The organism is Pandoraea pneumonica (assembly GCF_902459645.1).
GTDB lineage: Bacteria > Pseudomonadota > Gammaproteobacteria > Burkholderiales > Burkholderiaceae > Pandoraea > Pandoraea pneumonica.
This window is the reverse complement of record NZ_CABPSK010000002.1, coordinates 287,140-344,318: the sequence shown is the minus strand read 5'-3', so window position 1 is coordinate 344,318 and position 57,179 is coordinate 287,140. Positions and strand designations below refer to the sequence as shown.

Annotated in this window: 51 protein-coding genes and 1 tRNA gene (2 of these 52 only partly in view); 26 read left to right on the top strand and 26 right to left on the bottom strand. The window is 61.6% G+C overall.

Translation table 11 applies throughout. From position 1 onward, the window contains the following. From PPN31114_RS10610 to PPN31114_RS10590, 5 genes are all read right to left on the bottom strand, one after another. Positions 1-772, bottom strand: partial view of a hypothetical protein gene (locus PPN31114_RS10610; RefSeq protein ID WP_150679482.1) — the 5' portion only. The gene continues 398 nt to the left of window position 1, outside the view; the window shows 772 of its 1,170 coding nt (coding positions 1-772); the start codon lies at positions 770-772; its stop codon lies off the left edge, out of view. Positions 773-918: 146 nt separating this feature from the next. Then, positions 919-2,307 (bottom strand): HlyD family type I secretion periplasmic adaptor subunit, encoded by a 1,389-nt coding sequence (locus PPN31114_RS10605; RefSeq protein WP_150679481.1) that lies wholly within the window; start codon positions 2,305-2,307, stop codon positions 919-921. Continuing rightward, on the bottom strand, positions 2,304-4,475 hold the full coding sequence (locus tag PPN31114_RS10600) for a type I secretion system permease/ATPase (RefSeq protein ID WP_246182503.1): 2,172 nt from the start codon (positions 4,473-4,475) through the stop codon (positions 2,304-2,306). Before PPN31114_RS10600 ends, PPN31114_RS10605 begins: the two co-directional genes overlap by 4 nt. An 18-nt stretch (positions 4,476-4,493) precedes the next feature. Beyond that, positions 4,494-5,762, bottom strand: coding sequence for a TolC family outer membrane protein (locus PPN31114_RS10595; RefSeq protein ID WP_174987918.1), 1,269 nt, complete (start codon positions 5,760-5,762; stop codon positions 4,494-4,496). Positions 5,763-5,927: 165 nt separating this feature from the next. Then, positions 5,928-7,058: a hypothetical protein gene (locus PPN31114_RS10590; protein ID WP_150679478.1), complete on the bottom strand. Its 1,131-nt coding sequence runs from the start codon at positions 7,056-7,058 to the stop codon at positions 5,928-5,930. Positions 7,059-7,221: 163 nt separating this feature from the next. Between PPN31114_RS10590 and PPN31114_RS10585 the strand changes: the two genes are divergently transcribed. Beyond that, positions 7,222-7,306, top strand: a tRNA-Leu gene (locus tag PPN31114_RS10585). A 43-nt stretch (positions 7,307-7,349) separates the two neighbouring features. On the opposite strand, the gene PPN31114_RS10580 is transcribed toward PPN31114_RS10585, so the two are convergent. From PPN31114_RS10580 to PPN31114_RS10570, 3 genes are all read right to left on the bottom strand, one after another. Continuing rightward, entirely contained in the window at positions 7,350-8,150 is an 801-nt protein-coding gene (locus tag PPN31114_RS10580) for an alpha/beta fold hydrolase (RefSeq protein ID WP_150679477.1), read from the bottom strand. A gap of 218 nt (positions 8,151-8,368) precedes the next feature. Further along, positions 8,369-9,703, bottom strand: a complete 1,335-nt coding sequence (locus PPN31114_RS10575; RefSeq protein WP_150679476.1) for an MFS transporter — start codon at positions 9,701-9,703, stop codon at positions 8,369-8,371. Between the two features lie 94 nt (positions 9,704-9,797). Beyond that, complete coding sequence (locus PPN31114_RS10570; protein ID WP_150679475.1) at positions 9,798-10,682, bottom strand: isocitrate lyase/PEP mutase family protein; 885 nt, start codon at positions 10,680-10,682, stop codon at positions 9,798-9,800. A gap of 251 nt (positions 10,683-10,933) precedes the next feature. On the opposite strand from PPN31114_RS10570, the gene prpR reads away from it, so the two are divergent. Beyond that, positions 10,934-12,949: a propionate catabolism operon regulatory protein PrpR gene (prpR, locus tag PPN31114_RS10565; protein WP_150679474.1), complete on the top strand. Its 2,016-nt coding sequence runs from the start codon at positions 10,934-10,936 to the stop codon at positions 12,947-12,949. Here prpR and PPN31114_RS10560 read toward each other — a convergent pair. Continuing rightward, positions 12,936-13,388 (bottom strand): YiiD C-terminal domain-containing protein, encoded by a 453-nt coding sequence (locus PPN31114_RS10560; RefSeq protein ID WP_150679473.1) that lies wholly within the window; start codon positions 13,386-13,388, stop codon positions 12,936-12,938. The genes prpR and PPN31114_RS10560 overlap by 14 nt on opposite strands. Positions 13,389-13,554: 166 nt before the next feature. Between PPN31114_RS10560 and PPN31114_RS10555 the strand changes: the two genes are divergently transcribed. Next, the gene (locus tag PPN31114_RS10555; protein ID WP_150679472.1) at positions 13,555-14,391 is read left to right on the top strand and encodes an AraC family transcriptional regulator; all 837 of its coding nucleotides are present in this window, start codon (positions 13,555-13,557) and stop codon (positions 14,389-14,391) included. Between the two features lie 33 nt (positions 14,392-14,424). Here PPN31114_RS10555 and PPN31114_RS10550 read toward each other — a convergent pair whose 3' ends face one another. The 7 genes from PPN31114_RS10550 to PPN31114_RS10520 all read right to left on the bottom strand — a co-directional run bounded on the left by PPN31114_RS10550 (position 14,425) and on the right by PPN31114_RS10520 (position 21,353). Beyond that, the gene (locus PPN31114_RS10550; protein WP_246182502.1) at positions 14,425-14,952 is read right to left on the bottom strand and encodes a DUF2878 domain-containing protein; all 528 of its coding nucleotides are present in this window, start codon (positions 14,950-14,952) and stop codon (positions 14,425-14,427) included. A 66-nt stretch (positions 14,953-15,018) separates the two neighbouring features. Beyond that, positions 15,019-16,230 (bottom strand): SAM-dependent methyltransferase, encoded by a 1,212-nt coding sequence (locus tag PPN31114_RS10545; protein ID WP_150679470.1) that lies wholly within the window; start codon positions 16,228-16,230, stop codon positions 15,019-15,021. Then, positions 16,227-17,027 carry a DUF1365 domain-containing protein gene (locus PPN31114_RS10540; RefSeq protein ID WP_150679469.1) on the bottom strand — a complete coding sequence of 267 codons (801 nt, stop codon included), beginning with the start codon at positions 17,025-17,027 and terminating at the stop codon, positions 16,227-16,229. Before PPN31114_RS10540 ends, PPN31114_RS10545 begins: the two co-directional genes overlap by 4 nt. Further along, positions 17,024-18,343, bottom strand: coding sequence for an NAD(P)/FAD-dependent oxidoreductase (locus tag PPN31114_RS10535; protein WP_150679468.1), 1,320 nt, complete (start codon positions 18,341-18,343; stop codon positions 17,024-17,026). Before PPN31114_RS10535 ends, PPN31114_RS10540 begins: the two co-directional genes overlap by 4 nt. 15 nt (positions 18,344-18,358) lie before the next feature. Next, a complete protein-coding gene (locus PPN31114_RS10530; RefSeq protein ID WP_150679467.1) occupies positions 18,359-19,486 on the bottom strand; it encodes an SAM-dependent methyltransferase in 1,128 nt (375 codons plus the stop codon). A gap of 41 nt (positions 19,487-19,527) precedes the next feature. After that, positions 19,528-20,373 carry a DUF1295 domain-containing protein gene (locus tag PPN31114_RS10525; protein ID WP_174987915.1) on the bottom strand — a complete coding sequence of 282 codons (846 nt, stop codon included), beginning with the start codon at positions 20,371-20,373 and terminating at the stop codon, positions 19,528-19,530. A 71-nt stretch (positions 20,374-20,444) separates the two neighbouring features. Continuing rightward, positions 20,445-21,353 carry a LysR substrate-binding domain-containing protein gene (locus PPN31114_RS10520; RefSeq protein ID WP_150679466.1) on the bottom strand — a complete coding sequence of 303 codons (909 nt, stop codon included), beginning with the start codon at positions 21,351-21,353 and terminating at the stop codon, positions 20,445-20,447. Positions 21,354-21,478: 125 nt separating this feature from the next. On the opposite strand from PPN31114_RS10520, the gene PPN31114_RS10515 reads away from it, so the two are divergent. Further along, positions 21,479-22,021: a sugar ABC transporter gene (locus PPN31114_RS10515; RefSeq protein ID WP_150680356.1), complete on the top strand. Its 543-nt coding sequence runs from the start codon at positions 21,479-21,481 to the stop codon at positions 22,019-22,021. 17 nt (positions 22,022-22,038) lie between these two features. After that, on the top strand, positions 22,039-22,887 hold the full coding sequence (locus PPN31114_RS10510) for an MBL fold metallo-hydrolase (protein WP_150679465.1): 849 nt from the start codon (positions 22,039-22,041) through the stop codon (positions 22,885-22,887). Here the strand turns inward: PPN31114_RS10510 and PPN31114_RS10505 are convergent. From PPN31114_RS10505 to dnaA, 4 genes are all read right to left on the bottom strand, one after another. Further along, a complete protein-coding gene (locus PPN31114_RS10505; protein WP_246182501.1) occupies positions 22,844-24,403 on the bottom strand; it encodes an amino acid permease in 1,560 nt (519 codons plus the stop codon). The two genes, PPN31114_RS10510 and PPN31114_RS10505, sit on opposite strands and share 44 nt — an antisense overlap. Before the next feature lie 110 nt (positions 24,404-24,513). Continuing rightward, positions 24,514-26,991 carry a DNA topoisomerase (ATP-hydrolyzing) subunit B gene (gene gyrB / locus PPN31114_RS10500; protein WP_150679464.1) on the bottom strand — a complete coding sequence of 826 codons (2,478 nt, stop codon included), beginning with the start codon at positions 26,989-26,991 and terminating at the stop codon, positions 24,514-24,516. Positions 26,992-27,167: 176 nt separating this feature from the next. After that, positions 27,168-28,274 carry a DNA polymerase III subunit beta gene (gene dnaN / locus PPN31114_RS10495; protein WP_150679463.1) on the bottom strand — a complete coding sequence of 369 codons (1,107 nt, stop codon included), beginning with the start codon at positions 28,272-28,274 and terminating at the stop codon, positions 27,168-27,170. 263 nt (positions 28,275-28,537) lie between these two features. Beyond that, positions 28,538-30,136: a chromosomal replication initiator protein DnaA gene (dnaA, locus tag PPN31114_RS10490; RefSeq protein WP_150679462.1), complete on the bottom strand. Its 1,599-nt coding sequence runs from the start codon at positions 30,134-30,136 to the stop codon at positions 28,538-28,540. 757 nt (positions 30,137-30,893) lie between these two features. On the opposite strand from dnaA, the gene rpmH reads away from it, so the two are divergent. The 5 genes from rpmH to mnmE all read left to right on the top strand — a co-directional run bounded on the left by rpmH (position 30,894) and on the right by mnmE (position 35,185). Continuing rightward, positions 30,894-31,028, top strand: coding sequence for a 50S ribosomal protein L34 (gene rpmH / locus PPN31114_RS10485; protein ID WP_010806664.1), 135 nt, complete (start codon positions 30,894-30,896; stop codon positions 31,026-31,028). A gap of 60 nt (positions 31,029-31,088) precedes the next feature. After that, on the top strand, positions 31,089-31,532 hold the full coding sequence (gene rnpA / locus PPN31114_RS10480) for a ribonuclease P protein component (protein ID WP_150679461.1): 444 nt from the start codon (positions 31,089-31,091) through the stop codon (positions 31,530-31,532). A gap of 79 nt (positions 31,533-31,611) precedes the next feature. Beyond that, complete coding sequence (gene yidD, locus PPN31114_RS10475; RefSeq protein ID WP_150679460.1) at positions 31,612-31,968, top strand: membrane protein insertion efficiency factor YidD; 357 nt, start codon at positions 31,612-31,614, stop codon at positions 31,966-31,968. Between the two features lie 24 nt (positions 31,969-31,992). After that, the gene (gene yidC, locus PPN31114_RS10470) at positions 31,993-33,645 is read left to right on the top strand and encodes a membrane protein insertase YidC (protein ID WP_150679459.1); all 1,653 of its coding nucleotides are present in this window, start codon (positions 31,993-31,995) and stop codon (positions 33,643-33,645) included. Between the two features lie 145 nt (positions 33,646-33,790). Continuing rightward, positions 33,791-35,185 (top strand): tRNA uridine-5-carboxymethylaminomethyl(34) synthesis GTPase MnmE, encoded by a 1,395-nt coding sequence (mnmE, locus tag PPN31114_RS10465; RefSeq protein ID WP_150679458.1) that lies wholly within the window; start codon positions 33,791-33,793, stop codon positions 35,183-35,185. Positions 35,186-35,215: 30 nt separating this feature from the next. On the opposite strand, the gene PPN31114_RS10460 is transcribed toward mnmE, so the two are convergent. Beyond that, positions 35,216-36,082, bottom strand: coding sequence for an aminotransferase class IV family protein (locus tag PPN31114_RS10460; RefSeq protein ID WP_150679457.1), 867 nt, complete (start codon positions 36,080-36,082; stop codon positions 35,216-35,218). Between the two features lie 167 nt (positions 36,083-36,249). Between PPN31114_RS10460 and PPN31114_RS10455 the strand changes: the two genes are divergently transcribed. The 6 genes from PPN31114_RS10455 to PPN31114_RS10430 all read left to right on the top strand — a co-directional run bounded on the left by PPN31114_RS10455 (position 36,250) and on the right by PPN31114_RS10430 (position 39,136). Next, on the top strand, positions 36,250-36,615 hold the full coding sequence (locus PPN31114_RS10455; protein WP_150679456.1) for a MerR family transcriptional regulator: 366 nt from the start codon (positions 36,250-36,252) through the stop codon (positions 36,613-36,615). A 206-nt stretch (positions 36,616-36,821) separates the two neighbouring features. After that, complete coding sequence (locus tag PPN31114_RS10450; RefSeq protein ID WP_174987912.1) at positions 36,822-37,169, top strand: hypothetical protein; 348 nt, start codon at positions 36,822-36,824, stop codon at positions 37,167-37,169. Between the two features lie 14 nt (positions 37,170-37,183). Continuing rightward, a complete protein-coding gene (locus tag PPN31114_RS10445; RefSeq protein WP_246182500.1) occupies positions 37,184-37,741 on the top strand; it encodes a hypothetical protein in 558 nt (185 codons plus the stop codon). Between the two features lie 87 nt (positions 37,742-37,828). Further along, positions 37,829-38,200: a hypothetical protein gene (locus tag PPN31114_RS10440; protein WP_150679455.1), complete on the top strand. Its 372-nt coding sequence runs from the start codon at positions 37,829-37,831 to the stop codon at positions 38,198-38,200. Between the two features lie 70 nt (positions 38,201-38,270). Then, entirely contained in the window at positions 38,271-38,855 is a 585-nt protein-coding gene (gene thpR, locus PPN31114_RS10435) for an RNA 2',3'-cyclic phosphodiesterase (protein WP_150679454.1), read from the top strand. A 62-nt stretch (positions 38,856-38,917) separates the two neighbouring features. After that, the gene (locus tag PPN31114_RS10430; protein ID WP_150679453.1) at positions 38,918-39,136 is read left to right on the top strand and encodes a hypothetical protein; all 219 of its coding nucleotides are present in this window, start codon (positions 38,918-38,920) and stop codon (positions 39,134-39,136) included. Positions 39,137-39,280: 144 nt separating this feature from the next. Here the strand turns inward: PPN31114_RS10430 and PPN31114_RS10425 are convergent, their stop codons facing one another. Continuing rightward, positions 39,281-40,075, bottom strand: coding sequence for an MHYT domain-containing protein (locus tag PPN31114_RS10425; RefSeq protein WP_150679452.1), 795 nt, complete (start codon positions 40,073-40,075; stop codon positions 39,281-39,283). A gap of 448 nt (positions 40,076-40,523) precedes the next feature. Between PPN31114_RS10425 and PPN31114_RS10420 the strand changes: the two genes are divergently transcribed. Continuing rightward, positions 40,524-42,089 carry a DHA2 family efflux MFS transporter permease subunit gene (locus PPN31114_RS10420; RefSeq protein WP_150679451.1) on the top strand — a complete coding sequence of 522 codons (1,566 nt, stop codon included), beginning with the start codon at positions 40,524-40,526 and terminating at the stop codon, positions 42,087-42,089. 166 nt (positions 42,090-42,255) lie between these two features. After that, entirely contained in the window at positions 42,256-43,203 is a 948-nt protein-coding gene (locus tag PPN31114_RS10415) for a DedA family protein/thiosulfate sulfurtransferase GlpE (RefSeq protein WP_150679450.1), read from the top strand. Between the two features lie 69 nt (positions 43,204-43,272). Here the strand turns inward: PPN31114_RS10415 and PPN31114_RS10410 are convergent, their stop codons facing one another. Next, complete coding sequence (locus tag PPN31114_RS10410; protein WP_150679449.1) at positions 43,273-43,728, bottom strand: MarR family winged helix-turn-helix transcriptional regulator; 456 nt, start codon at positions 43,726-43,728, stop codon at positions 43,273-43,275. A 799-nt stretch (positions 43,729-44,527) separates the two neighbouring features. Here PPN31114_RS10410 and PPN31114_RS10405 point away from each other — a divergent pair. The 6 genes from PPN31114_RS10405 to PPN31114_RS10380 all read left to right on the top strand — a co-directional run bounded on the left by PPN31114_RS10405 (position 44,528) and on the right by PPN31114_RS10380 (position 53,674). Then, positions 44,528-46,237, top strand: a complete 1,710-nt coding sequence (locus PPN31114_RS10405; protein WP_306439724.1) for a ClcB-like voltage-gated chloride channel protein — start codon at positions 44,528-44,530, stop codon at positions 46,235-46,237. Further along, positions 46,234-48,318: a bifunctional tRNA (5-methylaminomethyl-2-thiouridine)(34)-methyltransferase MnmC2/FAD-dependent 5-carboxymethylaminomethyl-2-thiouridine(34) oxidoreductase MnmC1 gene (gene mnmC, locus PPN31114_RS10400; protein WP_246182499.1), complete on the top strand. Its 2,085-nt coding sequence runs from the start codon at positions 46,234-46,236 to the stop codon at positions 48,316-48,318. Before PPN31114_RS10405 ends, mnmC begins: the two co-directional genes overlap by 4 nt. Before the next feature lie 430 nt (positions 48,319-48,748). After that, entirely contained in the window at positions 48,749-49,954 is a 1,206-nt protein-coding gene (locus PPN31114_RS10395) for a cation:proton antiporter (RefSeq protein ID WP_150679446.1), read from the top strand. Between the two features lie 3 nt (positions 49,955-49,957). After that, a complete protein-coding gene (locus PPN31114_RS10390) occupies positions 49,958-51,073 on the top strand; it encodes a YbdK family carboxylate-amine ligase (protein ID WP_150679445.1) in 1,116 nt (371 codons plus the stop codon). 1,349 nt (positions 51,074-52,422) lie between these two features. Continuing rightward, positions 52,423-53,064, top strand: coding sequence for a MarR family winged helix-turn-helix transcriptional regulator (locus tag PPN31114_RS10385; RefSeq protein ID WP_174987909.1), 642 nt, complete (start codon positions 52,423-52,425; stop codon positions 53,062-53,064). Between the two features lie 157 nt (positions 53,065-53,221). After that, positions 53,222-53,674: an SET domain-containing protein gene (locus tag PPN31114_RS10380; protein ID WP_150679444.1), complete on the top strand. Its 453-nt coding sequence runs from the start codon at positions 53,222-53,224 to the stop codon at positions 53,672-53,674. Positions 53,675-53,810: 136 nt separating this feature from the next. On the opposite strand, the gene PPN31114_RS10375 is transcribed toward PPN31114_RS10380, so the two are convergent. Next, positions 53,811-54,116, bottom strand: a complete 306-nt coding sequence (locus PPN31114_RS10375; RefSeq protein ID WP_150679443.1) for a 4a-hydroxytetrahydrobiopterin dehydratase — start codon at positions 54,114-54,116, stop codon at positions 53,811-53,813. Between the two features lie 189 nt (positions 54,117-54,305). Next, on the bottom strand, positions 54,306-55,151 hold the full coding sequence (phhA, locus tag PPN31114_RS10370) for a phenylalanine 4-monooxygenase (RefSeq protein ID WP_174987906.1): 846 nt from the start codon (positions 55,149-55,151) through the stop codon (positions 54,306-54,308). A 142-nt stretch (positions 55,152-55,293) separates the two neighbouring features. On the opposite strand from phhA, the gene PPN31114_RS10365 reads away from it, so the two are divergent. Beyond that, complete coding sequence (locus tag PPN31114_RS10365) at positions 55,294-55,806, top strand: Lrp/AsnC family transcriptional regulator (RefSeq protein ID WP_150679442.1); 513 nt, start codon at positions 55,294-55,296, stop codon at positions 55,804-55,806. 19 nt (positions 55,807-55,825) lie between these two features. Here PPN31114_RS10365 and PPN31114_RS10360 read toward each other — a convergent pair whose 3' ends face one another. After that, positions 55,826-56,341 (bottom strand): FUSC family protein, encoded by a 516-nt coding sequence (locus PPN31114_RS10360; RefSeq protein WP_150679441.1) that lies wholly within the window; start codon positions 56,339-56,341, stop codon positions 55,826-55,828. Between the two features lie 208 nt (positions 56,342-56,549). Between PPN31114_RS10360 and PPN31114_RS10355 the strand changes: the two genes are divergently transcribed. Beyond that, on the top strand, positions 56,550-57,179 hold the 5' end (the start) of the coding sequence (locus PPN31114_RS10355; protein ID WP_150679440.1) for an alpha-2-macroglobulin family protein. It continues 5,397 nt past the right edge of the window; 630 of the gene's 6,027 nt are visible here — the first part of the coding sequence; the start codon lies at positions 56,550-56,552; its stop codon lies beyond the right edge, outside the window.

Here is a 57,179-nt window from a genome sequence, read left to right as displayed (position 1 = left end):
CGTCCATGAAATTCTGCACGTGGCGCACCACCGATTCGAGACTGTTCCATACTTCCGGAGGCACGTCGGCAACGTCTCGCACATACCGGGGATAAAACGCATCCTTCGACGCATCCGAAATCGTCGACTCGTTCAGCCGACGCAGAGAAGCGTCGAGAAACTCACCCGCTTCTTCTTCACTGCGCCCGACGATTACCCCCCGATTGGGGTCGAAAATCGTGTGCTCGTATCGGGACGGATATTTGTCTGAAATGGTGCGCTGCACGAATACCGAATGCTGCCGCCGTTCGCCGGACGACAGCGGCAAGTGCGTCGTCGCGCTGAACATTTCGTACGAGACCTCCATCTTCTCCGTATTCATGGCGCGCAGGATATCTACGCCTGTCACACCGTATTTGTTCGACGTAAATTCTGTCGCTGGCGTTGGAAGCGTGTCATGACTCTCGTTGAATAGGCTTTGACTCTTAAGAAAGCTGTTCAGGTCGAGCGCCCAGTCGAACTTTAGGTCTCTAAAAGCGGCGGTATTGCCAAATGCCTCTCGAAACGTCGGATCGAGTTTTGCCATCCGCTCAAGTGCGTTGACGACGCCCACAAACTTGTCGAGCGTGTCTCGGCCACTTCCCGGCTGACGATTTTCGGCAATCTGAAAAAGCATTGCGTAGGCATGCCCTCTGCCGCGCTCGTCGACGTCGAGCGCCTTGTCAAAGAATGTCGAAGCCCCTTTGAGCGCTTCGTTGAGTTCCGACTGATCGAATGTGAAGTCGACGGACATGACATTACCTCCCGGTGATTGACGAAATCGCCCCACGACAGACGCATCGGGCGCGGGGCTGACTTCAATTTCGCAAAGCAGCGGCGAAAGTGGTCCGATGCCATTCGATCCCGTGACTTTTCCCCAGCGAAAAGCTGTGAATCGGCCTATCTTTCTTTGAACGATTCCGATCCCACTTCTTTGATAGGCGAAAGCAAATAGTCGATGACGCGGCGCTCGTCGGTTTTGATTTCGGCCGTCACGGCCATGCCTGTCTGAAGGCGCAGCGTTCGGCCGCTATGACTCACCAAGTCGGCGGGCAACCGAATGCGCGCCATGTACACCGGCCCAAGTTTCTCGTCATTGACGGCGTCCTGCGACACATGCTCGACCGTCCCCGTCAACGTGCCGTACTTGGTGTACGAGTACGTCGCGATCTTCAGCGTGACGTCCTGCCCCGGTTTGACGAAGCCCGCGTCTTGATTGAGCACCTTGGCCTCTACCGCCATCGCAACATCGTGTGGCACCACGACCATCAGCGTCTGCGCTGGCTGCACCACACCGCCCACCGTATGTATCGTGCGCTGCTGCACGGTGCCATCCACAGGCGCCCGCAAGAACCGGTATTGTTCGCGCTGCTTGTACCTGTCGATGCTCAACTCCGCCTCGCGGAGCTGATCGTTGGCTTTGGTGAGCTCGGTCAACGCTTCACGGCGAAACTCGGCACGCGCTTGATTCAGATCTTCCGCAAGCCGCGATATCGTGGCGCGATGCTGTCGGCTGCGTTGTCGCTCGGCGTTCAACGTCTGCTCCGTCTCGCCGAGCTCCTGCTCGGCCTCCAACCACTTCACGCGCGCAACGCCGTTATGTTCGAGCAGCGTCTTGAACGCACTGGCCTTGTTCTCCAACACCTCGCGCCGCACCTTGAGACGCTCGATCTCGCTCGCACTGGCGGCCAGCATCGCTTCGGCCTCCGTGCGCTGCGCTGCGGCTGACGCCACCTTCGCGTGATACAGCGCCTGACGTGAGGCCAACAGGCTTCGCGCCCGTAACACCTGCACCGAATCGCCAGAGGCCCATGCCGTCGGCAACTTGCTTCCGTCCAGCGTCGCGAGAAACGCCTGCAACTGGGCCGCATCGAGCTGCGCCGTTGTCAGTTGCCGCTCCAACTGCATCAGGTCGACTTGTTCTTCCACGCTGTCGAGCACCACCAGCAAGTCGCCTTTCTTCACCTGCTGGCCGTCGTCGACAAGAATCTTGCGAACGATGCCGATCTCGAACGGTTGAATGGCTTTCGTGCCGCCCAACGGAATGACCTTGCCTTGCGCCACGGCGTCCATATCGACCCGCCCGAGAATCGACCACACCAGCGCGATGCAAAATAGCGCGACGATCAACAGGGCGACTTTGCGTCCGGCGGGGGATGCCGGGGTATCGAGAATCTCCAGTTCAGCGGGCAGAAACTCTCGTTCGTGCGAAGGCACCGACCGGCAATGAGTGAGGCAGCGCTTGCACGCCGTGGCGAAGCGCGTCGATATTGATTGCAGGGATGTCATGCGGTCATCTCCCCGGCCTGAATTCTGCACAAGCGTGCATAGCGGCCATCGCGCGCGACCAGCTCGTCGTGTGTGCCGTCTTCGACCACTTCACCGGCTTCGATGGTGATGATGCGATCCGCGTGGCGCACCGTGGACAAGCGGTGCGCAATGATCAGCACCGTGCGTCCTTCGCAAATCGCCCGCATGTTCTGTTGGATGATGCTCTCCGACTCGTAGTCGAGCGCGCTGGTGGCTTCGTCGAGAATCAAGATGCGCGGGTTCGTCACCAAAGCACGCGCGATGGCAATACGCTGGCGCTGGCCGCCGGAGAGATTCACGCCGCGCTCTTCAATCGGTGTGTCATAACCGTGCGACATGCCGAGAATGAACTCGTGGGCACCCGCCAACTTCGCCGCATCGATCACACGCTCCAGTGGCATTGCCGGGTCGGCCATCGCAATGTTCTCGCGCACCGACCGATTGAACAGAAGATTCTCCTGGAGCACGACGCCGATCTGCGTGCGCAGCCAGTGGGTGTCGACCATCGCAAGATCCACACCGTCGATCACCACACGCCCCGCCGATGGGACATACATGCGCTGCACCAGCTTCGTCAGCGTGCTCTTGCCGGACCCCGACGGTCCGACGATCCCGACCGTTTGCCCCGCTTGAATGCCCAGCGTTACCCCGCGCAACACCTCGGGCTTGTCGGGGCGGTAGCGAAACGTCACGCTGTCGAAAGTCACGTCCCCTTGTATCGACGCCATCATGGCGCGCCCCGGGTTGTAGCCCGGTTCGGTGGGGCTGTTGAGAATGTCGCCCAGCCGGTCGATGGAAATACGCGCCTGTTGGAAGTCGTTCCAGAGTTGCGACAGACGCAGCACCGGTGCCGTCACATGATTGGCGAACATGTTGAATGCCACCAATTGGCCGACGGTCAGCTCACCGCCGATGACTTTCGTGGCGCCGATATATAGCAACGTAGCGCTGCACAGCTTCGAGACCAGCTGCACCATCTGGCCCGCGATATTGCCAAGGTTCGCGGTGCGAAAGCTTGCGCGCACGTACGCCGCCAGCAGCGTCTCCCAGCGGCTTTGCGCCTGCGGCTGCACCGACATCGATTTGAGCGTTTCAATGCCGCTCACCGACTCCACGAGAAACGATTGCGATTCGGCACCGCGCCGAAATTTCTCTTCGACACGTGCACGCAACACCGGCGTGACGAAGACAGCGATCAACGCGTAGCAGGGCAGCGAGATCAGCACGATCATCGTGAGCCACGGGCTGTAGAACCACATGATCGCGAGAAACACCGCCGTGAAAAGCAAGTCCATGACCAGCGTCAGTGCCGAGCTAGTGATGAAGTCGCGAATACTGTCGAGCTCGCGAATTCGCGCCACAGTCTCGCCGGTACGCCGCGATTGAAAGTAGGCAATCGGCAGCGCCAGCAGATGTCGAAACAGCTTGGCGCCGAGCTCCACGTCGATACGGTTCGCCGTGTGAGAGAACACGTACGTGCGCAGGCCGCCCATGACCACCTCGAACACCGAGACGGTCAACAGCCCGATCACCAGCACCTTGAGCGTGCTCATGCTTTGGTGCACTAGCACCTTGTCCATCACCACTTGGAAGAACAGCGGTGAGATCAGCGCGAAGAGTTGCAGAAACAGCGAGATCAACAGGACTTCGCCGATCAGGCGCTTGTACTTCATGAACGCTGGCAGGAACCACGCGATATCGAACTTGCCGCCTGCACCGAGCACTGCCACGCGCTGCGTCGCCAACACCAGTTCACCCGTGGATTTCGCCTCGAAATCGGCGAGCGGCAGCGCAAGCACTTGCCCGCTGCGGCTGTCCTGCACGATGGCCATTCCCTCCGCAATTTTGCCGAGCAGCATGAAGGTGCCGTCGCGCATGACGGCGATCGCGGGCAACGGTGTCTTCTCGAGCCGTTCGGGGGACACGCGCACTTGTCTCGACTTCAGGCCGAGACGGCGCAGCAACCGAACCAACTGTGCCGCATCGACTTCTTCGCCAGCCAGTTCGCGGTGCAGCTGTGCGGCGTTGGCAGGCAGGCGGAAGAAGCTGAGAAGAATGACGACACTCTCGACGGCGCTGTCGCGTGCAGCATCGCGAGACGTGTCGTCCGAAGCATCCGGGGGGATCGGCGGAAGTGTTGAGGTCAACGGCAGGCGCATGTTGGATCAGCCTTCTTGAGTCATCAGTGTGTTGTTGAGGTCGGCAAGCACGTCGTCGTCGAGGTGGCCGGTGGCGTAGGCCAACAGCAGGCGCGACATGTAGTAGGCGTGAAACGCCTCCGCAAGCCCGGTACGGGCTTCGAAGTGCTCTTTCTGGGCGCGCAGAAGATCGAGATTCGTGCGCAGTCCGACGTCGCGGCCGAGTCGGGTCGCGTCCACCTTGTTCTGCGTCGATTGCCGCTGCGCCAGACGCGCACGGACCTGCTGCATGCCGCTATTCGCGCCGAGATAGGCTTTGATGACGCTGTCCCGCACCTTGGCGCGCGCGTCGTCGAGTTTTGCCTGCGCGCTGTCCGCCTTGTGTCGTGCCTCACGCACCTGCGAGGCGTGCAGGCCACCGGCAAATAGCGGAATCGTCACGTTCACGCCGATCACGTTGTCGCGCCGCGATGGGTCGTTGTAGGCATATAGCGGGGTGTTACGGCTCTCGCGGTGACGAGCAAAGAGTTCCACCACGGGCAAAAAGCGACCCGCCGCTTCGTCGATGTTGGTGCGTGCCACGTCGAGTTCGAGCGCTTTTTGGCGCAAGTCGCTGCTGTCGCCATCGGCGATTTGCACGTAAGTGTCGAGCGGGGCCAGTGCGTTGGCTTGTGCAAAACGCTCGCCAAAGCGGGCAGATATCTCGGATGGATTCAACCCCGTGATCCCCTCGAATGTGCGCTTCGAGAGCAGCAATTCGCTCTCTGCAACGAGAACGTTCGCCTGCGCCTCGTCAAAGGCGGCTTGTGCCTCGTCTTGATCGAGCTTGGCGGAAAGACCGAGTCCGACTTCTTCGGTCACGTTCGCGAGTTGCGCTTCGAGCGCCTCATGACTTGCCTCGGCGGCGGCGAGTTTGTCGTGCGCGACGAGCATGTCGAAGAACGCCCGTGCCGCATCGAGCATCAGTTGCTGTTCGTTGCCAGCGAACGTGGCGACGCCTAGTGCCGCAAGTTCTCGTCCTTTCTGAAATCCGGCAAAGCGGGAGACATCGAATAGCGGTTGGCGCAGCTCGATGTCATGCGTCTGGCTGCGGATTTCGCGTCCACGACTGGCGCTGTCGCGATCCCAATCGAATCGGCTTTCGAGCTGAACGCGCGGCAGAATTTGCGCGAGCCCTTGGTCGAACTGCTCGCCACTGGCCGCAAGGTCGGCGCGTGCGATGGCGAACCCCGCGTTGTACTCGCGAGACGCGCGTACTGCATCGAGTAGGTCAAAGGCGCTTGCCTGCGGTGGCATCAGACAGCACATGCAAGCAAGTGGGAGCAAGCGGGCGCGGTTCATAACGGTGATAAGGGATACGGGTAGGGCAAGAGAACGCCAAGCGAGCGGCGAATTCATTCACATGAATTCGCCGCATCGGCCGGTCGGGTGAAATGACCAGCGCGCAGGTGGCCGAGAGCGTTATCTAGAAGCCGCCAGCAGCATCGGCGCCCCTGGCACCGGATCTAACCGGATTGCCGTTTGGTTGAGCCCGGTGTCGGGTGTGCCGAAAGCCCCCAAACCTTGCAGCAGCCGATCGACCTTCTGCGGGGAGCTCGCGTCAAACGTTTCCGTGACTCTTGGCGTCACTTCAATGTCATCGTCTTGCGGCACTCGCGTGCAGTTGTCGGCAAGGTCAGGATCGAGTGGCGTGAGGCCCTTGTACTCGAAGACTCTCAGGTTGTCCGTCGTCAGAAACTCACCGCCTTGGGGCACGAATTGCGCGACGTCTTCGACCGCCGACTTCAATGCTTCCACGAGGCCCGTCGCCGCCGGATCGTGCGCGAGTCCCGAGATGTCGCGCTTGCCCACCGCCTCGAACTGAATCCCGGGGTGTTGTTGCTTCATCTCCGTATCAATCGATCCGGTCAATGCCGAGCGAGATTCGCCGATACGTGCCACGACGTCGTCCTCGCTCAAGTTCGCGAAGTTGCCCCGGTCCGGGTCGAACAGGCTGTAACGAGGCACGTCATCCGGTAGGCCCTGCGGTGCTCGTGTCACGTAGAGAAAATGCTGGCCAAGGGCGCTGTGCGCATGAGGCACGGCGAGGTCGCCCTGATCCCGCGAGACGGCCTCGAACGCAAACTCCATGCTGCCCGCGCTCGTCAGACCGCGCACGCCGGCTCTGATACCGGCATCGGAATACCTCGTGTGCGGATGTTCATCGAACGCCGGTGCATGCTGGCTCTGAACATCGCCCAGGGTATTCAGCGCGTGGATGATCTGATCGAACTTCGTGCCAGCAGCTTCGGCGAACATTTTCCGGAGATCGTCACCGAGTCCGTCGAACCGGGCAAAGCTATCCACCGTTTTCATCAGCTTGTAGAACGCGCGCACCCCGCCGTCTTCAGATGCATCGTTACCCATCGCAACAAACATGCCGTAAGCGAAGTTCTGACCGTTATCGCTCACCTTGATATCCCTGCCGAGAACGCTCGCCATCGTCTTGATGGCTTGGTTCATGAGCGTGGGATTGAATTCGAATGTTGGGTTGTAGATCACGTTTACCTCCGAGCAGTTTTGAGAAGAGGTCCGCAAGGTCGATTCGGCCATGCAGGCCAGAAGGCAATCTGGCACACATGCCGAGTGATCTTTTGAATGCACAACGCGTCTGTGAATCGGCTCAGCGCCGGATGGGAGGAATCACGCGAAAGTGGGTGTGAAATGCCGAAGGCATTCACAAAAATAAATTTTCCCGTTACAATCGCGCTCCCCTGCCCAGGTGGCGAAATTGGTAGACGCACTATCTTGAGGGGGTAGCGCCGAAAGGCATGCGGGTTCGAGTCCCGCCCTGGGCACCAGCAGTTCCGACGCACCCCTCGTATTTCCTCCCCTGAAGTTCAATCAGCCTGCGTGCTGTCTCAGAAAGTCTTCCACCAGCAACGCGAAGTACGGCGGACATTCCTGCATCGGGTAATGACCGCAATTCGGTAGTGCCGCCAATTGCGCGTTCGGATGCCACGCGAGAAAGGTCTGCTGCATCGCCTCGACACCAAGCCCAGGGTCCTTGTCGCCCACGATCACCAGAAACGGCGTCGCCAGCCCGCGCACGTCATCGACGAAGTTTGTGTTCACCATCATGTCGAGGTAACGCGGGCGACATACCGGTGCCACGCCATCGCGGTTCTGCTGAAGCTTCCGGTTCGCCCAGACATCCGATAAGCCCCCCGTCACGAACTTCACCAGACGTCGAAACGCGTCGTCGTTTTCACACGTCGAGGCGAAGAACGCCGCCGCCTCGGGCGGCAGACGGTTGCCCGCGGCAGAGATCGGACAAACGGCGATGGCGCTTTTGATGCGCTCGGGCGCATCGGCCGCAAGACGCTGCGTGACCATGCCGGTCATCGAGTGACCCAGCACGTGAAACCGGTGCCATCCGAGCGCATCAGCGACGTCGAGACAATCGCGCGCGATTTCGTCGATGGAATAGTCGCCGCTCAAGTGCTTCGACCGGCCGTATCCGCGCAGGTCGACAAAGGCATAGGCGAAGGCATCGCCGTCGAGATACGGCAGTAGGGCGTCGTAGTTCGTGTGATCGCCCAGCCAGTCGTGCAAGACCAGCACAGGCTCGGGGCCGGTACCGAAAAGGGTGAAGCCCAGCCGGTCGGCTTGCGGCGTCGTCGATGTTGGCGAGAGATGAGTCATTTCGAAGTTTCCTTTTTGGAGGGGTTGTCTTCCGGCGCAGCCATGACGGGGATCGTCGATGACTAATGCCGGAAACCAAAAAGAAACGCCCCCCCGGCGGACCGGGAGGGCGTTCGAAATTGGACTCAATCGTATCGAGCCGTCAGCGCAAAGTCAATGCAACCGACCGATGAATCGTGCGCAGCGACGCTTCACATGCCACGCGAAGGCCTCGCACCTCAGTCGTACTTGCGCCCGCGCGTCTCCGGCATCTTCAGATAGACGATCAGCGAAATTGCAGCGCAGATGCTCACGTACCAGTAGAAATACGATTCGTGACCGCTGGCCTTGAAGCGCAACGCCACGAACTCCGTCGTGCCGCCGAGAATGGCCGTGGTCAGCGCATACGGAAAGCCCACCGCCAGCGCGCGAATACGCGGCGGGAACAGCTCGGTCTTCGCGAGCATGTGCACCGACGTGAACCCCGAGAGCATTACCAGACCTGCGAACGACAACGCGAACGCCACCAGCGGGTCTTTCGTGTGGCTCAGTGCCGTGACGAGCGGCACGGAAAACAGCGTCGTACTCACCCCGAAGATGATCAGCACCGGGCGGCGGCCCACGATGTCCGAGAGCAATCCGAACAGCGGTTGCAGGGGCATATAAAGCAGCAACGCAATCGTCGAGACAAACGTCGACGACTCCTTCGACAACCCGACCGAGTTCACCAAGAACTTCTGCATGTACACCGTGAACGTATAGAACGCCACCGTACCGCCGATCGTGATGCCAATGGCGAGCAGAATCTGGCGCCAGTGTTGCAGCACCTCGCGCGTGATCGATGCCTCGCGCTTCTTCGCGCTGTGCACAAACGCCTCGCTCTCCGTCACGTTGCGGCGCATGTACAGCGCGAACATCGCCAGCACGCCGCCGATCACAAACGGAATGCGCCAGCCCCAATGCTCGATCTGCTCCGACGTCAGCAGCACGCGCTGCATGAGCAGCATCAGCCCGAGCGCGACGAGTTGCCCAGCCACCACGCTCACTTGCAGAAAGCCGAGATAGAAGCCCTTGCGATGCTCAGGCGCGACCTCGCTCAGATACGTGGCGCTGGTGCCGTACTCACCGCCCATCGACAAACCTTGCAGCAGACGTGCGGCAATCAGCACGATGGGCGCGAAGATGCCGATCGTCGCGTAGCCGGGCGTGAGCGCAATCATCATCGAACCGACGCTCATGGCGAGCACCGAGCCCGTGAGCGCCGACTTGCGACCGCGGCGGTCGGCGTACAACCCGATCAGCCAGCTTCCAAGCGGACGCGCCACGTAGCCCACGGCCGCGATGGCGGCGGTGTTCATCAGTTGGACGGTCGGGTTATCGCCGGGGAAAAACGCTTTCGCAAAGTAGATCGAGAAGATGCTGTACGCCAGAAAGTCGTACCACTCGATAAGGTTGCCCGCGAGGCCGCCGACGATGGAGCCGATCTTGACCGGAGCGCGGGCTGCCGTCGTGGCAGGTGCGTGGGTCTGAGCGGTGGAAGGGCGTGCGGCGTAGGAATCCGAGGGGGGCGTCAAAATCTGTCTCCGTTACTTATTTTGTATGACTGGAAAAACAAGCGTCGCCGCAGGGGGAGCGGCGTCGCTAGGGTGAAACTGGCAAAGCGCGATGTCAGTTGGCGGTGCCGTACTTCTTGTCGAGCGCGTCATAAAACGGCTTGTTCACCAGACGCTGACGTTCGGCGAACGGCACGACCAGCGACGGGTCTTCGTCCAGACGGCCGCTGTCGCGCAGCGTGCCCAGGGCCTTTTGCATGCCGAGGACTGCGCTTTGCAACGCCGCGTTGGCGTAGAGCACGATGCCGTAGCCCAACTCGGCCAGTCGCGGTTGCGATTGCGTCGGCGTCTTGCCGCCGATCACGATGTTGATCAACTGCGGACGATCGAACAGCGCCGGCAAACGTTCGATATCGGCGAGCGTTTCGGTGGCTTCGATAAAGAGAATGTCGGCACCGGCCTCGATGAAACGGCGGCCGCGCTCGATGGCGGCTTCGATGCCTTCGACAGCGGCAGCGTCCGTGCGCGCGATGATTTGCAAGTTGCCGTCTTCGCGCGCGTCGACCGCTGCGCGAATCTTGCCGACCATTTCGTCGGCACCAATCACCGCCTTGCCATTGAAGTGGCCGCATTTCTTGGGCAGCACCTGGTCTTCGAACTGAATCGCGTCGGCCCCGCTGCGCTCCAGCACGCGCACGGTGTGTCGCACGTTGAGCGCGTTGCCGAAACCGGTGTCGGCATCGACGATGATCGGCAGCGACACGGCATCGCGCACGCGCGCGGTGTGCTCGGCCATTTCGGCCAACCCCACGAACGCGAGGTCGGGCAGACCCAGCGACATATTGGTCACGCCGGCGCCGGTGAGATACAGCGCTTCGAAGCCAGCGTCTTCAATCACGCGCGCAGACAGTGCATTGAAGGCGCCCGGCACGAGCAGCCCCTGACGAGCTTCGACTTTGCGGCGGAATTCGGCGCGGCGTTGCGCGGTCGCGGTGGTCATGGTGGGTCTCCGTAATTTTCAATGGAATCGATGAGCGAACAGGAAACCCTTTCGCAAGCCGCGTGCCAGCGGGCATCGAACTTGAGAATGGCCGGGCATTACGCGTCGAATCAGTGACTTACCGCGCACGGTGCGTTGTCCGCCGATGTGGCAGAATGCCTCGTTCACATATGAAACGTTTCATGAAACACACTAAATCTAAATTGAAACGCTTCATGAAACGCTTTTAGCCCGCCGTACGGAGACACGTCATGCCCCCCCGATTCACCGGCACCGAGCCGTCGCGCCACGCCGCCAACTTTTCGCCCGCCCCCGCCGATCCGCGCGCCCGACGCCCCGGCATCGCGTTGGTGAGCATCAGCCGCTTGCAGACGCTGTGCGAAACCGTCGCGCCGCGCTATACCGACCGTGCGCGCTTCTACTCTGTGCGCGAGGGCTACGGTGCCGCGGTGACCGCCTTGCAGTCGTACGTCGATTCGGGCGCGGTGGACGTGGTGCTCGCCGCCGGGTCGAACGGCGCCTATCTGCGCGAAAACTTGTCGGTGCCGGTGGTGACGGTCAAGGTGAACGGTTTCGACGTGCTCAGCGCCATCACCCGCGCGACGACCACTTGGCCCGATCAGCCGGTAGGGCTGGTGCTGCACGAAACCGTGTCGCAGGAACTCGACGATCTTGGCCAGTTGCTCAAGATTCAACTGCATCAGCGCGCTTACCGCTCGATCGACGAAGTGCACGCGGCCGTCGACACGCTCGCCGCCGAGGGGTGCAAGGTCATCATCGGTCCGGGCATGGCGTGCGACTTCGCGCAAGAAGCCGGGCTGGAGCACGTGTTTCTCTACTCGATCGGGGCCGTGGAAGAGGCCTTCGAGCGCTCGGTGGAACTCGCTCGCGTGAGCCGCGAGAAAGAGTCGAAGCGCATGCGTCTGAACACGATCGTGGCGCACATGCGCGACGGCGTCGCCGCCTTCGACGACGGCGGACAGTTGGAAGCCGTCAACCCAGCGATGTTTGCGCTGCTAGGCATCGACGCGGAACGCTTGCCGACCCCGGGGGCACAACAATTCGAACTCACGCGAAAGCTCGGGCCGATGTTGCGCGAGTTGGCCGCCAGCGGGCTTGCCATCGAAGAGCGGCTGGAACACATCGATGGCCGCGCTTTCATCGTGAGTTGCGTGCCGATTTCGGAACATGGCCTGCGCTCCGGCGCTGTGGTAACGGTGCAGGATGCCCAAATGGCCCAACGCATCGACCGCTCGCTACGCACGACGCAACGCCCGCGCCATTTGGTCGCCAAACACGAACTGGATGAACTCGTCGGTGACTCGCCGTTGATCGCCAAGGTACGGCGTCTCGCGCGCGCGGGGGCGGCGCACGATGCGACGGTGTTGCTGACCGGCGAGAGCGGCACGGGCAAGGAACTGGTCGCGCAAGGCATTCACAATGCGAGCGAGCGGCGGGGAAACCCGTTTGTGGCGTTCAACTGCGCCGCACTCCCCGAAGGGCTGATTGAGAGCGAATTGTTCGGCCATGACGAAGGCGCGTTCACGGGCGCGCGGCGCGGTGGCAAAGCGGGGCTCTTCGAGATCGCGCACACGGGCACGATCTTTCTCGATGAGATTGGCGAGATGCCCGCGGCCTTGCAGAGCCGATTGCTGCGCGTGCTTCAGGAACGCGAAGTCATGCGGTTGGGTTCCGGCCGCCCGGTGCCCATCGACGTGCGTGTCATTGCCGCGACGCACCGCAACTTGCATGAGCTTGTCGCGCAGGGGCGCTTTCGCGCGGACCTTTATTTCCGGCTCAATCTCTTGCAGATCGAGTTGCCCGCGCTACGGGAGCGACGCGCTGATATTCGACTGCTCGCCCAAACGTTGCTCGCCCGAAGCGCTGCGCAATACGGATTGGACGCGCGAGCATCCGGCCAGATTCTCGATGTGCTCGCACCGCTTTTTTCCGATTACGACTGGCCGGGGAATGTGCGCGAACTAGAGAACCTGTTGGCACGCGCGGCGATTTATCTCGACAGCGATGTCCTGGCGCAGGCGCAGTCGCTGCACGAGGTGTTCCCGGAATTGATGCGACTCTCTGGCGGCGTCGGCAAGACGGCGATGTCGTCGCAGCACGCCGAGGCAACGAGCGCATCGCCTCGCGAAGCCGTTACGGTGGAAGCCGCGCAGGCGGCATTGCAGGCATCAGGGGGCAATCGCGCGGCGGCAGCCCGTGCGTTGGGCATCAGCCGCACGACGTTCTGGCGGCTTATGAAGCCGTAGGACTGAGCGCGACGAATTCGCCGACGAGGTGGCCAACGCGCTGGCCGTCCTGTTCCAACGTAGAAACCACGGACACGCGCGCCTTGCCCATGCGCGCAAACATGCGCAGAAATTTGCCCCACTGCTCGGGGTGTTCAAGCGCCGAAGTCGCCGTAAATTCGCCCGAAATCGGCAACGTGTACTCCATCGTGTTGCGCTGGATGACGAGTCGGCATTCGATGCCTTCACCGCGCAGCCGCGTGTGCAGCAACGACCACGCCGCAAGGATCGCCACGGCCGACGCGCTACCGCCGAATACCGTCTCTCGATGGTTGATGTTCGGCGCCAGCGGCGCGCGCAGCACTACGGTGTCCGGTGTCACAGTCTCGGCCGAGACTTGCATCGCTTTCGAGAGTGGAATGTGGTCGTAGAGGTATTGCTGAAGGTCGTTCGGGGTCATCTTCTTCGTTTCCTGTCGGGGGGACCATTGCCGATTACCGCACTGCATGGAAGACTACCCGCCATTGCGCGCGCGCGAAACGCTCAAAGTTAGCAGGCGCGCAAGAACGATCAAATGCGTGTCGCGCGAAGTGCTTATAGTCCGCCCACACGCTCTCGGAAACGCTATGACCCCGGTAGGAAAAGCCCTTTGGTATATCGAGATTCAGCTAAGCGGCGAACTCACGCTCGATGATATTGCTCGCGCCAGCGGCATGTCGCGCTTCGCCATCTCACGGCTGTTTGCCATCGCGACGGGCTGGTCTGTGATGCGTTACGTACGGGCCCGGCGCCTGACGCGCGCGGCACAGACACTGGTCGAGCATGCGCCCGGCATTCTCACTGTCGCGCTCGATGCCGGGTATGGGTCTCACGAGGCGTTTACACGTGCCTTTGCCGACGGCTTCGGTCTGACACCCGAGCGGTTACGCGACAGGCGCACTCTGGACGGACTCAGACTTGTGGAGCCTTTACGCATGAAAGACGTGAAGTTCATCGACCTCGCCCCGCCACGCTTCGAAACCGGCCAATCGCGCTGGATTGCCGGGCTGAGCAGCCGCTTCACCTTCGCGACCAACGAAGGCATTCCGGCGCTTTGGGAAGCCTTTAATCCGTACTTTCGAAATATCCCCGATCAGGTGAGCGACGCCACTTACGGCGTGTGCTGCAACCCCGACGGCGAGGGCAGCTTCGAGTACATCGCCGGCGTGGAAGTGAGCCGTCGCGACCGTTTGCCCGACGCGTTTCGATGCGTGGCGCTCGCGCCCGTGCAGTACGCGGTGTTTGAGCACAAGGGGCATATCTCCTTGCTGCATCAGACGGTCTACACCATCTGGCATCAGTGGCTGCCCGCCTCGGGTATGGACGCAGCGGATGCCCCCGACTTCGAGCGCTACAGCGAAGATTTCGATCCGGTTGCCGGTACTGGTTCGCTCGAAATTTGGTTGCCCGTGAAGGCACGGTAAGCGCAACGCGGCATCGGCTGGACAGACCCTGCGTCACGCATCGTCCAGCCGCTTGCCGAACCAGACAAGCGCCGGTAGCCATACGATCCACCCGGCGGCAATCAGCAACAAAGCTGCGAATGGATCGACGAGTTGAACGGCCCCCAACGCCGCACCTGCGCGAAACGACAGCGGCCCAGCAACACCGCCCAGCAGCGCCGCAAGCCGCCATCGGGTGCGCAGCCAGTGAAACACTGGGTTGATCTGCAACGCGAAAAGCATCCAGAGTGCTGCCATCCAGTAGGGGGCGTAGCCAGTGATTGCACCGCTCGGATACTTCACCCATCCCGTGCGCATCACGCCGCACTCCCAAAGCCAGCCACAGAGCGTCACGATGCACAGCAGCAACATCGCGCGCCGTCTGTCGCGTACGACGCATAGGTGAACCAAAGCCAAGAGCGCGACCGCGAGCGCGCCGCTCCAAGCCTTATCGTGCGCCGCGCCCAGTACGCACGCGAACCAGCCAATCTGACCGGCGATAGCGTAGACGGCCGCTTGCGAGCCGGATGCGATGCGTGTCACCGCGCCGCCCTCGTGACTGCCGTCGATGCGGGGCGCGCGACGTTGCGCGCGCGGTGCGGTCGCATATCAACTCGGCACACTCACAAGGAAGTGCCGCACGTCGATGCGCCGCTCCATGAACGCAGCCTCGCAGTATTGCAAGTACAACTGCCACGTTCGGATGAAGATGTCGTCGAAACCTTGGGCGCGAACGGCATCGAGTTTTGCATCGAACGCAGAGCGCCAGAGGCTTAGCGTTCGCGCGTAGTCTCGCCCGAACGACAGCGTGACTTCGGCGTGCATTGCAGCGCGGCTCGCCGCTTGAATGAATCGCTCGACACTTGGCAACATGCCGCCCGGGAAGATGAATTCCCGAATGAAGTCGCTCGACGCGCGGTAGGCTGCGAACGCGGCGTCATCGATGGTGATCGACTGCACCAACGCTCGGCCACCCGGCTTCAGGCACCGTTTTAACGTGGCAAAGTAAGTCGGCCAAAACGATTCGCCAACCGCTTCGAACATCTCAATCGACACGACGGCATCGAACTCACCCTGCAAATCTCGATAGTCCATCAGCGCTATTTCAGCGAACGCGCCGAGTCCCTCCTGTGCGATACGTTGCTGCGCAATCTCGTACTGCGCCTGCGAAATCGTCACACCTTGCACATGAATGCCTTGTCGCGCCGCGTGTACGGCAAACCCGCCCCAACCGCACCCAATCTCCAGCACGCGGGCGCCCGGACGTAGCGCCAGCGTCTCGACGATGTGCTGGTACTTCGCCGTTTGTGCATCGGCCAGCGAGCGGTGCTCATCGTCACCGAATAGCGCGCTCGAATACGTCCATGTGTCATCGAGCCAAAGGCCGTAGAAACGATTGCCGAGATCGTAGTGCGCGTGAATGTTGCGACGGCTTCCGCTGCGCGTGTTTGGGCGCAGACGATGCCGCAGTTGGTACCAAAGCTGCGCAAGCCGAGAACCGGTGAGCGTTTGCGACACGCTCGATTGATTGCGGATGGCAAGACGCAGCAGCGCGATCAAGTCTGGCGATTCGACCCATTTCGCGCGATAGGCTTCGGCGAAGCCAATATCGCCCGCTTGCACGATGCGTCGGCACGCACGCCAGTCGTGAATCTGCAACGTCGCGCCCGGCGAGGTGTGGGGATCCCCGAAGACGTGCTGCGTGCCGTCAGGGGCGATCAGTGTCAGATGCCCGACGCGAATGCGTTCGAGCAGCCGCAAGAAAAGGCGTGCCGATAAGGGGATCGCCGAATGCGGCGAGAACAAGCGAATCGGCATCATGATCTGACCTCATGATCGGCGGGTGGAAGGGGGTGAGTCGGCGGCGTCTTGCCGTAGAAAGGCACGCGCTTGCGCAGCAGACGCAGTGCTTGCCAATGGATGCGCACGACAACGTTGATGGCATTGAGCGGCAGCGCCATCACGGCACGCAGCGCGCTTCGCCCCGTGAGCGGCTCTGCTTGCATGTCGATCGCTGTGCGCAGCAAAACTTCGTCGCCGTCGAAGTAATCGATCGACACCGACAGGTTTTGCTTGTAACGGCGCGCGCGGAATTCGTAGTGCCCTTCGACGTCGCAAAATGGCGACACGTGAAACGTCTTCCGACATCGCAAAATCGTGCCGTTCAGAATGGCCATGTGCCCGGGCGCGCTCAGCAGGTATCCATGGTGCTCACCGAAAGTGTTTTGCACATCCGCGTATAGCGCGCGCAGATCACCATGGCGGTCATGGCAATACCAAAAGCTCACGGGATTGAATGCGTAGCCTGCGAGACGTGGGATGGTTTGCAGCCAGATCGGCCCGTCCGCAGGAATACCCGCCTCGGCTAGCTGCGCGCGCATCCATGGCGCTAGGGCGCTGCCATCGCGCGGACCGTAATCGCGCGGGGATATCGACAGCGGACGCCAACGGTCGGCACTGAACCACCATCGTGTGGATTCGCCCAGACGGTCGACATCGCAGACGATCTGAAAGAGCGGGTATTCGAACCCGTGATGGGCTGGACGCAAACGCGCATGCCTCACGTTGCCACGCAGTAGATAGGCCGCTGGGCCATCGCGGAAGTCGAGCGTCTTCATAGCTTCGCCCACTGCGGTGAGACGCCGAAGTCGCGCGCGACGCGCAGCGCAGACTTCAAGCCATCTTCGTGAAAACCGTAACCCGTCCACGCACCCGCAAACCACGTGCGTCGTTGGCCTTGAAGCTCAGGCAAACGCGCCTGCGCATCGACGGCAGCCAGATCGAGCAGCGGGTGTTCGTACGCGTAGCGGCCCAACGTTGCGTGTGGCGCCGGTTCCTCCATCGGATTGAGCGTGACGATCACCGGCGTCTGAAAGGGCAACGCTTGCAGTTGATTGAGCAAGTAGCTCACGCAAACGGGCGATTGCGTGTTCTCTTGATTGGCCGTTTGCGCGGCGCTCGTCTTGCTCAAGTAGTTCCATGCGGACCAGACACGCTGACGGCGCGGCAGCAACCGCGCGTCGGTGTGCAAGACCGCTCTGTTGGGCTGGTAGCGAATGGCACCTAACGTGCTTCGCTCTTGCGGATCGGCGTCGGCGAGCAAGCGAAGCGTGTCGGGCGCATGACCGGCAAGCACGACCGCGTCGTAGCGTTGCGGCGATTCGTCATCGAACATCAGCGTGACGCCATCGGCATTGCGTTGAATGCTGCGCACAGGGGTGCGCAGACGCACGTCATCGAGCGTGGCGACGATGCGTTCCACATAATCGCGCGCGCCACCCGCGACCGTCTTCCATTGCGGGCGATGATTCACTTGCAGCAGCGCGTGATTCAAACAGAAGCGCAGGAATGTAGCGGCGGGAAAGTGCAGGATGTCGGCGGCGCGGCTCGACCAGATTGCCGCGGCCATCGGCAGCAGATAGTGATGCTGGAAAGGTTGCCCGTAGCCGTTCGCCGACAGCAACTCGCCAACGGAATGGCGTTCGCGTTCGGCGGTGTGTAGATGACGTTCTGCCGACGCGTTAAAGCGCAAGATATCGCGCAACATGCCCAGAAAACTCGGCGAATAGAGATTGTGCCGTTGCGCGAAAACGGTGTTCAGATTCGTGCCCGCCCATTCCAGATCGCCATCGTTCACCGAGACGGAAAACGACATGTCGCTTGCAATGGCACGCACGCCCAGTTCATCGAACAGTGCCAGAAGATTGGGATACGTGCGGTCGTTGAAAACGAGAAAGCCGGTGTCGACCGGCGCAGTGGTGCCGTCGAGTGTTACGTCGACAGTGTGCGAATGGCCGCCCGCGTAGTTCGCCGCTTCGAAGAGCGTGACGCGGTATTTCCGCTTTAGCAGGTAAGCGCTCGCGAGACCGGCGATGCCAGCGCCGACGACGGCGATTCGGCTACCGGGAGCGAGGGGGGCAACGGGCGCGTTCATGGGGTGCTCTCGTCGTTATGCCGACACGTGGCGTGCTGCGCCAGCTTTCTCGAACAGGTAGTGCGCCACGCCCCACTCGCTGCCTTTTGCGTAGCCGAACAACTCGGCGACGGCCATGTAGAACATGCGCCAACGTTGCAGCCAGATACGCGCATGCGGGCCATAGCAGAGTTCGAGAATCGGCAGCACCCGGTCACGAGACGCGTCGAGCGACGCCAGCCATTGATTGGCCGTGCGTTCGTAATGCCGTCCGCTTAACCACCATTGATGCGTGACGCGCAGGTCGTCTTGAAAGCGCAGCAACAGATCGGCCGACGGCATGGTGCCGCCGGTAAAAAAGTGCCGCGACATCCAGTCGGAGCCGTGCTTGTTCTCGAAGTGATAGGCGAGATGTCGATGCGCGAAGAGATGCACGAACAGCTTGCCGTCGTCGTTGAGCCAACCGGCGATTCTGGCAAGCAACGCGCCGTAGTTCTTCATGTGCTCGAACATTTCGATAGAGAGCACGCGGTCGAAACCCGCAGGCGTTTGGCGATCGAATTCGAAATCGACGACGTTGCCGGTGACGATGTGCAGATTGGTCAGGCCACGCCGTGCCGCAACCGTCTCGATGTGATGACGTTGGCTCGCGGAATTCGACAGGCCAACAATTTGTGCACTCGGGAAGTGGGCCGCCAGCCATAGCGAGAGCGATCCCCAGCCGCAGCCGAGATCGAGGATGCGTTGACCGTCTGCGATGCCCGCGCGCTCGGCGTAGCACGTCAGCATGGCGTGTTCTGCCTGTTCGAGCGTCTCTTCACCCGTGGGGTAAAGGCAGCACGAGTACTTCATCGCGGGGCCGAGATGCACCGCAAAGAAGTCGCTCGGGACTTCGTAATGCTGGGTGTTCGCCGCAGTCGTTTCGATAGCGATGGGGCTCGTGCGTAATTCGGCGATGAGCGCTTCGAGGGCTTGTGTGCTGCGCTCGGCGTCGCGGGCATGCTCGTCGCGTAGGCGCTGGCGGATGAGCGAGCGCATGCCAGCGCGCAACAGCACGTCGGGCACCAGCCCCTGTTCGCAAAGGTGGATCAGCCCCGACTCGCCGGGTGTCGGCACCGGCGTGCGGGTGGGTGACGGCGAGGCGGTCGTGGGAATCGCAGACATCGGGGCGGTCTCCTGCGAAGGATGAGTGGACGGAGGGGCGGTCATGATCGGCTGCCTGAGGTGGGCGGTGCTGGGGGAGCAGGCGGGGAAGGGGGCGAGGGCGTGATGTTCCGGCGCGGTGCCTTCGGTGGCCATGGCACCAGCGCGCTGGTGGTGCGCATGTACTCGCCATACCCGGGGCGGGTTTTGACGAGGCGGGCTTCGAGCATCGGCACGCCCGATATCTTCAGCAACAGCACTGCCATGAGCACTGGCGGCACCAGCGTCAGCCAGCCCCACGGCATGCCGAGCGACAACACCGCATAGGCGCACCAGTGCACACATTCGAAGAAGTAATTCGGGTGGCGCGAGTAACGCCACCAGCCCGACTGGCAGACTTGCCCGCGATGCGCGGGGTCGGCAACAAATCGCCGAAGTTGCCGGTCGGCCGAGGCTTCGCCGGTGAGTGCGATCAGCCAAATCGCGGCGGCGGCGATGAGGGCGATCCGCGACGGGGCTTCGGCCTGAAACGCCGGGAGGAAGAATGCGATCGACAACGCCATCGAGATCGCCGCTTGCAACTGGAAGAACCAGAACATGTTGCGATTCGCCGCGTCGCCCCATTGCTCACGGAACTGGCGGTAACGCGGGTCTTCCGGCTTGCCGTGGTTGCGCTGCCAGAGATGGAGGGCGAGACGCAGCCCCCAGAGCCCCCCCGCCAACGCCACAAACACGCGATTGACGGTAGCGCCCGTCCCCAGCGCCGCCGCCAGCACCGCGACACCCGCCAACGACGCCGCCCACACCGGATCGACCATACCGGCATTGCGCGTGCGCAATTGGCGCAGCCACGCCGCGCTAAAGGCGGCGATCAGTCCGGCGTACGCAAGGGCAACAGCGAACAGCATACGAGCTCCGTTGGCGGTGTTTAGCCTCTATACGAGCGAGGACCACCAACGGATGCAGGTGTCGGGAGAAATTATTGAATGAGGGGGTCGGGGGCGGCGCCCCGCGCTTCGTCGATCACCCACTTCGCAAACGCCTGCACCGGCTTCGCGCTCAACTCGACCGGCTCAGGAAGCACGAGGCAAAAGTGTTTGGTAATCGCTTTACCGTCCGGCCAAGGCGCCACGAGTCGGCCTTGCGCAAGCTCGGCGCCAATGTACAAGCGCGGCACCAACGCCACGCCCAACCCGGCAAGCGCCGCTTCGATCAGCATGGAATGAAGGTCGTAACGCGCGCCAACCGCCGAATTGGCGAGCGTGATGCCGGTCTCCTGCGCGTAAAGCTGCCACGCGTCCGGGTTCTGCCGCCGGTGTAGACGAGGCAGTGCGTCGAGCGATGGGTTCTCGCCAGCCTCGGCCAAAAGCGCTGGGCTGCACACCGGCACAAGTACTTCTTCCAGCAAGGGGTATCGATGCATGCCCGCCCACGCCGGATGCTCGAAATGAATCGCGGCGTCGAAACCGCTGTCGGCGAGAAGAAATGGCTCCATACGTTCCGCGATGTGCACGGTGACGTTGGGATACGCCTGTTGAAAGCGCTTGAGCCGAGGAATCAGCCAGCGCGTCGCGAAGGTGGGAATCGCCGCGATGTCGATGCTCGCGCCCTCGATCGACTGGCCCATCAGATACAGGCTGTCGCGCTCCAACCGCTCGAGAATCTCGCGAACTTGTGCCGCGTAACGCGTGCCGTTGGGCGCCAGTCGCACGCGATTTCCGGAGCGCTCGAACAAGGCGACGCCCAGAAACGCTTCCAGCCGCGCAATCTGCCGACTGACGGCGCCTTCCGTCAACGCCAACTCGTCGGCGGCCCGGGCGAAGCTGCCGTGTCGTGCCGCGGCCTCGAAAGCCTGAAGGGCGGCATTACTGGGAATCTTGCGTCGCATGGGCGGGTCGTCGATGGGGGTGTTATCAGCTTGAGCAAATGTCACTGAAGGCTGACTTTATATCGATTTATTGGCGAGAACGGCCAGCTTAGCATTACGTTCATGCAATGAACATGGGCCACCCAATGATCTACACCGTCGAATGCAGCTTCGCCGATCCGGCCAGCGAAGCCGAATGGAACGACTTCTACAGCCTTGAAAAGCTGCCCGCCCTGATCTCCGTGAGTGGCTTTCACACGTCGCAACGCTTCAAGGCGATCAGCGAGATCAGCGAAGGCTGCCCGGTCTATCTGGCCCTCCATACGGTCGATAACCTCGACGTACTGACGAGCGATGCATATCGCCAGAAAGGCGGCGGTAATTTCGCGAAGTGGCAGCAGCACATCACCGACTGGCACCGTAATCTCTACAGCGATATCGGACTTGCACCGGCGGTTGGCATGAACGAACGCCTCGCCGTGAGCGCGCACGGCCCCGACGTGTTGGCGCAAATGGGCATCGCACCGCTGGCTATGCATGCGGTGGCGTTAGAGAAGCATCCGGCGCGTCGCTGGCTCGCTGTGGTGCCTAGTCGATCGGTGCAGATTGCGCAGGACGTCGCCGCACGCGATCCCCGTGTTCAGCTTTACGTGCCGATGGCAGCACAACTGACGAGCGGCAACGACTAGCCTCTCTGGAGAAAACCGTGTCCGACCTTATCTTTCCCAGCCAGCAAGTTGGCGATTTCACGATTACCGCCATCAGCGATGGCTACCTCACGGCGAGTCTCGACTTTCTCTCGAATATCGATGCCGCCGAAGCGTCCCGCATGCAATCTGACGCCGGGCAAGCCGTGCCCGCCGCCGTGCATATCAACTGCTACGTCGTGCGCGGGGCAGGGCGTACGATCCTCATCGATGCCGGGGCGGGTGGTATCAAGCAGTGGGGCGGTCGTCTGCAAGCGCACTTGTTGCTTGCGGGGATCGAGCCGTCGTCCATCGACACGATTCTGCTCACGCACGCGCATCCCGATCACGTTGGCGGGCTGGTCAGTGCGGAGGGACAAGTGAACTTCACGAACGCCGAGCTCGTCGTGCATCAGCGGGAAGTCGCGTTTTGGCAGGACGACGGCAACCTGAGCCGGGCGAATGAACGCGCGCGCGGCAACTTCGAGATCTCGCGTCGGGTGTTTGATGGGTACGGCGACAGGCTGCGCACGTTCAATGCGGGAGAGGTGGTGCCCGGTATCCGCGCGATGCCGTTACCGGGACATACCGACGGCCACACCGGCTACGTCGTCGAATCGCGCGATCAGGGGCTGCTCGTGTGGGGCGACATCGTGCATTTCCCTCACATTCAGATTCAGCGGCCCGACGTGACGATCGCGTTCGATCAGGACGCGCCGCTGGCCGCAGCGACGCGCTCGCGCCTTCTCGATCAAGTCAGTTCAGACGGCCTGATGATCGCCGGAATGCATCTGGGCGAATTGGGTTTCGCGCGAATCGATCCGATCAAACAGACGAAGGGGGAATATCGACTGCGTTACGAGGCGTGACGTCGATGTCAACGCTCGCGGGTGCGCGCATATCGGGGAAATGCATGTCGCGGTACTTCACGAAGCGCGAGCCGCGCGCCAGTCGATAGCCCGCCCAGATCAGCAGGAACAGCGGGATGCCGATGTACGTCGCGACCACGCCGCCCCAGTCGATCTTGTCGCTCAGGAATGCCTCGTAGTTCTGCCCCAATGTGATGATCAGGCAGAGCACGAATGCGAAGATCGGGCCGAACGGGAAGAACGGCGAGACGTACGGCAAATCGCTCAGGCTGTGGCCACGCTTGAGATAGCCGCGGCGGAAACGGTAGTGACTGATTGCAATGCCGAGCCACGCGATAAAGCCCGTCATGCCGGACGTGTTGAGCAACCAGATATAGACGGCGTTCGGGCTGAACACGAACGTGAAGAAGCACAAGGCCGCGACGGCGGCCGTGGCCAGCAGCGCGACCATCGGTACGCCGTTGCGCGAAACGTTGCCGAAAATCTTCGGCGCCTTGCCATCGCGAGCGAGACTGTAGAGCATGCGCGTTGCCGCGTACATGCCCGAGTTGCCAGCGGACAGCACCGACGTCAGCACGACGGCGTTCATGACCGACGCTGCGCCGAGCAACCCGGCACGTTCGAAGATCAGGGCGAACGGGCTGACGCTGATGTCGGTCACGTCGTTACGCAGCAGATGCGGATCGGTGTAGGGGATCAGCAAGCCGATCACCAGAATCGCTGCGACGTAGAACAGCAGAATGCGCCAGAAGACCTGACGTACGGCGCGCGGTACGTTGCGTGCGGGGTCTTTGGATTCGCCTGCGGCAATGCCGATGAGTTCGGTGCCTTGGAAGGAGAAGCCCACGACCATCGCGACGCCGATCAGCGCGGCGAAGCCGCCCGCGAAAGGTGCGTCGCCGACGCTCCAGTTGGCGATGCCGCCGGTTTCGCCACCGCGAATGATGCCCAACAGCATCATCACGCCCATCGCGACGAAGGCCAGCACGGCCACCACTTTGATCAACGCGAACCAGAATTCCGCTTCGCCGAAGCCGCGTGCGGACAGCGCGTTCAGGCCGAAGGTGATCGCTAGGAACAAGGCGCTCCAGTAAACACCGGGTACGTCGGGGAACCAGTACGCCATGACGAGTTGGGCCGCGACTAAATCGACTGCCACGGTGACGGCCCAGTTGTACCAGTAGTTCCAACCCAGCGCGAAGCCGAAACCCTCTTCGACGTAGCGCGCGCCGTAGGTCGAGAACGAACCCGACACCGGCATGGCGGCGGCCAGTTCACCCAAGCTGGTCATCAGGAAATACACCATGAGACCGATCAGCACATAACCCAGTAGTGCCCCGCCCGGGCCCGCCTGCGCGATGGTGGCACCGGACGCCACGAACAGGCCAGTCCCGATGGACCCGCCCACCGCAATCATCGTCAGGTGGCGCGCCGACAATGTGCGGCGCAATTCGCCCGGGGCCGATGCCCCCGCCTTGCCGCCCTCGCGGTGCTGATCGTGTTCCGATGGTGCCAACGTTGTGTTCCTAAAGTGAGTGGTGCGTTTAGATAAAGAAAAGGCCTTGAAGTCTCAAGGCCTTATCAATTTCCGTCACGCTTTGGTGTGGCTTGATTCGATGCGACGCCTTAAACGTCGATGTTCCCCGCACGCAGTGCGTTCGATTCGATGAACGCGCGGCGCGGTTCGACGTCGTCGCCCATGAGCGTCGTGAAGATGCCGTCGGCCGCAATCGCGTCTTCGATCTGCACACGCAGCAGGCGGCGAACCGTCGGGTCCATCGTGGTCTCCCACAGCTGTCCCGCATTCATTTCGCCCAGACCCTTGTAGCGCTGCTTCGACACGTTGCGCTCGGCATCGGCCATCAGCCACTTCATCGCGGCCTTGAAGTTCGCCACCGTCTGCGAACGCTCGCCACGACGAATCGTCGCGCCCTCGCCGATCAGGCCCTTGAACGTTTCCGCCGTCTTCTGCAACTGCGCATAGTCCGCCGTTTGCAGGAAGTACGGATCGATCACGGTTACCTTCACATTGCCGTGGTGACGACGCTCGACACGCAGCGATACCACCGGCTCCGCATTCTCGACGTCTTCCACCACCGCCTTGATCGTGATCTCGGGTGCCAGCGGATCGTCGCTCAATGCCGCTTGCAACGCTTCTGCCGACTTCGCTGCGGCTTCCTCGCTGTCGAGATTGATCTCGACACCTTCGGTCACTGCGGTGAGTACCGACGATTCGTAGATGCGGCTCAGACGCTCGATCACGCTATCGGCCAACTGGTAGCTGCGCGTGAGCTCGCCCAACGCATCGCCCGAAATCGGCGTAGCACCCGTCGACGGCGTCAGCTCGGCATTGTTCATCGCCAGCTTCAGCATGTACGTCGCCAGCTCGGACTCGTCCTTGATGTAACGCTCGTCCTTGTTGTGCTTGACCTTGTACAACGGCGGTTGCGCGATATACACGTAACCTCGCTCGATCAGCTCCGGCACCTGACGGTAGAAGAACGTCAGCAGCAGCGTACGGATGTGCGCACCGTCCACGTCAGCATCGGTCATGATGATGATCCGGTGATAACGCAGCTTGTCGATGTTGTAGTCGTCCTTGCCGATACCGCAACCGAGTGCGGTAATCAGCGTGACGATCTGCTCGCTCGAAATCAGCTTGTCGAAACGCGCCTTCTCGACGTTCAGCACCTTGCCGCGCAGCGGCAAAATGGCCTGGAATTTACGATCGCGGCCCTGCTTTGCAGACCCGCCTGCCGAGTCGCCCTCGACCACGTAGATCTCGCACAGCGCCGGATCCTTTTCCTGGCAGTCCGCCAGCTTGCCCGGCAAGCCAACGCCGTCGAGCACGCCCTTACGGCGCGTCATTTCACGCGCCTTGCGCGCTGCGTCGCGCGCACGCGCCGCTTCGACGATCTTGCCGCAAATGATCTTCGCGTCGTTCGGCGTCTCAAGCAGGAATTCTTCCAGCGCCTTCGCCACGTACTCTTCCACCGGCGCACGCACTTCCGACGACACCAGCTTGTCCTTCGTCTGCGACGAGAACTTCGGCTCAGGCACCTTCACCGACAACACGCAGGTCAAACCCTCGCGCATGTCGTCGCCGGTCGTCTCGACCTTGGCCTTCTTCGCCAGCTCGTGCTCGTCGATGTACTTGTTGATCACGCGCGTCATCGCCGCACGCAAACCGGTCAAGTGGCTGCCGCCGTCGCGCTGCGGAATGTTGTTCGTGAAGCACAGCACCGATTCGTTGTAGCTGTCGTTCCACTGCATCGCCACTTCCACGCCGATACCGTCGCGCTCGCCGATCACATGGAAGATGGTCGGGTGCAGCACGGCCTTCGATCGGTTGATGTACTCGACGAAGCCCTTCACGCCACCGGCGAAAGCGAAGTCTTCTTCCTTACCCGTGCGCAGATCCGACAAGCGGATACGCACGCCGTTGTTCAGGAAGGACAGCTCGCGCATACGCTTAGCGAGAATGTCGTAGTGGAATTCGACCTTGCCGAAAATCTCTTCGTCGGCCAGGAAGTGCACTTCGGTACCGCGCTTGTCCGTGTCGCCCAACACCTTGAGCGGCGAGGTCTCGACGCCGTCGATGAGCTCCAGCTCGCGGTTTTGCGGCACGCCACGGTGGAATTCCATGAACGACTTCTTGCCGTCGCGGCGCACCGTCAGCTTCAAATAGGTCGACAGTGCGTTCACGCACGACACACCCACGCCGTGCAGGCCGCCCGACACCTTGTAGCTGTTTTGGTCGAACTTGCCGCCCGCGTGCAGCTCGGTCATCACGATTTCGGCCGCACTGCGCTTCGGCTCGTGCTTGTCGTCGAACTTGATGCCCGTGGGAATGCCGCGGCCGTTATCGGTCACGGAAATGGAGTTGTCCGCGTGGATGATCACGTGGATATCGTCGCAATACCCCGCCAGCGCCTCGTCGATCGAGTTATCCAGCACCTCGAACACCAGGTGATGCAGGCCCGTGCCGTCCGACGTGTCGCCAATGTACATGCCTGGACGCTTGCGTACGGCCTCCAGACCTTCGAGGATCTGGATGGATGCTGCGCCGTAGCCGCCTTCGGCCTGTTTTTGCTGTTCGCTCATGACAATCTTCCGGTTACTGCGTCATTGCTGACGAATTACTGCTTCATGACCCTGTCGCTCCCGGGTGCTTTTGGCACTCGGAGAGCGATTTATCCTGCAAAAGGATCACTCTCTAGAAACGCCAAAGGGGCGCTCGGCCCCTTCGCGCATGGCGGCGCGTGTAGCGGTTTATCCGCTTAAATGCGCATCGGCATCACGACGTACTTGAACTCGTCGTTGTCCGGCAGTGTGATCAACGCGCTCGAATTGGCGTCGCCCAGACTGATCTTCACTTGCTCGACCTTCAGGTTGGCCAGCACGTCGAGCAAATACGTGACGTTAAAACCGATGTCCACCGCATCACCGCTGTAATCGATTTCGATTTCTTCACGCGCTTCTTCCTGCTCGGAATTGCTCGCGATGATCGTCAGCAGATTCGGGGCAAGCGTGAAACGCACACCCTTGAATTTGTCCGACGTCACAATCGCGGCGCGCTGCAACGAACGATGCAGTTCTTCACGGCTGATCGTGAAGCTGTTCGCGTAACCCTTCGGGATCACGCGGGTGAAGTCGGGGAACTTGCCCTCGACCAGTTTCGACACCAGCTCGACGTTCGCAAAACGGAACTTGACCTGGCTCGGCGCGACGTCGATCTGCACGGGGTCGTCGATGTCTTCCATCAAACGTTGCAGTTCGAGAATCGTCTTGCGCGGGATGATCACTTCTTGCTTGGCAAACTTCTCGCCCGCAATCTTCGTGCTGCTGTACGCCAGACGGTGACCGTCCGTCGCCACCGCCTTGATCTCTTCGCCGTCGACGACCAGCAGCATGCCGTTCAGGTAGTAACGGATGTCTTGCTGCGCCATCGCGAAGTGCACCATCGCCAGCAACTGGCGGAACGTGCGCTGCGGCAGGGCGAAACTCGCGGCGTAATCTTTCGCTTCAGCCACCGTCGGGAAATCTTCCGCGGCGAGCGTCTGCAATTGGAAGCGGCTCTTGCCGGCTTGCACCGTCAGACGCTTATCGGAGAGCGAGAGCGCGACTTCGGCATCCGGCATGTTGCGCAGAATGTCGAGCAGCTTGCGCGCCGCCACGGTGGTCGCCACATCGTCGGCGCCTGCACCGCAATCGGCGGTCGTGGTGATCTGAAGTTCCAGATCGGTGGAGAGGAACGAAATGTCCTGTCCGTGCTTGCGAATGAGCAAATTGGCCAGAATCGGCAACGTATGGCGACGCTCGACGATGCCACTCACAATTTGCAGCGGCCGCAGCAGATTGTCTCGTTGAGTTTTGACCAATTGCATATTTATCCTTCGTAGTAACTGTTAACGGGCGCCAGTTTCTGCTGAAAACCCGAAGATTCCCTTATCAATCAATCGCTTGCAAAAGGGATAACAGGGCGGAAAACACTGTGGATGACTGGGGGACGCATTGTGCGCCGATCCGCTATTGTGCCCGAAAACACGAATTGCCCCCAAACCGCTCCCAGCTTATCCACAGGCAAACGAGCAACCCCGCTCGCTCCCCGCATTCGCCCCCGGCGTCGATACCGCCGCCGACCTTTTGTTTACCCCTTGAGCGTCTGCTCCAGCACGTGCAACTCGTGGTTGAGTTGTGCGTCCTTGCTACGCTCTTCCGCAATCTTGCGTACCGCGTGCAACACGGTCGTATGATCGCGGCCGCCGAACAGCTCGCCAATCTCCGGCAGGCTCTTTTGTGTGAGCTCCTTCGCCAGATACATCGCAATCTGCCGCGGTCGTGCAATATTGGCAGGCCGCTTTTTCGAATACATGTCGGCGACCTTGATATTGTAAAAATCGGCGACGGTCTTTTGGATGTTCTCCACAGAAATCTGACGATTCTGAACCGTAAGCAGATCTTTCAAGGCTTCCTTGGTCAGCTCGATCGTGATCTCGCGGCCATGGAACTTCGAGTACGCCAAAATCTTGCGCAGCGCGCCTTCGAGTTCGCGCACGTTCGAGCGCAAGTGCTTACCCACGAAGAACGCCACGTCTTCCGACAACCCCACACCCTCGGCCTGTGCCTTCTTGATCAAGATGGCCACACGCATTTCGAGCTCGGGCGGCTCAATCGCGACGGTCAGTCCCGAGTCGAAGCGCGAAATCAGACGGTCGTCGATGCCGGTGATTTCCTTCGGATACGTGTCGCTCGTGATGATCACCTGCGCACGGTTCGCAATCAGCGCCTCGAACGCGTAGAAGAATTCTTCCTGCGTACGGCTCTTGCCCGAGAAGAACTGAATATCGTCGATCAGCAGCAAATCGAGCGAATGGTAGTAGCGCTTGAACTCGTCGAAGGCCTTCCGTTGGTAAGCCTTCACCACGTCGGAGACGTACTGCTCGGCGTGGATGTAGCGAATGCGCGGGTTCTGCTTTTCGGCCAGCAACTGGTTGCCGATGGCGTGAATCAAGTGGGTCTTACCGAGACCGACGCCGCCGTACAGGAACAACGGGTTGTACGACGTACCCGGATTGTTCGCGACCTGGATCGCCGCCGCCCGTGCGAGCTGGTTCGACTTACCGGTCACGAAGTTATCGAAGGTCAGCACCGGGTTGAGCTTCGAGCGCTCGTAGATCGATTCGACTTCGTGCGTCTGCGCCGGCTCTTGCGGCGTCACGCGCCAATTGCGACGCACCGCTTCGGCTTCGCTGGCTTCCAGATCGGGGCGCTCACCATCGAGCGCTGCGCCGTCAGCATGGTTCGATCCATGCGCGCCATTCGCACCATTGGCACCCGTCTGGGCGCCAGCGGGCGTCACGCGCGCGGCAGCCACCGGGGCAGGTGCCGCAACAGGCGCCGGCGCAGGTGTGGGGGCAGGGGTGGACGAGGGCACACGCATGCCGGCCTTCGGATCGAGCACAAAGGTCACTTCGACCGGTGCGTTCCAGAAGTCGGACGCCATACTCTGGATGCGGCTCGAGAACTGGCTCTTCACCCAATCCAGCTTGAAGCGGTTGGGCGCGCCAATCTTGAGCGTGCGCGAAGCCTCGTCGAAGTCGAGCGGCGCCAGCGGTTTAATCCACGTACGGAATTGCTGGGGCGTGAGCTCTTGCTCGAGACGCGTCGCGCAGTGTTGCCAGAAATCGTTCATGCAGCGTGTGTCCAGGTGGCGCGAAGCCCGTCTGACCTGTCCGTTAAGTGTCATTGACCGCACTATCGGATACATCCAATATGGGGTCAGAACACCGAAAACCAAGCCCTCTCCCGCGCCAGCCTTGGGTTCCAAGGTGCTGCGGAGGAGCGGCTGGCCGGTACTCGAGTCAGGCCGACGGCGCAATGCAGAAGACCGGCATCGCCTTGCCATGGCGCTGCGCTCGGGCTCGCGTCGCGCGCTCGGCCGTGCTTCGGCGCGCGCAGACGACAAAACCCGGCGCGCTATCCACATGGCGGCGGCACCGGTACTCTGCTGGGAAAAAAATTGATGGGGGATTTTACCGCCAAAGCGTCGGCAAAGCGAGTTATCCACAGGAATGCCCACAGCATCGGCATCAGCAAGCGGGCGCACCGCGTTAACCCATCTACGTTCGCGCAATCACTGCGCAAAACCCTGGCAATCGCGACAATTTGCCGCGACGCGTTGGATATCTTTTGCCTGTGAATAAGCCCAATGGCGGAAATTGACGTAACGGATGATTTTTGCCAACTTCCCCCGCCAAGTGGCGGCTGCGCGACAACGCAGGGTGCGATGCCGCGTGCCCGCCTTCCGGGCGGACGCTAACCTATTGACACACAACGGAAAAGCCGATTAAATAGCGGGTTCGTTAGAAAGACAACCGGATTCTTATCCAACTCCCGACGGCTGGACCGAGCGTGAAAGTCCTTGAATTCGCAGGTTTTCACGGTGTCCATGTGGCGTTTCACGATGCTGCTGCGCGGGAATTTTTTCACACAGTGAGTGCATCATGAAACGTACTTTTCAGCCTTCCGTGACGCGCCGCAAGCGCACCCATGGCTTCCTGGTTCGCATGAAGACCCGTGGTGGCCGTAAGGTCATCGCCGCTCGTCGCGCCAAGGGCCGTAAGCGCCTGGCCGTTTAATCGCGGTTTCGGTCGTACCGCGGTTTGCGCGTCAAATCCGCAAGGCGCGAAGTCTCGGCAATGGGGTTTCCCAAAGCCGCGCGACTTCTCAAAACGGATGAGTTTTCATCCGTTTTTAGTTTGCGCCCTCTGCGTCGCAGCGCGCATTTCGTCTTGTACATGCGTCGGCGAGAGACTGCGCCTGACGTCACTCCGGATGCCGGTGCCACGCCCCATGAGGGCCGCATCGGTATCGTCGTCGGCAAGAAGCATGCGCCGCGCGCGGTCACTCGCAACCTGATCAAGCGTCAGGCTCGCGAAATGTTCCGGCAGCGCCGTTTGCACCTTGCCGGCTGGGACTTCGTACTGCGACTGACCCGGCGATTCGACAAGGGGACGTACACGGCGGCGGCCGCACCGGTGCTGAACACGCTGTGTCACGCCGAGTTCACGCAACTCTTCGATGCTGCCGAGAAGGCCGCACGTAAGAGCCGCACGACCGGCGACAAGACGGAAGGTAGTTAGTCCCCACACGGTAGCGCCCGAACCCGGGCATGCGCCGCCCACCCGGCCCCCAAAGGCCGGACTGACAGGCGGAATCGAGATGCGAAGCGTGCTGTTGTTGCTCCTGCGCGGTTACAAGCTGGTGATCAGTCCCTGGCTGGGGAACCGTTGCCGCTTTCATCCGAGCTGCTCCGACTACGCACGTGAGGCCATCGTCGAGCACGGTGCCGGTTACGGCACTTATCTCGCGGCCAAGCGTCTATGCCGCTGTCATCCGTTTCACCCCGGCGGTTTCGATCCCGTTCCGCCGGCTCGACACGCCCGTCCCGCTCCCGACACCTCCGCTGAAGGCACCGATAAGGCTGCCGGCAGTGATTCGTCGCGAGCAGAACGGTCTGTCTCGTCCAGGCCCGCGGCCGCATCGGCAGTCACGCGCCGCGCGCCGAGCCATTCCTGAGTTTCGTCCACCACGAGTTACCGCATGGACATCAAACGCACCGTACTCTGGGTCATTTTCGCGCTGTCTGTCGTGATGCTTTTCGACAACTGGCAACGCGCCAATGGCCATTCGTCGCTGTTCTTCCCGACGCCCGAGGTTTCGACCCCGGCCGCCACGGGCGGTAACCAAACGCCAGCCAACGACCTGCCGCAAGCCGCCAACGCGGGCGCCGCAGGCAATGCGCCTGGCAATGCACCGGCCACTGCCACCGCGCAGAAGGTTCGCATCAACACCGATGTCTATGAAGCCGACATCAGCACGCAGGGCGGCACGCTGTCGTTCCTCGCGCTGAACAAGTGGCCGGACGCCGATGAAGCGGACAAGCATGTCGTGCTGTTCGATAACACCCCGAGCCATCAGTACTACGCTCGCACGGGTCTGATCGGCGGCGACTTCCCGAACCACAACGACATCTTCACGCAAGTGCCGGGCCCGACCACGATGACGGGCGACTCGCTGACCGTGAAGTTCGAATCGCCGGTCAAGGGCGGCCTGCAACTGGTGCGTGCCTACACGTTCCATCGCGGCAGCTACGTGATCGACGTGTCGAACACGATCGTCAACAAGACCGACGCCCCGATCAAGCCGACGCTGTACATGGAACTCGTGCGCGACGGCCGTGAAATCAGCGGCGCGAAGTTCTCGCACACGTTCACGGGTCCGACGGTCTACAGCAGCGAAGACAAGTTCCAGAAGGTGACGTTTAGCGACATCGACAAGGACAAGGCCAAGTACAACAAGCAGTCGAGCGACGGCTGGATCGGCATGGTGCAGCATTACTTCGCCACGGCCTGGATTCCGAAGGAAGGTGTGCCGCGCGACAACTACATCGGCAAGATCGACAACGGCCTGTATCGCGTTGGCGTGAAAGAGCCGCTCGCGAGCATTCCGGCAGGCGGCACGCAAACGGTCGATGCCCGTCTGTTCGCCGGTCCGCAGGAAGAGCACATGCTCGAGCAGATTGCGCCGGGCCTGGAGCTGACGAAGGACTACGGTTACTTCACCATCCTCGCCAAGCCGCTGTTCTGGCTGCTCTCGAAGCTGCATGGCCTGATCGGTAACTGGGGTTGGGCGATCATCGCCGTGACCGTGATCATCAAGCTGGTGTTCTTCCCGCTGTCGGCAGCAAGCTACAAGTCGATGGCGCGCATGAAGGAAATCACGCCGCGGATGCAGGCGCTGCGCGAACGCTATAAGGGCGATCCGCAGAAGATGAACCAGTCGCTCATGGAGCTGTACAAGACCGAGAAGGTCAATCCGTTCGGCGGCTGTATTCCGATCGTGATTCAGATTCCGGTGTTCATTGCGCTGTACTGGGTGCTGCTGTCGTCGGTGGAAATGCGCGGCGCGCCGTGGCTGGGCTGGATTCATGACCTTTCGACGCAGGATCCGTATTACATCCTGCCGGTGCTGATGGCCGTGTCGATGTTCATTCAGACCAAGCTGAACCCGACGCCGCCGGATCCGATGCAAGCCAAGATGATGATGTTCATGCCGCTGATTTTCTCGGTCATGTTCCTCTTCTTGCCCTCGGGCCTGGTGCTGTACTACGTGGTCAACAACACCCTGTCGATTGCCCAGCAATGGTCGATCAACCGGATGCTTGGCCAGAAGAAGGACAAGAAACCCGCGTAAGCAGGTTGAGAAGTCCGGTCTCCCCGGATTTCGCCGTCTGACGAATGAAGCCGCCCGCGAGTGTCACTCGCGGGCGGTTTTGTTTGGTGCATGTCAGAATGAGCCCTGTTTTTCGACGTTCCCCCGCTTTTCAACGATCCGACTTATGAGCGCTACCTCCAACGCCGCCCCGATTGCCGCCATCGCCACCGCCCCCGGACGTGGTGGGATTGGCGTGGTGCGTGTGTCCTTCGGCAAGCATCGGGGCGACGCCGTGCAACGCGTGATCGCGAAGCTCGTCGGGCAGCCGTTGAAGGCGCGTCATGCGTCGTATCTGCCGTTTCTCGATGCTGCGGGCGACGCGCTCGATCGCGGCATTGCGCTGTACTTCCCGGGTCCGAATTCGTACACGGGCGAGGATGTGCTGGAGTTGCAAGGCCACGGCGGCCCCATCGTGCTGCAACTGCTCTTGCAGCGTTGCATCGACGAGGGCGCTGCACTCGGCGTGCGTCTGGCCGAGCCGGGTGAATTCACGCACCGCGCGTTTCTCAACGACAAGCTCGATCTGGCGCAGGCCGAAGCCGTTGCCGATCTGATCGAAGCCAGCACCGAAGCCGCCGCGCGTTCGGCGAGCCGTTCGCTCGACGGTGCGTTCTCGCGCGAGATTCATTCGCTGGTGGATCTGGTGATTCACCTGCGCATGCTGGTCGAAGCGACGCTGGATTTCCCGGAAGAAGAAATCGATTTTCTGGAAGCGGCCGACGCATTCGGCCAGCTTGAGCGCATTCGCACGCAGTTGGCGCAGGTGCTCTCGCAAGCGCGGCAGGGCGCGTTGCTGCGCGAGGGCATCAACGTGGTGCTCGCCGGGCAGCCGAACGTGGGCAAGTCGTCGTTGCTCAATGCGTTGGCCGGGGCTGAGTTGGCGATTGTGACGCCCATCGCGGGCACTACGCGCGACAAGGTGCAGCAGACCATTCAGATCGACGGCATTCCGCTGCACATCATCGACACGGCCGGGTTGCGCGAGACGGAGGATGAAGTCGAGCGTATCGGTATCGAGCGGAGCTGGAGCGAAATTGCGAAGGCCGATGCGGTGCTGCATCTGCTCGATTCGCGCACGGGCATGACGGCAGAAGACGAAGTTATCGCCAAGCAGTTGCCGAAGCATGTGCCGATCGTGCGCGTGTTCAACAAGACCGATTTGGCGAGCGAGCCCGCGACGGTGTTGCCGAAGGAGGGCACCGCGCCCCTCGGCGTGCGGCTTTCGGCAAAAGGCGGGCAGGGCATCGATCTGCTGCGCGCGGAGCTGCTCAAGATCGCTGGTTGGCAAGCGGGTAACGAAGGCGTGTTCCTCGCACGCGAGCGGCACCTGAGCGCGCTGCGCGCCGCACGTGAGCATATCGACATGGCCGACGCGCACGCGCGGCAAAACGCGGGCGCGTTGGACCTGTTCGCGGAAGAATTGCGACTCGCGCAAGAGCAACTGAGCACCATCACCGGTGAGTTCACGTCGGATGATTTGCTCGGGGTGATCTTTAGCCGGTTTTGTATCGGGAAGTGATGACCTTGGCGGTCGTCACGCTAGCATCGCTCACGGCATGACAAGCGGCTCCGCCGCGTAAGCGCGATGCAGCAACGCCACGAAGTGCGGATCGACCGGGATCGGCACTTCGTCGATCTGATGAATCGCAATGCCCGGTGTCCATGAGTTCATCACGACCGCGCCTCGCATCTCTCGCAAGTCGTTCACCGTAATTTCCTGATCGCGTTGCGGCACGCCCAACAGCGTCAACTGACGTCGCAAGATGCCCATCGTCGTGCCGCCGAGCATCGCGGCCTTCGGCCAGATCACGGCCTCGCCATCCCAAAACGCCAGATTCCAAATCGACGCTTCGCTCAACCGCCCGGCGCGATCTTTGAATGCCGCGTCGTCGAAGCCGCGCGCGACGGCCTCTCGCAAGAACCACGTCTTAGCGACTTCACCCACGTGCTTGACCTCGGGCAACACGCGCTCATGCTCGAACGTTGCAAGGCTTAGCGACGGGGAATTGCCAGCCAGCCCCGTCCATGCCTCGCCAGTGCGGATCAGCAACGACGGCGCAATGTCGTCGCCCGCCACCGTGAACTCGCCTGCAGGCGAATAGATCGTCGCCGTCAGCGACAAATCGCCCGCGCTCTCACGCAGCGCCGCCCGTAGCGATTCGCGCACGACATCGTCCGGCAGCGCTTGTCCGAACATCCGCAACGATGCATGCCGCAAGCGCGCCAGATGCAGATCCAACCCGCGCACACCACCGTCGCGGACTTGCATCGCTGTGAAATGCGCGTAGCCAGCAAACGCCAGCGGCGAGAGATCGTCCGCAGTCGCCGGTTGAGCACTGTCGTCGGCACGACCGCGCGTAATTTGCGTGATGAATTGCGAGCGCGAAGCCGTCTCGCTGCGTGCTGCTGTTGCCATGTTGATCTCCTGATCGAGCCGTTCTTAGCCATGCCTGGCCGTGGGTTGAGCGCGCCGTCACATCGACGCAGGCACACAGGCTAAACTCTGACAGCGCTGTCAAGGTCAAGCCCTCGTGCCAACTTTGTTGGCAACACGCGCCCCCAACACCACGGAGTCAACGAGCAATGCGAATCGGAGAACTGGCACACAGCACCGGCGTGAGCGAACGGATGCTGCGCTATTACGAACAAGAAGGGCTGTTGCGCCCGGCACGAACTGGCGCGGGATATCGCGATTACGACGATGAAGATGCGCAAGTCGCACGTCGTATTCGTTTGCTCAGCGCCGCCGGTTTGAAGATCGACACCATTCGCGTGCTACTGCCCTGCATGCGCGGCGATCAACCGGCATTCGAGCGCTGCGACGACATCGTCGACGCCCTCTCGCAAGAGGTCGAAAAGCTCGATCGGAAGCTCGCAGATCTCACGCAAAGTCGACGTCTCGTAGCGCGTTATCTGGCCGATCTGAAAGCCACCGTACCCCCTCGGTAGATCGTTTGTTGATGCGGATCTTCGTAAAAAACGTAATGCTTTGAAACACTTCTAACAGGCACCGTAATTGCTACGCCGAAGGGACGGGCCTAGACTCCGAAGCGTCAACTCCAGGGCGTTGTGTCGTCACATCCAATTCAAGTGCGACGCGCGTACGCGAGGCGGAATCCACCGCGCCGGGAGTCAGTTCTTTCGAGGTCTGTGCCGTGAAACGTTTACCTGTTGTCCTCGGTTTCGTCGCCGTGGCCGCCGCGCTCATGAGCGGCAGTGCCTTTGCCTGGCGTGGCGGTGTGCGCGTCTGGGTAGGCCCCGGCTTCTATCCCTACGCGTACCCGTATCCGTACTACTCGGCCCCGTATTACGCGCCGCCCGTTGTCGTCGTGCCCAGCCAACCGCAGCAATACATCGAACAACCGCAAGCGAGCGCGCAACCCGGTCAACCCGGTGAGGGCAGCGACACCTGGTATTACTGCGACAAGGCCGGTGCCTACTACCCGTACGTAAAAACCTGCCCGGCAGGCTGGCGCGAAGTGCCGGCGCAGCCGGCTAACTGATCGGGAGGCGCCGCATGTCATTCGAATCGTTCTTCTCCAAGCTCTCCAAGCGCCGTATTGCCACCCCGCTGGCCATCGTGGCCGCCGCCGCAACGCTCGCTGGCTGCGCCGTCGTGCCGGGCGGCCCAAGCGTCATGGCGCTGCCGGGCACGAATAAATCGTTCGATCAGTTCCGGCAGGACGACTTCAACTGTCGTCAGTTCGCCTCAGGCCAAAACGGCGGCATGGATACCGCCAGCGCCGCCAACACCAGCGCGATCGGCAGTGCGGTCATCGGTACCGCCATCGGCGCTGCCGCAGGTGCCGCTTTCGGCGGCGGCTCAGGGGCCGCCATCGGCGCCGGTGCCGGTCTGCTGACCGGCAGCGCCGTCGGTCTGGGCAACGCCCAGTCGTCTGCATATATGACGCAAAGCCGCTATGATCAGGCCTACGTTCAGTGCATGTACGCCTATGGCAATCGCGTACCTGTGCGAGGCGACATGGTATCTTCGCAGCCGATGCAACCGGCGCAGCGTTACGCACCTCCGCCTCCGCCGCCCCCGGGCTGGAGACCGCCCACCGGCGCTTACTGACATTTCAGAACCCCAGACACCGCGATAGCACGCGCCCCCACGTAACCGTGGGCCGCGGCTGCGCCGGTGTCGTCCCGAGAGAATTCCATGGCCCACCCCACGTTTGCCCATTCCCCGCGCGCCGCTCGTTTGTCCGCGCGCACGGCGCTGTGGCTCACGCTGCCCGTCGCCATTGCCGCCGCGCTGCTGGCGACGCCGTCCGCACACGCACAGAACACCCCGGCCCCTGGCAACTCGACGGCTGCCGCCGGAGCAGGTAACGCGGCAAACGCGCCCGCTTTCAACCCGAGCGCCGACATTTCGCGCGCCGTCTCGCGCGACAACACCGACGCCGCCATCCAGAACAACTGGAACAGCATCATGCACCCGCCGGTGCAAGCCAAAACCGACGAAAAGCCCGCGGAAACGCCGCGTCGCGGTCGCCGCAACGGCATCAATACGGGCGTGTCGACCAACTGAGCGGCTGGAATTCGCGCCGCCGCCCGTCTACTATGAGAGTCATCAGCAGGACACAACGACTGGTGTTCTCATGCGACTTTTCCTTGCCCTTTGGCCTGGGCCGGGCGTGCGCGCGCAGCTTCACGAATGGGCGGTGGCCGCTCATTCGGAATGCGGCGGGCGCGTGCTTCGCGCACAGACGCTTCACCTGACGCTCGCCTTTCTCGACGAGGTCGATCCCGCCCGGCTGCCGGTGCTACTCGCCCTGATGCAGCGCACGCCACTCGCGCCGTTCTCGCTTACCTTCGATCATCTGGGCTTTTGGTCCGATCGCAAGATCGTCTGGGCCGGTGCGCCCGCGGTGCCCGAGAGTCTGATCGCCACGCGCGATACGCTGCTCTCGCAATGGCGTGCCACGGGCGCACGTGTCGTCACGCAGTCGTTCCGGCCACACGTGACGCTGCTGCGACATGCGCGGCGCGCGCCCTCAGATCCGTATCCCCGTCCGCTCTCGTGGCATTGCGATGGCTATGTGCTGGTGCATTCCGTGCGCACGCCGCGCGGGCCGCACTACCGCGTGCTGGCTGAACACCATGGCGACGGACACGATGGAATTTTCACCACGATGCCGGAGAAATCGGGGAAGTCGACTGCGCAATACGGTATAGTCGGATGACGATTCGCCCGCATGAAAGCACCGCGCGGCGCGTCGTTTTTCGTTATTCGCAGGAGACTCAAGTGAAAGTCGGATCGATCGTCAAATCCAATCACATCGCAGTGCCACAAGGCGCCATCGGCATCGTGACCCGTGTGCTGGGCGACATGGCGATGGTGCGCTGGTACGCCGGCCAACCCGGGGCATCACGTGAACTCAACACCGAACCGTTCTTCATTGCCGACCTGATCGAGACGGGCGACGTCATGCCCGTTGGTGCCAGTAGCCCTATCCTGCATTGAATCGCCGCGTGTGCGCGTAACAGCACGTCCTAACCACTGAAACAAAACGCCGGTCCGTCTTTCGATGGACCGGCGTTTTGCATTCTTGGGGAGAACTTCGCGTGAGGCTTCGTGTAAGCGGTTAATCGCCCCTTTGCTGATCGATCAAACGTGCCCGGTGCGCTGCTGCATCACGGCGTCGAGTCGCGCCGCCATGCGCTCACGGCGTCGGCGCGACGTGCGATAGAGCAACGTCCCCATGCCGAGCAGCACGATGCAGGCAATCGCAAAGACGCCATACGGCAGCAGATCGCCCTGCAAGCGCGGGCTGACTTGTGCGCGCGTTTGCGCCGTACAGATCATCGTTCCCGCCAACATGCCGGTGTAGTGCATGCCGCACACCGCGATGGCCATGACAATCGCCGCGAGCGCGCGTTGCAGACTAGTCTGCAAATGGAACGCCAGCCACAGCGCCACGCTCGCCGCCACCATCGCGATGAGGATCGACAGGGCGATGATGGTCGTATCCCATTGGAAGACAGCCTGCGTGCGCACCGCGTTCATGCCGAGATAGTGCATACCGGCGATGCCGAGACCGCCAGCGACGCCAGCGATCACACAGTGCATGGCGTTGCGATAGGGCGCCTGCGCCACGTACCAGAGCGCCGCACCCGACACGACCACGGCGAGTGCGAGACTGCCCACGGTCTGCCATAACGCATACGAGACCGGGAACGGCATGCGCTGCGCGGCCATGCCGATGAAATGCATACCCCAGATGCCGATGCCGCCCAACGCAAGCGCCGAGACGGCCAGATAGCCGACGCTGATGCCGCCGTCTTCGTTACGAATGCGCGATGCGGCCACGAGCGCCACATAGGCACCGAGCGCGGAAATCAGAAACGAGAGCAGGACGAGAAACTCGCCGTACTGAAGGGGAATGACGCTGCCTGGTTGCATGGGGCTGTTCCTGTGGTTTTTTGCCGTTGCCCGGCACCGTTGGCGCGTAGCGCGCGGTGCGAGTCTTTGGTTTTTATGAGCCAGCACGACAACGCCCAGGGGCAGCGACGCGAAAACCTCCGCATCGGGCGTCATCGGCGATTCAAGCTTGTACGATCACTGGCGTCAAGTGCCAAAAACGTCTCGTGATCGCCAACGGACGGGGTTTTACCGCATCCGCCGCATGCAGTACGACGACGATTTCGGGCAAACCCTTGTAGGACGCACGTTCCACGCGGTTCACCACTGTGCAAGCGAGCCAACGAAGCGTAAGGGTCGCAATTAGAGCGCTGTTACCAAACTTGCGTCGCACATCCCCCGTGAATCTGCGGCACCATCCAATATTCGGAATGATCCGGCATGACAGGCGACACGAGATCGCCGTCGCCACCTCAGGGAGACGCATTGCATGTCCGACGCCGCCACCGCCAGCCCCACCGCCGCGCCTCAGGGCGCACCGCTCACCGGTGGGCGACTGGCCATCCTCACGGTTGGGCTTGCACTCGGCACCTTCATGGAAGTGCTCGACACGTCGATCGCCAACGTGGCCGTGCCCACCATTGCGGGCAGTGTGGGCGTCTCGAACAGTCAGGGCACGTGGGTCATCAGCTCGTACGCGGTAGCCGCCGCCATCGCCGTGCCGCTCACCGGATGGCTGGCGCGTCGCGTCGGGGAAGTCCGGCTGTTCGTGACGTCGGTCACGCTGTTCACGATTGCCTCGATGTTGTGCGGCCTTGCGCCGAACATGGAATCGCTGGTGTTCTTCCGGCTGCTGCAAGGGCTGGTGTCCGGCCCGATGGTGCCGCTCTCGCAAACCATTCTGCTGCGCAGTTTTCCCGAGAAAAAACGCGGTCTCGCGCTCGGCTTATGGGCGATGACGGTGATCGTCGCGCCCATCTTCGGGCCGGTGGTCGGTGGCTGGATCACCGACAACTACACGTGGCCGTGGATCTTCTACATCAACGTGCCCGTCGGCATTTTCTCGGCGGTCGCGTGCTACCTCCTGCTACGCGGGCATGAAACCAAAACGCAGATGATTCCCATCGATCTCGTCGGGTTGGTGCTGCTCGCCGTCGGCGTGGGCTCGCTGCAAATGATGCTCGACCTCGGCAAAGATCGCGACTGGTTCAACAACGGCCTGATCGTCACGCTCGCGATCACCGCCGCCGTTTGTTTATCCTTTCTGATTCTCTGGGAGCTCACTTCCGATAAACCTATCGTCGATCTCACGCTCTTCAAAGACCGCAATTTCGCGCTCGGCGTGGTGGTGATCTCGTTCGGCTTTATGACGTTTTTCGCCTCGGTCGTGATCTTCCCGCTCTGGCTGCAAACGGTGATGGATTACACGGCGGGTAAAGCGGGGCTGGCCACCGCCCCCGTCGGATTGCTGGCGCTAGTGCTCTCGCCGATCATCGGGCAGAACATGGACAAACTGAACTTGCGCGCCGTGGCCTCGTTCGCCTTCTTCGTGTTCGCGGGGGTGTCGTTCTGGAATTCGCACTTCGCGTTGAATTTGTCGTTCGCGAAGGTGATCGAGCCGCGTTTGGTGCAGGGCATCGGCATTGCGTGCTTCTTCGTGCCGGTCACGACCATCACACTATCGAGCATTACGGACGACCGGCTGGCGGCGGCCTCGGGGCTGTCGAACTTCTTCCGCACGCTATCGGGGGCGATCGGTACCGCCGTCAGCACGACGATGTGGGAAGACCGGGCGATTTACCACCACGCGCGTCTGGCGGAAAGCGTCACCCCGTATTCGGATGCCACGACGAGCTATCTCGACCAATTGCGGCAGGGCTTAGGGCTCGTCAACGGGGCGGAAATCGGCGTGCTCAACGATCTGGTGACGCGACAGTCGTTCATGTTGGCGACCAACGACGTGTTCCACCTGTCTGGCTATGTGTTTCTCGCGATGGCGGCGCTCGTCTGGGTAACGAAGCCCAAGCGCGGTGCGAAGGCGTCGATGGGGCATTGATGGCCCGTTAATTAAGCAATAGCGCCGCACTAATACCGCGATAGCTGCGGCGATCGTTCCAAAAGAGCAACAATACTTTTCGCATTCCGGGCTACTGGCGGACACGCGCGAAGGATACGATGCGTTATTGCGTAAATAGGTACGCAAATTCGCCACAGGTAACGGCATGTTGTTCGATCTGATTGCCCGCTATGGATTCTGGCTCGTCTTTCTGAACATCTTCGGACAGGCGCTCGGCCTGCCGTTGCCCGCCTATCCCACCCTCATCGTCACGGCGTCGACGGCGCTGTTTCCAGCCGCCGGTATCGTCGCGCTGGCGACCGTCGCCGCACTGCTCGGGGACACCATCTGGTTTCTGGCCGGGCGTCGCTACGGTCACCACATTCTGCGATTGATGTGCCGCCTGTCGATCTCGCCCGACACCTGCGTTAGCCGCACCGAAGGGTCGATGGGCCGCTACGGCGTGCGCGTGCTGTTGTTCGCGCGCTTCGTGCCGGGTCTGTCCGCACTGTCGGTGCCGATGGCTGGGGCGCTGGGTGTGTCGTGGCGTAAGTTTCTGCTCTACGACGCGCTCGGCGCAATGCTGTGGTCGGGGGTCGCCGTGGCGCTCGGCGTGGGCTTCGCGTCGCACATCGTGTCTGTGCTCGACGCCTTCGATGCGCTGGGCCGGGGCGTGCTCTGGCTGGTGGTGGTGATTTTCGCGCTCTACCTGCTCAACCGATGGCTCAACCGCTATCGGCTGCTGCGCTCGCTGCGCATGGCGCGCATCGGCGTGCAAACGCTTGAGCAATGGATGAAGGACGAAATCACGCCGGTGGTCATCGACGTGCGCTCGGCGGCGCGGCGCGCGGTCGATCCGTTCACCATCCCGGGCGCGCTCGCCATCGAGCCGGACGACATCGCCAACATGCTCAGAGATATTCCGCGCGACCGGCGGATTGTGGTGTTTTGTGCGTGCCCGAACGAGGTCACCGCCGCGCGGCTCGCTCAGCAATTGCGGCAACAGGGCTTCTCGGAAGTGCGTCCGTTGCTCGGCGGTCTCGACGCATGGCGCGACGCTGGCTACACCGTACAGAAAATCGACGGCTTCGAGATGCTCGTACCGACGAACTGATCAGCCATTAGATTGCGCACAACTTAGTGACGCGCGCCTTTCTCACGAGAGGCGCGCGTTTTGTTTTTTTCAGGCTTCGCCAAGGGCGTCGCGCAGTTGCAGCAAGAGATTGCGTAAGGTCTTTTGCGCGGTGTCGGATTGACCGGTAGCGGCCTGAATTTGCGCGGGGACCAGGCGCGCTTCACGACGCAAATTTGCACCGCGCGGGGTGAGGTCGATGAATACCTGACGCTCGTCCTCTTGCCCCCGCCGACGCGTCAAAAGCCCCATAGATTCCAGTCTTTTCAGCAACGGGGTGAGTGTGCCTGAGTCGAGCCCGAGACGTGCGCCGAGCTGATTGACGGCGATATCGTCCTGCTCCCACAGCACGACCATCGCGAGATATTGCGAGTACGTCAGCCCGAGTCTGTCGAGCATCGGCTTGTGCGCTTTTGTCATGGCAAGCGACGCCGAGTACAACGCGAAACCCAACTGCTCTTCCAGACACACGGGTGATTTTTGTGTGGCTTTTTTACTGACTGGCATTCGGGTATTACTTTTCAGTTCCAATTTCGATTGCGTGCCATTCTATTTCACTGCATGGAATGTGACCAGTTCGTTTCTCACTGATATGACGCTCGCATGACGGTCACATTGCGCGTCACATGGTCGGTCGCACGGCGGCGTCTATGCAGCACCGCGCTGGCTGCTTGCGAATGCTGTTGGCCCATAGCGGGAATGTCGCCTAATCCGGTGCGCAGAAAACGGTGCAGGTCATCCAGCGCATGTCGAGAAATAAGGTTCCAATCCACTCCGCGCACCCGTCAGAGCCTCGTAAATTACCTTTATCTGAATGGTGCTCAGAAGTCGGAGCAAATTCGGAACATGCGGAAAATCACGGGGTAGGTGGCGCGGCTCTGGAATCGATCGCATGGATAAGCAACGCAGACGGCGCCCCCGCAAAAAGCCTCATTCGAAAATGCCTTATCTGAGGGTTGCTCATATTTTTGAGCGGCAGGTGAAATTGCGTTCGGCCAAAGTCGCTGAAAGCAGGTCGGGTGCTAAATAGTCCGGGCGCTGAAATTCGATCCTTGCGGTAATCAGGCCCGCGAATTCCAATCCGGAGAAAATCATCGCGCCAGCCAAAGTCTTCGTCGCAGCCGGTCACCTACTAGAAAAGCACTCTCACAGCGCCCAAAACGACGTTATCTGAGCAACACTCAGTTTTTCGCCGGTCCCGCGCTTTCAAATTAAGTCGTCGGTCGATACCATGAGACCCAATTTCGATCACGACAGTCTCCTATCCGTGTCAGCAGTGTCCGCCTGGGCCAAATTGCCCGTCGTCGTGTGGGTGCGCCGTCAGTTCGCGCCCAACACCCTGCAAATCACGCTGCTGCTTGCCGGCATCGTCGGTCTGTTGGGTGCGTTGGCCACCGTCGCGTTTCGCGAAGCACTCTCCGGGCTGCAATTTCTGCTCGCCGGTCATCACAGCGGCATGGTCGAGCTCGCGCAAAACCTCAACTGGTGGCAGCGCCTGCTATTGCCGACGGCGGGCGGCCTCTTCGCCGGGTTGATCCTCCAGTACGCCACGCTCTGGGTGCCCAAAAAGGGCTCCGACGACTACATGGAGGCCATTGCCATCGGCACCGGGGTGCTGAGCCTGCGTCAGACGCTGGTGAAAAGCACGTCGTCGCTGTTCTCCGTGGCGTCGGGCGCGTCGATCGGGCGGGAAGGGCCGATGGTGCAGCTCGCCGCGATGTTCGCCTCGCTCGTGGGCCGGGTGCTGGCGTTCCCCCCGGAACGGCTGCGTTTGCTCGTCGCCTGCGGCGCGACCGCCGGCATCACCTCCGCGTATAACGCGCCGATCGCCGGTGCGTTGTTCATCTCCGAGATCGTCTACGGCTCGATTTCCACGGCCACGCTTGGGCCGCTGGTCGTCGCCTCGGTCATCGCCAATATCGTCATCCGCCAGTTTCTCGGTTACGAAGCGGTGTATCAGATGCCGCGCTTCGACTTCGTGTCGGGCTGGGAAGTGTTCTTTTATGTCGGCTTAGGCATCCTCGCGGGCGTGCTCGCGCCGCTTTTCCTGCGCCTGCTCGACACGGCGAAGGAACGGTTCGGTGCGTTGCCGCTGCCGCTTTTCGTACGGCTTGGGCTCGGTGGACTGATCGTCGGGGTGCTCTCGCTGCAAGTGCCGCAGGTCTGGGGCAACGGCTACAGCGTGGTGAACTCGATTCTCCACACGCACTGGGCGTGGCAGGCACTCGCCATGGTGCTGGTGTTCAAGGTGCTGGCGACGGCGTCTTCGGCGGGGTCGGGCGCGGTGGGCGGCGTGTTCACCCCGACGCTCTTCGTCGGCGCGGCGCTCGGCAGCCTCTACGGTCTGGCCATGAACGCACTGGCACCGGCCACGGCATCGGTCGCAAGCAGCTACGCAGTGGTCGGTATGGGCGCGTTTCTCGCCGCCACCACCTACGCGCCGCTTATGTCGATTCTGATGATCTTCGAGATGACGCTGAGTTATCAGGTGGTGCTGCCGCTCATGCTGGCCTGCGTCACCGCCTATCTCACCGCACAAACGTTGCGCGAAGACTCGGTGTACGCCAAGTCACTACGCCGCAATCAGGTGGCCGGGCGCTGGCTGTCGATGACCGGTGAAGCCAGTCAGATGCGGCTGTCGTCGCTGGTCGTGGACATCAAGGCTAGCGATGCCGTGATCAGCGCCGCCAGTTCGGCAGAGTCCATTGGCGAGCGATTCGTCGACACGGGCTACCGCAATCTGGTCGTTCGTGCGGACGACGGACGGCTGGTCGGCACGCTGGACGCCGCGAGTTGGTGGCGGCGGCAGGCGACGGGCAAGCCGGAACAATGGACCGAAATCGTCAGCGCCTGTAAGCCGCTCGACGGCGAAATGGCGCTGGTGAGCGCGTTGCGATCCGTTGCAAAGATGCATGCCGACTGGATTCCCGTCGCGGCAGCCGACGGCCGATGGCTGGGCGTGGTGTCGTTGCCCGGGCTGATCGAGATCGTGACCGAAGAGCGGGAGGGCGAGTGAAGCGCCGCCCGGATTTGGGTCCCATCGTTCCGGCCGAACCGGAGACGACGGCGGCAGGCACGCCTTATTCCGCCCGATTCGACGACGTTTATCACCGCACCGACGGCGCACTCGGCCAGGCACGTCATGTCTTTCTCGAGGGCAACGGGTTACCCGAGCGCTGGCGGGAGCGCGATCAGTTTGTGATCGTCGAGACGGGGTTCGGTCTTGGGCTGAATTTTCTGGCGACGTGGGCGGCATGGCGTGACGACCCGCTACGGGCCAAGCGGCTACATTTCGTTTCCGTCGAAAAATACCCATTCCGTCCGCGCGATCTGCGCCGGATGCTCGAACCCCTGATGCTGCAACCGGGCATGACCGAACTCGCGCCGCTCGCACAACGGCTGTGCGATATGTGGCCGTTGCCGGTAGCGGGTTGGCACCGGCTGGAACCGGCCCCTGGCGTTGTGTTGAGCATTGGATTCGGCGACTTTTTCACTCTGATGCCCGACTTGCGGGTCGGTGCGGACGCGTTTTTTCTCGACGGCTTTGCGCCCGTCAAGAACCCCGAGATGTGGTCAGCGCCTGTCTTCAAGGCGCTCGGCAAGCTGGCCCGCGATGGCGCCACGCTCTCGACTTACACCAGTCTCGAACCGGTGCGGCGCGACCTGATCGCTGCCGGTTTTCAAGTGGGGCAGCGCCCGGGCTTCGGGCACGAACCCGAGACGCTGGCGGGGCCCTATGCGCCGCCGTATCGCATGCGTCGTTACGACCCGCCCGCCGCCTCGCAATGGCGTGAAGACGGGGCAGGGCACGTGACCGGCTCGGCTCCGGCCCCGCTCGACGAGGCTGCCGCCGAGCCCCCGACAGCGATCGTCATCGGTGCAGGCATGGCCGGGGCGGCGATGACGCTGCGGTTAGTCGCGCGCGGCTGGCGGGTAAAGCTGTTCGAACGGGCGGAAGCGCCGGGGTCGGCCGCGTCCGGTAACCCGGCGGGCGTCTTCCATCCGCAGTTGTCCGCGGACGACAACGTGCTCGCGCGCCTCACGCGCGCCGGTTTCCTCTACGCGCTTTCGCAATGGCGCACGCTGCCGGGCGGCCTGCCCGGACGCGCCGACGGCCTGTTGCAAGTCGCGACGAACGACGAGGAGGCGAAAAGCTTGGCGCAACTCGTCACGGTGCAGGGCTATCCCGAGGAATACGTGAAGTGGGTGGACGCCGCACAGGCGTCGGCACTCGCCGGAGAGACGCTGGCGTATGGCGGGCTCTGGTTCCCCGAGGGCGGCTGGCTGGCGCCAGCGATGCTGTGCCGCGCGGAACTCGTGGCGGCGGGCCCCGCGCTCGATGCCCGCTACGGGGTGAGCGTCGACCGGCTGGAACGACGCGACGGCCGCTGGGTGGCGCTCGACGAAGCCGGCCGGGTGTTGGCCGACGCCGCGGTCGCGATCGTCACCGCCGCAGACGAGTCGCAACGGCTGCTCGGCCCTTATCTCGCCCCCGAGTTCATCCCCGTCAAACGCGTGCGCGGTCAATTGACCTTTCTACCGCCGGATTCGCTGCCTGACCTTCGCATCCCGGTCTGCGGCGAAGGCTACGTCGCCCCGTCGCCACTGGGCGGCGCGGGACCGATCACCGGTGCCACGTACGGATTCGACGATCCGGCGACCGACGTGCGTGTCGGCGACCACCAAGCGAATCTGCGCCGCCTCGCTGCCTTGCTGCCCGGCCACGCGCGAATGCTCGGTGACGAAGACGGCGGACTGGGGAGCGAGAGCGCCGCCGCCGAGCTTGGCGGGCGCACGGCGTTCCGGGCGCTCGTCACCGACCGGATGCCAATGGCCGGGCAGTTGCCGGAAATGGCCGCAATCGCCAGCAGCGCGCCGGAGCGCCGTCGGCTGGCCGGGGGGCACCTGCGGGACCTGCCTCGCCTGTCAGGCCTGTACGCGAGCTTTGCGTTCGGTTCTCGCGGACTTGTGTTCGCTTCGCTGTGTGCCGAATTGGTCGCCAGCCAGATCGAAGGCGAACCGTGGCCCATCGGTAGCGACCTGGCCGACGCCATCGACCCGGCCCGGTTTCTGTTGCAGGCGCTTCGCAAGGCCTGACCCGCTTCGACAGATGAAACCGGCCGACCGGCCGTTCGCCGCGTAGGTCGACTGCATCGGCTGCGTGGGCTGTAATCTCTGATCTCTCCCCAAATAAATCGAATCTGACCCCCTTGGGGTTCAAGGCCCGCCACAGGCGGGGCGTCGCGCTGCGCGCTTGCCCCCGGCACTTTTCCCCTTGGCGGTAGGGCTGACTCGCCGGGATTCGCCTGCGGCGCCGTCTTCAGGAACCTGGCATCAAGCAAGCCCCAGACGGCGGGGCTTCCCGGGCGGGGACACCCCCTGAAAGAGCCCTCCAAACCGAGTGTGGCAAAATGGGCCCAACCCTAAGGGTTCGTCGCGCATTTGTCTTTTTGTCTGCAACCCCGCGCGCGACATTCTTTTCCTTTTCACCACTTGATGCGCCGTCAAGCGGCGCAAAGCGAGCAATATGACGTCGGAACTGTCCCTTTTCCCGGGCTGGCCGCCGGCGCCTGATCCCGTTTTCTTCGCTGGTCTGGCATTGGTATTTGCCGGTCTGGCAGGAGAAATCTGTTTCCGGAGACTGCGCCTGCCGCGCATCACCGGTTACGCGGTGGTCGGGCTGGTCGGCGGTACGTTGGGCCTTTCATCGATGCTGGACGCGCAAACGAGCGCGGCCATCCGGCTACTGATCGACCTGGCCCTCGGTCTGCTGCTGTTCGAACTCGGCAGCCGCCTGAATCTGAAATGGATGCGGGCGAATTCGTGGCTGATCGTCACCAGCGCGCTTGAAGCGTTACTGACCCTCATCGCCGTCTACGCGGTGCTGCGAGTGTTCAACGTCGCGCCGCTCACGTCGATGCTCATCGCGTCGATCAGCATGGCGACCTCGCCTGCGGTGGTCGTTCAGCTCAAGAACGAGTTGCGCGCCGAAGGTCAGGTCACGGAGCGACTGCTAGCCCTTGCTGCGCTCAACAGCATTTACGCGGTGGTCGCCGTCAAGCTCGTCTATGGCTGGATGCACCAGACGTACCACTCGAGCTATTGGGTAGTGTTGTTCCATCCGCTGTATCTGCTGATCGGCTCGATCGTGCTGGCGTTCGTGCTGGCCAAGGCCTGCAATCTGGTGTTCCGTAAGTTCGGCAGCCAGGACCACCATGCGTTTGTGATGCTGATCGGTCTGATCATGCTGATGGTCGCGCTGGTGCACATGCTCAAGCTGCCCAACTCGCTCACGCTGCTGCTCGCCGGCATCATTTTCCGGAATCTCGACGAGCGTCCGCAGCTCTGGCCGGCGTACTTCGGCACGGCCGGATGGCTGCTCGCTGTGGTGCTCTTCGTGCTTACGTCACTGGCTTTCCAGTGGCAATACGTGGTGATCGGCGGTGTGGCCGCAGCAGCGATCATCGTGGTGCGTTTGCTGGCCAAGGTGGTTGGGACGGTCGCCGTCGCCCATCCGGCCGGCATCAGTTACAAACAAGCCGTTGCGCTTGGCCTGGCGCTTTGCCCGATGGCCAGTCTTGCGCTCGTACTCGTTGCCGACACGTACGACATCTACCCGCAGTTCGACCCGATGCTCAAGGCCGTGGTGATGTGCACCATCGCGTTGCTGCAACTGGTTGGGCCGTTGGTGGTCTATTGGGCATTGGCCCTTGTCGGTGAACGGAAGGATTAAGCCATGTCATTAGAAGAATTCATTCCCTCGAAGCCGTGCACCTTCGGTGTCGAGCTGGAAATGCAGATCGTCAATCGCCACGATTACGATCTGACGAAGGCGGCCTCCGATGTCATGCGGCTGGTCGCCAAGGAGACGCATCCGGGAGAAATCAAACCGGAAATGACCGAAAGCATGATCGAGCTTTCGACCGATATCTGCCATCACCACAGCGACGCCGTCTCGCAATTGCGGCGTGTGCGCGACGTGCTGGTCGCGGCCAGCGAGCAACTCAACGTCGGTTTGTGCGGCGGTGGCACCCACGCGTTTCAGCGCTGGAGCGAGCGCACGATTTACGACTCGCCGCGCTTCCATTTCCTCTCCGAGCTTTACGGTTATCTCGCGAAGCAGTTCACGGTCTTCGGTCAGCACGTTCACATCGGCTGCCCGGACCCCGACAGCGCCTTGTATCTGCTACACGCGATGTCGCGTTATATCCCGCACTTTATTGCGCTGTCGGCGTCTTCGCCGTACGTGCAGGGGGTCGATACGGGCTTCCATTCGGCGCGTTTGAACTCGGTGTTCGCGTTTCCGCTCTCGGGCCGTGCGCCGTTCGTGCTCAAGTGGGAAGACTTCGAGACGTACTTCGACAAGATGGTCAAAACCGGCGTTGTCGAGAGCATGAAAGACTTTTACTGGGATATCCGTCCAAAACCGGGCTTTGGGACGATCGAAGTCCGAGTGATGGATACCCCCTTATCGGTCGATCGCGCGGCTGCCATCGCCTGTTACATCCAGTCTCTGGCCCGTTATCTGCTCGAGGAACGCCCGTTCACGCTCAGCGAGGACGATTACCTCGTTTATACGTTCAACCGCTTCGAAGCCTGCCGTTTCGGTTTGGAAGGTGCTTACGTCGATCCGCAAAGCGGTGAGCGCACCACGTTGGGGCAGCATATTTCGCAAACGCTGGAGATCATCAAGCCTCACGCAGTGGTGCTCGAAGCCGAAGCCGCGTGCGAGGAGATCCGTCAGCTCGTGGCGTCAGGCACCAACGACGCGGTCTGGCTGCGTCAGATTCATGCGGACGCGAAGTCGCTCAATGAGATGGTTCGGCAGCAGTGCTTGCGATGGGCAGCCTGATTTGACCGCCTGAGTGAGCTACCTGAAGCCGTCGTTCTGCGATCGGTGTTACGAAACCCCGCCTTGGCGGGGTTTTTTATTGCCTGCACGGTTTCTCTGAGGCTTCTCAGGCCTTAGTGAGCCTCTTGGCGAGCCACTAGTACACGCATCGCAAGCGCTGCGTTTTCCACTGTTCGTCCTGACAGGGTTTTCCGTTTTTTGCGGCGCTCGTAGCAAGGTTTTAAGGTTTTAATAGGTTTACTGTATGTATACATAGTAGTAGTTAACAAAGGCAGCCCACTGCTGTGGATAACCACAGTTAACGCCGTGTAAACAGCCACTTGCCCGATTGAGAACTGGATGGACAAACAGCGGGTATCCCAAGAACAACTCTGAACAGTTTTTGCCCCCTGTGGAAAGATTGGCAAGTTATCCCGAACCCATGCACACGTACTCCGATAACTTATCCAGAAAGTTATCCACAGGCGCCTAAATATTGTGCAAGAGACCCCCGAAAACACGGTTTTGTGGATAATTTTGACGTTCTCGCGTGGCGTGCGAGGTTCGCGGCTACAATCTCGCCACTCTGTTTTTGTGACGTACCGCGCGTGTTGTCAGAAGTGATTGATGTTGGTTTTATTGGCTGTAACGCGCGAAATCGCGGGCGTCGTCTATTTCTTCACTTCGCATGTCAAAAAGGTGGCCTCACCGGACATGCCGATCCGCTCATCCCCCGAATTTTTTGCAGAACGTCTCGTAACGCGACCGAGGGTCGTCGTTCGTGTTTCAGAACATTTGCGTTTTGTTCGAAACGAATGCGCGTTTCGTATACGCGCTCGCATGCGATAAAGCGACGCGGATCTCTCGATGTTCGAGCCAGTTTTTTGGGGGACGTAACAGGGACACCGGGGCAACAAAAAGCGTCGCTACGGCCTGCGAGCCAAGTCCGGCGCGGCTTTGCACGGTTGGCTGAAATTGGTGCGGGGTGCGAGACAAGCCGAGGCGTTACATCTATTGGGGCGGCGCGCCAATTCGCATGGGATGCGAAATGTTTTTGACGCTGTCACGATTCGACCGCCGAGTGAGCAGGACACCAATATTTTGTAAACATTCCGCCTAGGATTTGGGAGATCAGTACAAGAACTGATACGCCAAAATTCGACTCAGAACACACAATGGAATCGTGGCGGGAAGGCAGGTTCAACAGCGACTTGCCGTCGCGTATCGACACGGAAGTGGGTCAGGGTTTCCCCCGGGCGGGGCGCCGAAATTGATGGAAAGGCAAGGCATATCGTGTGATGCACCGCCTGCGAGTAAATTTGACAAGCTGTTTTACCGACGTATAGTTTTTAGAAATCCTAACGAAAATCATGGCTACTCCGACCCCACTAGATGAAGCGCTCTCCAAGCGCGTAACGGCAGGTTTGTTGCGCATGGGGACAGCGTTACGGAGCCACGCCTGGGAGGGCGCGGCATTGGCTGGATTGACGCCGACGCAGGGCGAGATTCTGACGCTCTTGCTCTCGCGTGGCGTGCCGATGCGATTGGGCGAGATTGCGGAGGATGCCGCACTCACATCGGCCACGGTCAGCGAGGCCGTGAGCACACTGGAATCCAAAGGGCTGGTCGAGAAAAGGCGCGATGCCAACGACGGCCGGGCACTGGCACTTCGACTCACTGCTCGCGGCCGTACCGCCGCCAAGCGGGCGTCGCAGTGGCCCAACTTCCTGACGACCGCCGCCGATTCGCTGGGCGACAAGGAATGTGCCCAGCTCTACCGCGCGCTCGTCAAACTCGTCTTCACGATGCAAGAGCGGGGCGACATGCCACCGCAGCGCATGTGCCTGACCTGCACGCACTTCGAAGCGGCACCGCGTGGCAAAGGGCAGTACCACTGCAATCACTTCAATGCGACGTACGACGATTCGCGAATTCCTCTCGATTGCAATTCGCACGAGGACGCCGACATCGCCACGCAGCGCAAGGTCTGGAAGCTCTACAGCAAGGTGTGAGCGCCGGACATTCGTCGCAACGCATACGCGGCGCGAACGAGGGGGGAACGCCATCCGGCATGGGTGGCGTTTTTTTTCGTCGGGACTTGTCACGCACATGACCGGCGCGGCCCTGTACACTGCGCTCTTTTGTACCCACGAAACTCGTCGCATATACATGTCAGCTAAGCGCAGAATCGAAGTCAGAAAGTCCGGCGTCCACGGCAAGGGTGTGTACGCGATCCGGCGCCTCAAAAAGGGCGAGCGCGTGATCGAGTACAAGGGCGAGATCATTTCGTGGAAAGAAGCCTTGCGCCGGCATCCGCACGACCCCGAGCACCCCACGCACACCTTCTACTTCAGTCTGGAAGACGGCCGTTGCATCGACGGCAAAGTCGACGGCAATAACGCCCGCTGGATCAACCACTCGTGCGCACCGAATTGCGAAGCCCGCGAAGAGGGAAAACACGTACAGATCTACGCCATGCGCGATATCGACGAAGGCGAAGAGCTTTTCTATGATTACGGTCTGGTGATCGATGCGCGTTACACCGCCAAACTCAAGCGAGAGTACGCCTGCCATTGCGGCAGCAAGCAGTGTCGCGGCACGTTGCTCGCGCCGAAAGGCTGACACGCTGAATAAGCGGGGATGGTGAAGCTAACCGCGGCATCGGTGCGGACCGGGCCTTGAGTGTTATCGAGATGTCTCGATGGGCCGCGATACCGTCCGATGCTGGGTGAGAAGTTGACGAGTGCGACGCCCGAGATCAGGCCGAGGCGCGATCGCCGGCAAACTGATCGATGGCGAGCGCCAGATCGACGTCGCGTTGGGTAAGACCGTCGGCATCGTGCGTGGACAGCGTGATGTCGACCTTGTTGTAGACGTTGAACCACTCCGGATGGTGATTCATCTTTTCGGCCTTGAGCGCAACCTGCGTCATGAAGCCGAACGCCTCATTGAAATCGTGAAACGTGAAGCTGCGCTGGATGGCGTCGCGACCGACTACCTGATGCCACTCGGGTAGTTTTTCGGCCAGTTCGGCGCGCGCCTCGGATGAGAGTCGTGTTGTCATGGCATTCCTTTCAAAGCGTATTCAGTACAGTACGAATCGAATATCGAATCGACGCGCCTTTTGAGCCCGTCGAATGGCTATTGTTTCACAGGCAGATGGCACGTGCGTGCAAGATCCCACCCTCGGGTGAGATCCCGAGGGCGGGCGGTGCCAATATCGGAAACGGCCCGAAGCGATCGGGCCGGGCCGTTATGCCGGCAGAACGATCTGCGTATCTTGCGGCAGGCGGGCGTTAGCGGCGAACGACGGTGCAGTGGCCAGGGCCTTGAACAGCGCGGGCAAGTCGGCGCGCATGGCGTCGAACAACTGGGCGAAGTCGTCGATGACGAAGTACGTTTGTTGGAACGTGTCGATGCGGTATTCCGTACGCAGTACCCGGTCCAGCGAGAAGCCGATGCGGTTCGGCTCGCGCGAGGTCAGTGAGAACTCGGTTTCGCCACGGCTCGAGACGATGCCGGCGCCATAAATGCGCAGGCCATCGCCATCGCGCATCAGGCCGAATTCGACCGTGTACCAGTACAGGCGGGCGAGCAGCGGCAACGCGCCGATTTCCTGCGCAAACTTGCCGGCCTGACCGTAGGCTTGCATGAAGTCGGCGAATACCGGGTTGGCAAGCAACGGCACGTGACCGAACACATCGTGAAAGCAGTCGGGTTCTTGCAGGTAGTCGAGCTGATCGGGGCGGCGCATCCACCACGTAGCAGGAAAACGGCGATTCGCCAGATGGTTGAAGAAGACGTCGTCCGGCACGAGTCCGGGCACCGCCACCACCTGCCAGCCGGTGGCCGCCATGAGCTTTTCGTTCAGACGGGCGAACTCCGGCACGCGGCGGGCGTCCATGTCGAGTGCGCGAATGCCATCCATGAAGGCGTCGCACACACGACCGGGCAGCATCGCGGTCTGGCGTTCGTAAAGCTGTTGCCACACCGCGTGATCGACCGCGCCGTATTGCTCGACGGGTTGATCGATGGTGAAGTCGGGCCGGGTCGTGAGACCGGCGTCGAATTGCTCCTGGAGCATGGCGGTGGTGGACATGATGCTTACGTCTCAATAAAGGCTGTAACAATGATTGAAAGTGTAGTGCGCATGGCATGCGAAATGGGCGCATAATGCGCCTGTGGTGAAAGCCGTTTGCATAAAGTTCGCAAAAATAAGCGATTTATTGCGGAGAATCGTCATGGTTGATCTGGATAGCTACGATCTGTCCCTGTTGGAGTCCTTGCAGAAGGACGGACGGGCCACGCATCACGAGTTGGCCAAAGATGTGGCGCTCTCGGCGTCGCAGATCGGCCGGCGGCTTCAGCGACTTGAAGCGGCGGGCATCATCGAGGGGTATCGGGTGGTGTTGCGGCCCGAAGTTCTGGGCCTTGGGGTGACGGCGTTCACGACGCTACGCCTGCAACATCATGGCGACCACGTCATCGAGCGTTTTCAGGCCGAGATCGATCTCTTGCCGGAAGTCCTCGAATGCCACGCGGTGGTGGGCGAGGCTGACTACCTGCTGCGCATCGTCGTGCCGGATCTCAATGCCTTGTCGGCCTTCGTGATGAAGCGCCTGATGCAGGTGCCGGGCGTGGAAAACGTGCGCTCGAACATCGTGTTGAGCGCCTTCAAGCGCAGTAACTCGCTGCCGCTGCACTATCTGGCACGCAGCACGGGCGTGCGCCGGGTGAGCGGCTCGGACGACTGATCGGGCCGGGCCGGCGGACTTAGTCCTCCGGCATCAACCTGGGCTTGATGTATCGCCCATAGATCAGCGACATGATGAGCGCGACGGTCGAGCCGACCAACACCTCGATCACGCGCAACATCGCGAGGCTCAGTTCCTCGTGCAGCCCTTGTCCCTGACCGCTCAGTGCGGCGGACATCAGAATGACGACCGTGGCCGGCCCCAGCCGCCAATTGGCCGGATAGTTCTGCACCAGCATCGCCGCGAGTGTGGCGATGGTGATTCCCACCAGCATGGCCGGCAAGCCCGGCCCCATCACCAGCAAGACAATACACGCCACGATCGCACCGCTGATCGTGTTGATCGAGCGCGCCTTGAAGTTGCTGCGCGCCTGTAGCGGGTCGGGCTCGGTCACGATAATGAGCGAAATCATCGCCCAATAAGGCTCGGGAAAACCGGCAGCTCGCAGGCCGAACCAGACGATCAGCGACCCGGTAAGAATCTTGACCAGATAGACCAGCGCATTCTTCTTCGGGTGGAGAAAGGCGATCGACATGGGCAGCAGATGGCGCCGAAGGGGCGCGAAGACAGGAAGTTGCCAGTGTGACATAGGCCGAGTCTGAGGCCCACACGCAGATTTTCCGAAGCTTTGCTATCTGGAATCCGAATTGCTGTCATTGCACACCGATGTCATGGGAAATGGTTCGAGATGCCAAAAGGTGCGGGGTAGAATCCGGAAGACCAGAAACAGGGAGGAGTCCGGCATGCATAGCCGAACGCAACGAGTCTGGCCGGTAGCGCCTTTGGCGTGGGCGGCACTGAGCCTTGTCATTTTCTCGGCGTCGCCTGCACAGGCCGCACGTGTGACGAGTGTGAGTCCCCAGGGCGAAGTCGCTAGCGTCGACCAAGTCGTCGTGAAGTTCGACGAGGCCATCGTCCCAGCGGGTGACCCGCGAGCACAGGCACCTGCCACGGTGCGCTGCTCCGACCCGAAGCTCACTGGCGACGGCCATTGGCTCGAACCCAAAATCTGGGTGTACGACTTCAAGCAATCGCTGCCGCCCGGCGCGAAATGCACGGTCGAGATGCGTAGCGGTTTGTCGGCGGTGTCCGGCGCCGCGCTGTCCGGCACGACGCGCTACGCGTTCAATACCGGCGGCCCCGCCGTGACGGGCATTCGCCCGTCGTACGGTCCCATCGATGAAAACCAGATATTCGTCCTCACGCTGAACGGCGAAGCCGATCCGGCCAGCGTGCGCAAAAACGCTTGGTGCGAGACCGAAGGCATTGGTGAGCGCATCGGCGTGAAGTGGATCGAGGGCGATGCCCGCACGGCACTCCTCAAGCGATTCAATCTGGAAAAGCAGGCGCAGCGCGTTGTGATGCTGCAATGC

What these genes read in the sequence shown, in the direction of transcription:
- PPN31114_RS10545 (WP_150679470.1), bottom strand. Translation starts at nt 16,230, where the DNA reads ATGATGCCGATTCGCTTGTTCTCGCCGCATTCGGCGATCCCCTTATCG.
- PPN31114_RS10595 (WP_174987918.1), bottom strand. Translation starts at nt 5,762, where the DNA reads ATGCCACCGCAGGCAAGCGCCTTTGACCTACTCGATGCAGTACGCGCG.
- rnpA (WP_150679461.1), top strand. Translation starts at nt 31,089, where the DNA reads ATGGGGTTTCCCAAAGCCGCGCGACTTCTCAAAACGGATGAGTTTTCA.
- PPN31114_RS10360 (WP_150679441.1), bottom strand. Translation starts at nt 56,341, where the DNA reads ATGTCGATCGCCTTTCTCCACCCGAAGAAGAATGCGCTGGTCTATCTG.
- PPN31114_RS10555 (WP_150679472.1), top strand. Translation starts at nt 13,555, where the DNA reads ATGACCCCGGTAGGAAAAGCCCTTTGGTATATCGAGATTCAGCTAAGC.
- PPN31114_RS10415 (WP_150679450.1), top strand. Translation starts at nt 42,256, where the DNA reads ATGTTGTTCGATCTGATTGCCCGCTATGGATTCTGGCTCGTCTTTCTG.
- thpR (WP_150679454.1), top strand. Translation starts at nt 38,271, where the DNA reads ATGCGACTTTTCCTTGCCCTTTGGCCTGGGCCGGGCGTGCGCGCGCAG.
- PPN31114_RS10525 (WP_174987915.1), bottom strand. Translation starts at nt 20,373, where the DNA reads ATGCTGTTCGCTGTTGCCCTTGCGTACGCCGGACTGATCGCCGCCTTT.
- PPN31114_RS10375 (WP_150679443.1), bottom strand. Translation starts at nt 54,116, where the DNA reads ATGACAACACGACTCTCATCCGAGGCGCGCGCCGAACTGGCCGAAAAA.
- PPN31114_RS10520 (WP_150679466.1), bottom strand. Translation starts at nt 21,353, where the DNA reads ATGCGACGCAAGATTCCCAGTAATGCCGCCCTTCAGGCTTTCGAGGCC.
- PPN31114_RS10365 (WP_150679442.1), top strand. Translation starts at nt 55,294, where the DNA reads ATGGTTGATCTGGATAGCTACGATCTGTCCCTGTTGGAGTCCTTGCAG.
- PPN31114_RS10605 (WP_150679481.1), bottom strand. Translation starts at nt 2,307, where the DNA reads ATGACATCCCTGCAATCAATATCGACGCGCTTCGCCACGGCGTGCAAG.
- yidC (WP_150679459.1), top strand. Translation starts at nt 31,993, where the DNA reads ATGGACATCAAACGCACCGTACTCTGGGTCATTTTCGCGCTGTCTGTC.
- PPN31114_RS10580 (WP_150679477.1), bottom strand. Translation starts at nt 8,150, where the DNA reads ATGACTCATCTCTCGCCAACATCGACGACGCCGCAAGCCGACCGGCTG.
- PPN31114_RS10535 (WP_150679468.1), bottom strand. Translation starts at nt 18,343, where the DNA reads ATGAACGCGCCCGTTGCCCCCCTCGCTCCCGGTAGCCGAATCGCCGTC.
- PPN31114_RS10440 (WP_150679455.1), top strand. Translation starts at nt 37,829, where the DNA reads ATGGCCCACCCCACGTTTGCCCATTCCCCGCGCGCCGCTCGTTTGTCC.
- dnaA (WP_150679462.1), bottom strand. Translation starts at nt 30,136, where the DNA reads ATGACACTTAACGGACAGGTCAGACGGGCTTCGCGCCACCTGGACACA.
- prpR (WP_150679474.1), top strand. Translation starts at nt 10,934, where the DNA reads ATGCCCCCCCGATTCACCGGCACCGAGCCGTCGCGCCACGCCGCCAAC.
- PPN31114_RS10590 (WP_150679478.1), bottom strand. Translation starts at nt 7,058, where the DNA reads ATGGCCGAATCGACCTTGCGGACCTCTTCTCAAAACTGCTCGGAGGTA.
- PPN31114_RS10425 (WP_150679452.1), bottom strand. Translation starts at nt 40,075, where the DNA reads ATGCAACCAGGCAGCGTCATTCCCCTTCAGTACGGCGAGTTTCTCGTC.
- PPN31114_RS10445 (WP_246182500.1), top strand. Translation starts at nt 37,184, where the DNA reads ATGTCATTCGAATCGTTCTTCTCCAAGCTCTCCAAGCGCCGTATTGCC.
- rpmH (WP_010806664.1), top strand. Translation starts at nt 30,894, where the DNA reads ATGAAACGTACTTTTCAGCCTTCCGTGACGCGCCGCAAGCGCACCCAT.
- mnmE (WP_150679458.1), top strand. Translation starts at nt 33,791, where the DNA reads ATGAGCGCTACCTCCAACGCCGCCCCGATTGCCGCCATCGCCACCGCC.
- phhA (WP_174987906.1), bottom strand. Translation starts at nt 55,151, where the DNA reads ATGTCCACCACCGCCATGCTCCAGGAGCAATTCGACGCCGGTCTCACG.
- PPN31114_RS10530 (WP_150679467.1), bottom strand. Translation starts at nt 19,486, where the DNA reads ATGTCTGCGATTCCCACGACCGCCTCGCCGTCACCCACCCGCACGCCG.
- yidD (WP_150679460.1), top strand. Translation starts at nt 31,612, where the DNA reads ATGCGAAGCGTGCTGTTGTTGCTCCTGCGCGGTTACAAGCTGGTGATC.
- gyrB (WP_150679464.1), bottom strand. Translation starts at nt 26,991, where the DNA reads ATGAGCGAACAGCAAAAACAGGCCGAAGGCGGCTACGGCGCAGCATCC.
- PPN31114_RS10455 (WP_150679456.1), top strand. Translation starts at nt 36,250, where the DNA reads ATGCGAATCGGAGAACTGGCACACAGCACCGGCGTGAGCGAACGGATG.
- PPN31114_RS10410 (WP_150679449.1), bottom strand. Translation starts at nt 43,728, where the DNA reads ATGCCAGTCAGTAAAAAAGCCACACAAAAATCACCCGTGTGTCTGGAA.
- PPN31114_RS10515 (WP_150680356.1), top strand. Translation starts at nt 21,479, where the DNA reads ATGATCTACACCGTCGAATGCAGCTTCGCCGATCCGGCCAGCGAAGCC.
- PPN31114_RS10460 (WP_150679457.1), bottom strand. Translation starts at nt 36,082, where the DNA reads ATGGCAACAGCAGCACGCAGCGAGACGGCTTCGCGCTCGCAATTCATC.
- PPN31114_RS10380 (WP_150679444.1), top strand. Translation starts at nt 53,222, where the DNA reads ATGTCAGCTAAGCGCAGAATCGAAGTCAGAAAGTCCGGCGTCCACGGC.
- PPN31114_RS10570 (WP_150679475.1), bottom strand. Translation starts at nt 10,682, where the DNA reads ATGACCACCGCGACCGCGCAACGCCGCGCCGAATTCCGCCGCAAAGTC.
- PPN31114_RS10560 (WP_150679473.1), bottom strand. Translation starts at nt 13,388, where the DNA reads ATGACCCCGAACGACCTTCAGCAATACCTCTACGACCACATTCCACTC.
- PPN31114_RS10390 (WP_150679445.1), top strand. Translation starts at nt 49,958, where the DNA reads ATGTCATTAGAAGAATTCATTCCCTCGAAGCCGTGCACCTTCGGTGTC.
- PPN31114_RS10540 (WP_150679469.1), bottom strand. Translation starts at nt 17,027, where the DNA reads ATGAAGACGCTCGACTTCCGCGATGGCCCAGCGGCCTATCTACTGCGT.
- PPN31114_RS10395 (WP_150679446.1), top strand. Translation starts at nt 48,749, where the DNA reads ATGACGTCGGAACTGTCCCTTTTCCCGGGCTGGCCGCCGGCGCCTGAT.
- PPN31114_RS10385 (WP_174987909.1), top strand. Translation starts at nt 52,423, where the DNA reads ATGGCTACTCCGACCCCACTAGATGAAGCGCTCTCCAAGCGCGTAACG.
- PPN31114_RS10420 (WP_150679451.1), top strand. Translation starts at nt 40,524, where the DNA reads ATGTCCGACGCCGCCACCGCCAGCCCCACCGCCGCGCCTCAGGGCGCA.
- dnaN (WP_150679463.1), bottom strand. Translation starts at nt 28,274, where the DNA reads ATGCAATTGGTCAAAACTCAACGAGACAATCTGCTGCGGCCGCTGCAA.